This is a genomic window from Nonomuraea sp. NPDC059023 (assembly GCF_042740095.1).
Lineage (GTDB): Bacteria > Actinomycetota > Actinomycetes > Streptosporangiales > Streptosporangiaceae > Nonomuraea.
Genome location: NZ_JBHYIO010000008.1, coordinates 227,444 through 283,197 on the forward strand (window position 1 = coordinate 227,444; position 55,754 = coordinate 283,197).

Consider the following 55,754-nt stretch of genomic DNA (forward strand, 5'->3'; position numbering starts at 1 on the left):
GCGTGCCGAGGGCCTTCCAGGACGGCGACATCAGCCTGTTCGTGCTCGGGTACGTGATCATGCGGCTCGCCATGGCCTCGCAGTGGCTGCGCGCCGCGGCCGGGCATCCGGAGGGACGGCGCACGGCGCTGCGGTACGCGGCCGGGATCTGCGCGGCGCAGGTGGCGTGGGTCGTGCTGCTGTTCGTGCCGCAGGAGTGGCGCCTGGCCGGGTTCGTGGTGTGCGCCCTCGCCGAGCTGGCGGTGCCGGTGTGGGCGGAGGCGGCCGGCCGTACACCGTGGCACCCTCACCACATCGCCGAGCGCTACGGGCTCTTCACGCTGATCATGATGGGCGAGAACGTGCTCGCCGCGACCGTCGCGGTGCAGGAGGCCGGCCGCGAGCACGGGATCCAGGCCGGGCTGATCGTGCTGGCGGTCTCCGCGCTGGTGATCGTCTTCGCGCTGTGGTGGATCTACTTCGCCCCGCCGACCGCCGACCTGCTCACCTCCAACCGGCGCGCCATCCCGTGGGGCTACGGCCACTACCTGATCTTCGCCGGCATCGGCGCGCTGAGCTCGGGCGTCGAGGTCAGCCTGGACCATCTGACCGGCAAGGCCCACATCCCGGCCGTCGCCGCCGGGTACGCGGTCGCGGTGCCGGTGGCCCTGTTCCTGTTCATGGTCTGGCTGCTGCACCTGCGCCCGCACCGTTACGGCGGAGCCGACACGGCCGCCTTCCTGGCCGCGACCGCGCTGGTCCTGCTGGCGCCGCTGACCCCGCAGCCGGTGCCGGTGATGGCCGTGGTGTGCGCGGCGCTGGTGATCCTCACCGAGGCCGGCCGGTGGCGCAGGCGGTCCCGACCCTGAGGAGGCGGGCCCTACCAGGGTCTGTCTCCTCGCAGGTCAGAAGGGCCCTTCGGGGGCACCCCCGACCAAGGTAGTAGGGGGCTGATCAGGGCTGCTTAGGGTCGATCTCGGATACTCGCGAAAGCCGTATTCCACGACCTTTGAGGCATGAAGGGATTGCTCGTCAGCGGATTCGCGGCCATCGGCACCGGAAGCGGCGCCATGCTCACCTTGCACGCCGAGGCTGGGCTCGACCCGTTCCACAGCGTGATCAGCGAATACGCCTGGGCATCGGGCGGCTGGCTCCTGCCCGCCTCACTGACCCTGTTCGCGCTCGGCTCGGCGCTCATCGCCGAGGCGCTGCGCCGTTCGGGCACCGACCGGCGGGTCGTCTGGCTGCTGGTGGCCTGGGGGACCTGCATGTTCCTCATCGGCGCCTTCCCGACCGACCGCCCCGGGGTCCCGCTGTCGCTGTCGGGCGGCATTCACAGGTACGCCGCTTTCGCCGCCTTCCTGGCCATGCCGCTCGCGGGCATGCTGCTGGTCAGGGCGCGCATACGGTACGCCCCGGCCATGAAGGTCCTGTGCGGCGTCGCGCTGGGCGCCCTGCTCCTGGTGGTCGTGCCCTACGTGGTGCGCATGTTCGGCATCCCGCTGGACAACGCCGACATCCCCGCCGGGCTCACCCAGCGGGTGGTCGTGGTGTCGGAGCTGGCGGTGCTGGCCCTGATCGGGTTCTCGATGCTGGCCAAGGGACGCCGCCGTCAGCGCTCCCAGGGCGCGCGCTCGTCCATCTTGGCGTAGTACCTGGCGAGGTGGCCGCGTACCCGGTCGACCTCGTCCCGGGGGAGCTTCGCACCGCCTCTCGCGCCGTCGAGTATCCCTCCGGCGGCACCGCCTTCAGCTCACCGTTGACGACGTCGGCGATCGGCAGCTTGTACGCGCCGAACTCGCCGGCGTCGTACCAGACGAAGGCGCGTTTGTAGGCGTCGTTGGGCTGTCATACCGGACCGGCTACCCGATTCCCGGGCATGAATCGGGGCAGGAGGAGATCAGTGACTCCTACTTTGGGATGGCCGAAATGACGATTCTGATCGCGTACGACGGTTCGGACGACGCCAAGGCGGCGATCTCCTTCGCCGGCCGGGCGCTCAAGAGCGAGAACGCCGTCGTGCTCACCGTCTGGGAACGCCTCGCCATGAGCGCCGCCCGCGCCTCCGTGGGCATGGTCATGGCCCCCGAGTTCTCCGCCGCCGAGGACGAGGCGGTCGGCGACGCCATGCGGAAGCTGTCCGAGCAGGGGGCCGAGCTGGCCAGGAAGGCCGGGTTCGAGGCCACGGCCAGATGCGAGCTGGACGGCGTGGCCGTGTGGTCGACGATCGTGGACGTGGCCAATGAGCTCGACGCCGCCCTCATCGTCACCGGCACCCGGGGGCTCGGCGGGGTGAAGTCCCTTCTGCTCGGAAGCACCTCCGACCGGGTGCTGCACCACGCGAGCCGGCCCGTCCTGGTCGTTCCGGCGCCGGAGCGGGAGGAGTAGCCCGGCCGGTTCACCGGCCGTTCACCGAAGTGTCGGTCCGATGGTGCAGAGTCTCCTTCTCGGACAGACCTAGGGGGACCGGTGGCCGAACGGCTCGCGCGCAGGCTCGGCACCACCGACGCGGTGGTGATCGGGCTGAGCGCGATGATCGGCGCGGGCGTGTTCGTGGCGTTCTCGCCCGCGGTCCAGGCGGCCGGCTCGTGGCTGTTCCTGGCCCTCGCGATCGCCGCGGTCGTCGCCTACTGCAACGCGACCTCCTCGGCGCGGCTGGCCGCCCTCTACCCCGAGTCCGGCGGCACCTACGTCTACGGCAGGCGCCGGCTGAGCCCCTTCTGGGGGTATCTGGCCGGCTGGGGCTTCACCGTCGGCAAGACCGCCTCCTGCGCCGCGATGGCGCTGACGTTCGGCGCCTACGTGGCCCCGGCCCTGGCCCAGCCGCTGGCGATCGGCGCGGTCGTGGGCGTGACCGCGCTCAACCTGCTCGGCGTGCAGCGCTCGGCGGGGGCCGCCCGGGTCATGGTCGCCTTCGTGCTGGCGGTGCTGGCCATGGTCATCGCCGCCGGGCTGCTGACCGGTCCGGCGCCGCCGTTCTCCCTGACCGACCCGACCGCGTACGGCATGCCGGACCCGCTCGCCACACCCGGCTGGCTCGGACTCCAGCCCGAGCCGGAGCCGGAGCCGGGGCTCACCATGACCGCGGTGGCGGTCGCCGGCGGGGGCTCCTGGAGCCTTCCGGGCGTGCTGCAGGGGGCCGGGCTGCTCTTCTTCGCCTTCGCCGGCTACGCGCGCATCGCCACGCTGGGGGAGGAGGTGCGCGACCCGTCCCGCACGATCCCGCGCGCCGTCGGCATCGCCCTGGCCGTCACGCTCGTCGTCTACGCGCTGGTGGCGCTGGCCGCCCTCCACGCGCTCGGCCCGGAGCGCCTCGGGCTGTCGCGGGCCCCGCTGGCCGACGTGGCCAGGACCGCGGAGGTCGCCTGGCTGGTGCCCGTCGTTTCGGCCGGCGCCGCCGTGGCAGCGCTGGGCGCCCTGCTGGCGCTGGTGCTGGGCGTCTCGCGCACCGTCCTGGCGATGGCCCGCAACCGCGACCTGCCGGCGTTCCTCGACGCGATCCACCCGGTCCGGCAGGTGCCCCACCGCGCCGAGCCGGCCGTGGGCGTGACGGTGATCATCCTGCTGTTGCTCGCGGATCTGCGCGGCGCCATCGCGTTCTCCTCCTTCGGCGTCCTGGTCTACTACGCGATCGCCAACGCCGCCGCCCTGACCCTCACCAGAGACGAGGGCGCGCCGCGCCGGGTCATCCCGGTCGCGGGTCTCGGGCTCTGCCTGCTCCTGGCGTTCACGCTGCCCTGGGCGGCCGTGGTCGCCGGTCTGGCCGTGTTCGCCTTCGGCGCCGTGCTGTGGTTCCTGCGGCACCGCGGGCACCGCCCGGCCGCGGGGCGTTGACCGCGCCACGCGGGCGACTTACGGTTGCGCGATCAGACCAGCCGGTATGGAGGTTCGGGATGCCCACCGTCAGCACCGTCCGCGGTCCCGTCGACGTCGAGGAACTCGGCCAGACGCTCATGCACGAGCACGTCTTCGTCGTCTCCACGGAACACCTGGAAAACTACGGCAAGGGTTTCTGGTGGGACGAGGAGTTCCGGGTCGAGGACGCGGTGCTGAAACTCGGCGCGCTGGCCGCCAAAGGGGTCCGGACCATCCTCGATCCCACGGTGTGGGGGCTCGGGCGTTACATCCCGCGTATCCAGCGGATCGCGGCGGCCGTACCGGAGCTGAACATCATCGCCGCGACCGGGATCTACAGCTACCACGAGCTGCCGCACCAGTACGAGCACCGGGGCCCCGGGCTGATTCTCGACATGCCGGACCCGATGATCGACGACTTCGTGCGCGACCTGACCGAGGGCATCGCCGACACCGGGGTCAAGGCGGCGTTCCTCAAGTGCGTGGTCGAGCAGGACGGGCTCACGCCCGGTGTCGAGCGGATCTGCCGGGCGGTCGCGCGGGCGCACACGGAGACCGGGGCGCCGATCACCGTGCACACGAACTCGTTCACGCAGTCGGGGCCGGTGGCGCTCGACATGTTCGCCAAGGAGGGCGTGGACCTGACCAAGGTGGTCGTGGGACACGCCGGGGACACCAACGATCTCGACTACCTGATGCGGCTGGCCGACACCGGGGCGACGCTCGGGATGGACCGGTTCGGCCTCGAGCTCTACAACCCCACGGCCCAGCGGGTAGCCACGATCGCGACGCTGTGTGAGAGGGGCTACTCCGATCGGATGGTGTTGAGCCATGACGCGGCCTGCTTCATGGACTATTTCGGGGGGATGTGGGACGAGGCCCTCGCGACGGCGGCGCCCAAGTGGCGCTACGATCACATCCACGACGACGTGCTGCCCGCCCTGCGCGCCTCGGGTGTGACCGATGAGCAGATTGAGCAGATGCTGGTGTTCAACCCGAGACGCCACTTCTCGTAAAGTGGTGGGACCGGAAGACCGACGCAGGTAGGTGGAGCTGGGTGACTTCGGAGCAAGCCCTGTCGATCAGCCTGGGCCTTCAGGGGCCCTGTGTCATCGCAAGGCTCACCGGGGACTTCGACTTCGGCTCCGCGGCCGAGGTGCGCGACCGTGTCACCAAGGCCCTCGACCTCACCCAGCCGCCCATGCTCGTCATCGACATGCAGGCGGTGAGCGTCTGCGACTCCTCGGGTCTGTCCGTCCTGGTCTACCTGCACAAGGCCGTTACGGCCTCCGGCGGGCGGCTGTTGCTGGCCGGGCTCAACGGCCGCTGCAAGCACCTGTTCGCGATCACCGCGCTGGACAAGTTCTTCGACATCCGCACCACGGCGGAGCTGGCCATCGCCGAACTCAGCGACGACGGGAATTCGCCGCCGTTTACCGGGTAGTCGCCGGTGCATGTCATCGGAAGAGCCCGACCTGCTGGGCATGTACCTGCGCCAGATCGGCAGGACGCCGCTGCTGTCGGCCGCGGACGAGGTCGATCTGGCCAAACGCATCGAAGCCGGCCTCTACGCCGGCCATCTGCTCGCGGGCGGCGCGGACTGCGCCGACCTGCGGCAGCTCCGCGCGGACGGCGAGGACGCCAAGGACCAGCTGATCCGGGCGAATCTGCGGCTGGTGGTGTCGACGGCCAAGAAGTACGCGCACCGCGGGCTGCCGCTGCTCGACGTCATCCAGGAGGGCAGCCTCGGGCTGATCAGGGCGGTGGAGAAGTTCGACTACCGGCGCGGGTATAAATTCTCCACCTATGGGATGTGGTGGATCCGGCAGGCGATCGAGCGCGGCATTCACGACAAGAGCCGTACCGTCCGTTTGCCGATCCACGTGGCCGAGAACGTTTCCCGATTTTTCCGGATAGAGCGGCGGTTGGCGATCGACCTGGGCCGCCCGCCGTACGACATGGAACTGGCGGAGGCGTCGGGACGCTCGCTCGGCGAGATCACCGAACTGCGCCGGCTCGCCCGGGAAACGGTCAGCCTCGACCTTCCCGTGGGGGAGGGCGGCGACACGAGCATGGGCGACCTCATCCTCGACGAGGACGGGTTCAGCGCGGCGGAGCTCATGGAGTGGCGGGCGTTGAGCGAGGAGCTGGAGGTCGTGTTCACGACTCTCCCGCCGCGCGAGGCGTTCATCCTGAGATTCCGGTACGGCCTGGCCGGCGCCCGCAAGCAGACTTATACCGAAATAGGCTCCCGGCTCGGGCTGACCAGGGAGCGCATTCGGCAACTGGAGAAACAAGCCCTGAAACGACTCCGCCAGTGCGAGCCGTTACTCGCGTGGGCGTCATAACGCGCATTGACTGTCCAGAACGCCTGATGGTTAATCAAGGTAACTGAGGCCGCTTCAAACAGGGGGAAGCGGCCGTCCAGATAGTTCTGGGGGCAGAATGCTCAGACGTCTCGCCGGAGCCTTAGCGATCACCACGGCCGCCACGACCTTGGTGATCGCCGCACCCTCCGCCGCGAACGCCTCGTCCACCACCACCATCGCCACCATGGAAGCCGCACGGAAACAGCTCATCCGCACCAAGATCTACTGGGGACGGTGCAAGGACACCTGCCGGATCCGGGTGCGGATCAAGAACATCTCCTCCAAGCGCCTCTACGACGTGAACCTGCGCGCCAAACTGCGCGTGAACGGCCGCTACATGGGCCTGTGCCGTGACCACGTGGGCCAGATCCGGCCACGCGGCGTCCGCTGGGCGTCCTGCACGGTCCGCGGCTCGAAGCTCAACCGCATGTGGGACCGGTACCTGGACGGCCGGATCCGCTGGGACACCCGCGTCAACACCGTCGTCCACTACGAGTGGTACGGCTGACCTGCCCTAAGGCTGGACCGTGCCATCAGCACGCGAAAAAGGGGTCGAACCCGGTTCGACCCCTCACCGTGGTTCGTGGACCTAGGCGGTGATCATCAGAGCGAGACCGATCAGCACGACGATCGGGACGACCCAGACCACGGCCTCAGCAGCGAACTCCTTGTACATCGTGTAGATCTCCCTCTGGTCGCCCGGATCCGGGCCGTGGAAATGTCACCGTGCAGCATAGCCGTACGAGATGAGAACTCCGTCCACACGACCGTGTGCGAGACGTCACTCCTCCGGCTGTGGCCGCCGCGCCAGGGTCTTGCGCAGGCCGGCCAGCGACTCGTCGGCCATCCGCGCGGGGAGTCCGGGGGCGTCCGCGTCGATCTGCGTATGGATCGCCGGCTCGTCGGCGACCCGTCGCGTCCACGCCCGTACCACCGCGGGCATCGCGTCCGTCGCCTCCCGGCTGAGAGTCGCCTCCCTGGGCAGCCACACCGTCAGGAACGCCGACACCCGCGCCGGACTCCACCACAAGCCCCGATCCCCCACAAACTCCACCAGCACCCGATACGCCTCCGCCGCCCCGGGCACGCCATCCAACTCGGGGAACTCCGCCAGACCAGGCACCCCGAACCCACCGCCCACCGGGCCCGCGGCCGGCCCGCCCACCGGGGCCGCGGCCGGCTCACCGGGCTGTGCCAGGTCCGTCGGCCGCGCGTGGTCCGGTTGCGCCGGATCTTCGGTCGGCGGCGTCCGGGCTGCGGCTGGCGAGGTGTGGGCTGGGCCATCGGCCAACTGGGTCTCGGCGGCCTGGGTCTCGGCCGCCTGGGCCGGCTCGCCGGTCGGCCGGGCATGGGGCTGTGCCGGGTCTTCGGTCGGCTCGGCTTGGGTGTGGGCCGGGATGGAGCGGGTGCGGGCGAGGGTGAAGGCACGTAGCGGGGGGAGGGTGTCGGCCACGGGGGCGCCGAGCAGCATGTCGAGCAGCGAGAAGGCCTCCAGGACGCGTCCGGCGACCAGCGCCGGGTCGGCAGGGCTCAGGCCCAGGTCGTCCAGGAACTTGGGCTCCTCGACCGCGGCGTCCACCGCGATGCCGCCGTTGACCTGGTCGATGGCCACCACGACGGTGTGGGGCTCCTTGCCGTTCCGGTATCGGAAGGTGAGTGCCGCCAGGACTTGCTCGCCGTAAGGGTCGGCCTTGCCGTACCAGGCGGACTCACAGGTGACCTCACCCATCCGGCCAGCCCACTCCGGCCCCGGGTCGGCAGCCCGCACAGGCGTACCCACCGCGGTGAGCGCCGCGGCCACAAGAGCCGCCTCCGCCCCGGAAGCACCCTCCAGCAGCCCGCCGAACTCGTCACCGCCATCCTCATCGAACTCGGCGACCAACCGGCTGGCCCACAACTCAGCCCGCAGCGGCGACCGCCATCTCAGCAGATCGCCCGCCTGCGCAAGGGCCGCCCCATACCGGTCACTCGTCGTCATCCCTCGACCGTATCGCCTGCCCACCCACCCCACGCACCCACAAGACAACCCCCGGCCCCTGCACGGGGTGGCGCAGCTGTCCGAAAGGGTGCCGGAGACGGCTCATGCCGCCTGGACTTGTGGGTCCGGGCGGCATGAGATGCCTGTCGGCAAAAGCGTGACCGGGTGGGGTCAGCGGGGGTCGTCGCCGGTCAGGCCGGCCTTGCGGAGGGCTTCGGCCATCGCGCCCGACGGGGCCGGGCGGCGGCCGCCGTCGCGACCACCCCGCTGGTTGCCGCCACGCTGGCCGTCGCGGTTACCGCCCTGGCCGCGCGCGTTGTCGCGACCGCCGCGGCCGTCACCGCCGCGAGAGTCACCGCCGCGGCCTTCGCCGCCGCGATTGTCGCCGCCCCGTCCGGTGCCGCCCTGGCTGTCGCCTCGGCCGGAACCGGCCTTGCCGTCGCCACGGGCTCCGCCGCGGGAGTCGCCGGTTCTGGCGTCGCCACGCCCGCCTCTACCCTCGCCGCCCTGCCCAGGACCGCCCCTGCCGGAACCGCCCTGCCCGGGACCGCCCCTGCCGGAAGCCCCCTGCCCAGGACCGCCCCTGCCGGAAGCCCCCTGGCCGGAAGCCCCCTGACTGGTGCCGCCCTGGCCGGATCCGCCTCGGGGGCGGTCGGTTCTGGGGCCTCGGGGGCGGGAGTCGCTTTCGGTGTCGTCTTCCAGGCGCAAGGTCAGGGAGATGCGCTTGCGGGGGATGTCCACATCGAGGACCTTGACGCGGACGATGTCGCCCGGCTTGGCCACGTCGCGCGGGTCCTTGACGAAGGTGCGGGACATGGCCGAGACGTGTACGAGCCCGTCCTGGTGGACGCCGACGTCGACGAAGGCGCCGAAGGCGGCCACGTTGGTGACGACGCCCTCCAGGATCATGCCCGGCGTCAGGTCGGACAGCTTCTCCACGCCCTCCTTGAACGTCGCCGTCTTGAAGGCGGGGCGCGGGTCGCGGCCGGGCTTCTCCAGTTCGCGCAGGATGTCGGTGACGGTCGGCAGACCGAAGGTGTCGTCGACGTAGTCGTGCGGCTTGAGAGAGCGCAGGGTCGCGGTGTTGCCGATCAGCGTCTTCAGGTCGCCCTCGATCGCGCCGAGCATGCGGCGCACCACCGGGTACGACTCGGGGTGCACGCTGGAGGAGTCGAGCGGGTCGTCGCCGCCGGCGATGCGCAGGAAGCCGGCGCACTGTTCGAAGGCCTTGGGGCCCAGGCGCGCCACGTCCTTCAACGCCGTGCGGGTGCGGAAGGGGCCGTTGCTGTCGCGGTGCTGGACGATGTTGTCGGCCAGGGTGGAGCCGATGCCGGACACGCGGGTCAGCAGGGGCGCCGAGGCGGTGTTGACGTCGACGCCCACCGCGTTCACGCAGTCCTCGACGACCGCGTCGAGTGAGCGGGAGAGCTTGGTCTCCGACAGGTCGTGCTGGTACTGGCCGACGCCGATGGACTTGGGGTCGATCTTGACCAGCTCGGCCAGCGGGTCCTGCAGCCGGCGGGCGATCGAGACCGCGCCGCGCAGCGAGACGTCCAGTTCGGGAAGCTCCTGCGAGGCGTACGGCGAAGCCGAGTAGACCGAAGCCCCCGCCTCGGAGACCACGATCTTGGTGATGCCGGGCATGTGCTTGACCAGCTCCCCGGCGAGCTTGTCGGTCTCGCGGGAGGCGGTGCCATTGCCGATGGCGATCAGCTCGACGTTGTGGCGCTGGGCCAGCGCGCCGAGGGCGGCCAGCGACTGGTCCCACTGCCGCTTGGGCTCGTGGGGGTAGATGGTGGCGGTCTCGACGACCTTGCCGGTGGCGTCGACGACCGCGACCTTCACACCCGTGCGCAGGCCGGGGTCGAGGCCCATGGTGGCGCGGGTGCCGGCGGGCGCGGCCAGCAGCAGGTCGCGCAGGTTGGTGGCGAAGACGCGCACCGCCTCCTCCTCGGCCTCCTGCCACATGCGCATGCGCAGGTCGAGGCCCAGGTGGACGAGGATGCGGGTGCGCCAGGCCCAGCGCACGGTCTCGCCCAGCCACTGGTCGGCGGGCCGTCCCTGGTCGGCGATGCCGAAGCGGGCGGCGATGCGCGGCTCGTAGTCGGTGCCCTCGTCGGGCTCCAGCGTGAGGGAGAGGATCTCCTCCTTCTCCCCGCGGAACATCGCCAGGATCCGGTGGGAGGGCAGCTTGGTGAACGGCTCGGCGAAGTCGAAGTAGTCGGAGAACTTGGCCCCCGCCTCCTCCTTGCCCTCGCGTACCTTGGCCGAGAGCTGCCCGCGGCTCCACAGCTGCTCGCGCAGCTCGCCGATGAGGTCGGCGTCCTCGGCGAAGCGCTCGATGAGGATGGCGCGCGCGCCTTCGAGCGCGGCGGCGGCGTCGGCCACGCCCTCGGTGAGGAAGCCCTCGGCCACGGCCAGCGGGCTCAGCGAGGGGTCGGCGAGCAGCTGGTCGGCCAGCGGCTCCAGCCCCAGCTCGCGGGCGATCTGCGCCTTGGTGCGCCGCTTCGGCTTGAAGGGCAGGTAGATGTCCTCCAGGCGGGCCTTGGTGTCGGCCGCCATGATCTGCGCCCTGAGCTCGTCGTCGAGCTTGCCCTGCGACTCGATCGACTCCAGGATGGCCGCGCGCCGCTCTTCCAGCTCGCGCAGGTAGCGCAGCCGTTCTTCGAGCGTGCGCAGTTGCGCGTCGTCGAGGGTGCCCGTGACCTCCTTGCGGTAGCGGGCGATGAACGGCACGGTGGCGCCGCCGTCGAGCAAGTCGACGGCCGCCTGAACCTGCCCTTCGCGCACCCCGAGTTCTTCCGCGATCCGCTGGTGAATAGAGAGCACTTGCCTGCCTTTCGATGGTCCCCGCCGGTCAATTGTGCAGGACCGCGCCGTCTTTCATGACCAGAGAGCGGGGCGGATGGGTCACCACTGCCTCGGCCGCGCCGCCTGCCGGCACCACGACGAGGTCGGCCCGGTCGCCCGCGGACAGGCCGTAACCGGTGAGGCCGAGCGCCCGCGCGCCGCCGTAGGTCGCCGCCTCCAGCGCGAGCTCGATGTCGGGATCGGAGCGGAACGTGCTGCGGTAGGCCAGGTGCATCGCCCGCTCCAGCATGTCGCCCGAGCCGTAGGGCCCCCACAGGTCGCGGATGCCGTCGTGGCCGCAGGCGATGACCACCCCGGCCGCGCGCATCCTCTTCACCGGTGGCACCGGGAAGCTGTAGACGGCGCCGGTGGCCAGCGCCACGCCCGCTTCTGCGAAGCCCTCGGCCAGGCGGCCCTGGTGGGCCTCGTCGATCTGGCCCAGCGCGTAGGCGTGGCTGACCGTGACCCGGCCGCCCAGCCCCAGCGCCCTGGTGCGCTCGGTGATGAGCTCCAGCTCCCAGGCGCCGAGCGTGCCGCCGTCGTGGAGGTGGATGTCGAGGTGGGCGCCATAGCGCTCGGCCAGACCGAAGATCAGGTCGAGGTGGCGCACCGGGTCGCGGTCGATGCCCGCGGGGTCGAGCCCGCCGACCGCCTCCACGCCGCTCTTCAGCGCCGCTTCGAGCAGCTCGGTGGTGCCGGGGTTGGTGAGCACGCCGTGCTGGGGGAAGGCGACCTGCTGCACGGTGACCGGGACGCGGCCGGCCGCCTCGCGCACCGCCTCGACGCCGCGCAGGCCGACCTCGGGGTCGATGTCGGTGTGGGTGCGGGCGTGGGTGGTGCCGCAGGCGCTCATCCGCCGCAGCAGCCGCTCGATCCGCTCCACGCTGGGCACGCCCAGCTCGGCCCGCCTGGCCAGGTCGTTGCCGATCCGTCCGGCGAGGGTGTCGTCGGCGGAGTGGGGCACCCACGGCCCGCCGTAGAGCGTCTTGTCGAGGTGGCAGTGTGACTCGACGAGGCCGGGCAGCACGAGCTGGCCGGTGACGTCGACGACGCGGGCGGCGGGGGCGTCGAGCGCGGGGCCGACCCGCTGGATCAGGCCGTCGCCCACCAGGATGTCGGCCGGCGCCTCATGCCCCCAGGGGTGGCCGCCGCGCAGGAGTGTCGCGGTCATGGCAGAACCATAGACCCGGGGACCGACGAAACTCAGCCCCCGCCGAGCCTTCCCACGGGTGCGACCACGTGGTGTTTCGCCCCTGTACAGACCCATTCGGGGGTGTTGTTCACGTGCAGTCCGAAGCCGTGCGCGGGGCAGAGCGGCCAGCTCGTCCAGAGCGCCTCGACGATGATCTCCTGGGCGACGTCGGCCACCTCCGCCAGCGGGTCGGCGCTCTCGCGCGGGTCGAAGCCGGTGGACGAGGCCTGCCCGCCGTACGCCACCCGCAGCCACCCGTCGCCCCACGCGGGCGCGCACACGCGCAGCCGCCCGGGGACCGCGGTCGCGTCGAGGTCGCGCTGCACCGTCCGCACGGACCGGTCCAGGCGCGCGAAGCCGGTGAGGAGAGCGTGAAGATCCAGGTCAGCCGGTACGGCCACGCCCAGTCCCTCCAGCGCGACGGCCAGCTCCACGACCCGATCGCCGGCGAGCTCACCGGCCGAGATGGCCGCGTGAACCTCCCCGGCCACCTCCTCGAACGTCACCTGATCTCGCTCAGATGCGCCACGTTGGCCACGTCGTCCGCGTCGGTGCTCGGCGTGCCGGCGAACCACGCGTCCAGGATCTCGGTGAGCAGCGCCGGCGACGTCAGCCGGATGCTCAGGGCGAGCACGTTGGCGTCGTTCCACGTGCGCGCGCCGTCGGCGGTGTGGGCGTCGGCACACAGGGCCGCGCGCACGCCGGGAACCTTGTTGGCCGCGATCGCGGCGCCCGTGCCGGTCCAGCAGGAGACGACGGCCTGTTCGGCCCGCCCCTCCGCCACGTCACGGGCGGCCGCCTCGGACGCCCAGGCCCAGTCGTCGCGCTCGTTGTCGTCGAGCGCGCCATGAGTGATCACTTCGTGGCCGCGAGCACGCAGCTCGGCCACCACCGTCCCGGCCACTCCGTCGAGGCTGTCGGCCGCCACTGAAATGCGCATGCTCTGATGTTCTCGTGCCTTCGGCTGGAATCGAACCAGCGACCTCCTGCTCCGCAAGCAGGCGCGCTCTCCACTGCGCCACGAAGGCGTGACGGGTGCGGGGATCGAACCCGCCTGGAGCGGCTTATGAAACCGCCGGGCACACCAGCGCCCCCACCCGTCCGGACATGCGAATGCCCCGGGAACCATGTCCCGGGGCACGAGTCGTACGTTCCTAGGCCCAGGACATGCCGCTACGGCGGTCACGCATTCGGAGGGTGTTCATGACTGGTCCTTTCGGGCGATGTGACGAGGATGTCGTGAAGGGGGCGTGCGGTGCAACGGGATTAATGCCGGTCTCCACCAGGTTCGCAGCCGGGATTGGTCATGTGGGCACGAACGGGAGTTCGCGGGGGTAAGTGATAAACGACCACTACGGTGGCTTGTGTGCTGATCAAAGAGGATGACATCCCTGCTCTCGCGAGGGGCTGCGCGGTGCTGGGCACCGGTGGCGGCGGAGACGTACGCACCGGTTCGTTAGCTGCGCGGCGGGCGATCCAGGCGTACGGCGGGGTTCCGCTCATAGGGCTCGCCGATCTGCCGGAGGACGCCCTGATCCTTCCGCTGTCCGGGATCGGCGCGCCGACGGTCAGCCACGAGATGATCCACAGCGTGGACGAGCCGAAGCGGATCGCCGAGGAGGTGGAGCGCATCTTCGGCCGCGCTCCGGCCGCGGTGATGTCCTCGGAGATCGGCGGCGGCAACGGGGTGGCGCCGGTCGCCTGGGCGGCCCAGCTCGGGCTGCCCCTGCTCGACGCCGACGGCATGGGACGGGCGTTTCCCGAGGTCCAGATGGTCTCCATGTACGTGGCCGGGCTCCCGGCCGACCTGGTGATCATGTCGGACGTGGCGGGAAACATCGTGACCATCAGGCCCGTGGACGGTTTGTGGTCGGAACGGCTGGCCCGCGCCGTCTGCGTCGCCGCCGGGTCGAGCGCGCTGATGGCCGACTACGTGCTGTCCGCCGGACAGGCGCGCGGCGCGGTCATCGAGGGTACGGTCACCCGCGCGATAGCCGTGGGCAGGGCCACCGAGCACACCGCAGACCCGCTCCGCGCCCTCCAGGACGAACTGGGCGCGCGCCGCCTGATCACCGGCAAGCTCACCGACGTCGAACGCCGTACCTCGGGCGGCTTCGTCAGAGGCTCGGCCGTGATCGAGGGCACCGGCGCCGACCGGGGCCGCACGCTCACCCTGGAACTCCAGAACGAGAACCTGGTCGCGCTGGAGGACGGCCGGGTCCGCGCGATCGTCCCCGACCTGATCACGGTCGTGGACACCGAGACCGCGATCGCCGTCCAGACCGAGTCGCTGCGTTACGGCCAGCGTGTCACCGTGCTCGCCTGGGCCTGCGACCCGCTCTGGCGGACCGAGAAGGGCCTGGAGACCGCCGGCCCGGCCGCGTTCGGCTACGACCTGGACTACGTGCCCGTGGAGGAGCTCGCATGACGTTGCGCATCGGAATCGACGTCGGCGGCACCAACACGGACGCGGTGGTGCTCGACGCGGCCGACCGGGTGGTGGCCAAGGCCAAGCGCGCCACCACGGCCGACGTCACCGGCGGCCTGCGCGCCGCCCTGGACGCCGTCCTGACCGACCTGGCCCGCACCGCCCCCGCGGACCGGGTCGGCAGGGTCATGCTGGGCACCACCCACGCCACCAACGCGATCCTGGAGCGCCGCAACCTCGGCAGGGTCGCGGTGGTGCGGCTGGGCGCGCCCGCGACCACGTCCGTGCCGCCGCTGTCGGACTGGCCCGCCGACCTGCGCGCCGCGGTCTCGGCGGGCGAGGCGATCCTGCCCGGCGGCCACTACGTGGACGGCCGCCCGATCAGCCCGCTCGACCTGGACGCCGTCCGCCGCTTCCTGGACGGCGTCAAAGCCGACGCGGTGGCGGTGTCGGGCGTGTTCAGCCCGGCCGACGCCGAGCACGAGCGCCTCGTCGGCGAACTCGTCGAGCGCGAGTACGGCCTGCCGGTCAGCCTCAGCCACGAGATCGGCTCGCTCGGGCTCCTGGAGCGCGAGAACGCGACCGTGCTCAACGCCGCCCTGTACGGTGTGGCCGCCGCGGTCACCCGGGCGCTGGTGGAGGCCCTGGCCGAGCGGAGCCTGACGGCGCGGCCGTACCTGGCGCAGAACGACGGCACGCTGATGACGGTGGAGTACGCCGCCCGCCTGCCCGTCTCCACGATCGGCTCGGGACCGGCCAACTCGCTGCGCGGCGCGGCGTTCCTGTCGGGGGCGAAGGACGCGATCGTGGCCGACGTCGGCGGCACCTCCACCGACCTGGGCGTGCTCGTGGGCGGCTTTCCCCGGGAGTCGGCCGCGGCGGTGGAGATCGGCGGCGTGCTCACCAACTTCCGCATGCCCGACATCCTGGCCATCGCGATGGGCGGCGGGACCCGGCTGCGCCCCGGTGCGATCGGCCCGGACTCGGTGGGGTACCGGCTGGCGGAGTCCGCGCTGGTCTTCGGCGGTACGGTGCCCACCATGACCGATGCGGGCGTACAGGCCGGGCGTATGCCGGGCGCGCCGCGCGAGTGGCGTTCGGCGCTGGACGAGCACGCGGCCGCGGCGGACATGCTGGCAGATAGCCTGGTCATAGCCGACGAGATGGTGGCCGACGCCGTGGACCGCATGTCACTGGGCCGGGCCGACCGCCCGCTGGTCGCGGTGGGCGGCGGCGCGTTCCTGCTGGCCGGGCGGATCCCCGGTGTCAGCCAGGTGATCAGGCCCGAGCACGCCGAGGTGGCCAACGCAGTCGGCGCCGCGATCGCGCTGGCCAGCGGCCGGGTGGACACGATCGTGCCGGCGGGCGCCGGCCGCGGGCGCGCCATCGAGCGGGCCAAGGAGGAGGCGGCGGCGAAAGCCGTACAGGCGGGGGCCGATCCCGCACGTGTTGAACTGGTGGATGTGCACGAGGTTCCGCTGAGCTATCTGGCGGAGCCGGCGGTGCGCCTTCATGTAAAGGCCGCAGGTCCGCTATCGAATTGACGCCCAACGGCGGACGTTCGTCGCTACGATCTTGCCGCGGCTGAAGCCGGACGAAACCCATTGAAAGGACCCCATATATGCACTGGCACAAGCGACTGGCCGTCGCCGGGGTCGCCGGCGCCGTCGCTCTGACCGCCTCCGCCTGCGCGGGCGGACAGGTGCGCGGAGCCGGCGGGACGCCGGGGCCCAGCGAGTCGGCCGCCGCCACCGGCGGGGCCGCGCCCAAGCAGAACGACGCCACCTTCGTCTACTCGCCCAACCTGGGCGTGGTCACCGACTGGGACCCGGCCACCTCGTACTCCAACGAGATCGTCGCCATGTCCAACATCTACGAGGGCCTGACCAGGTACAACGCCGAGACGAAGAAGCCGGAGCCGCGCCTCGCGACCGAGTGGACGTCGGCCAAGGACGGCAAGGAGTGGACCTTCAAGCTCCGTCAGGGCGTGAAGTTCCACACCGGCAAGCCCATGGACGCGGAGGCGGCCAAGAAGGCCATCGAGCGTACGATCAAGATGAACGGCGGCCCCGCCTACATCTGGAGCGCCGTCGACACCATCGAGGCCGTCGACCCGGCCACGCTGAAGTTCACACTCAAGTACGCCACGCCGCTCGACCTCGTCGCCTCCGCCGGGTACGCCGCCTACATCTACGACGTGGACGGCGTGGACAAGGACGGCAAGAAGGACGGCGGCACCGGCCCGTACACGATCGACCAGTGGCAGAAGGGCAAGGAGACCGAGCTCACGCTGAAGGCGTACGAGGGCTACTGGGGCGGGTGGAAGCCCGACCAGTACAAGAAGGTCGCCTTCCGGGTCACCCCGCAGCTCACCACCGCCTGGCAACTGCTGCAGCGCGGCGAGGTCAACTACGTGCAGCGGCTCAACCCGCAGTTGTTCGAGCAGGCCGGGATGACGCAGGGCGTCCAGGTGAAGCAGACGCCGTCGTTCCAGAACCTGCTGGTGCTCTTCAACACCGAGTCGGGCCCCACCAAGTCCGCCGCGGTACGGCAGGCCCTGCAGCTGGCCATCGACTACGACGGCCTGGCCGCGGCGCTCAAGGGCGCGGGCACCAAGAGCAGCGGCCTGGTCCCGCAGGGGCTTCTCGGCCACGTCTCCGGCCTGGAGGCCAAGCAGGACCTGGGCAAGGCGCAGGAGCTGCTGCAGTCGGCCGGTTACGGTCCCGACAACGAGGAGCTGAAGCTCAAGCTGACCTACGCCCAGGGCGACGACGACCAGAAGCTCCTGGTCACGCTGCTGAGCTCGGCGCTGAAGAACGTCAACGTCGCCGTCGAGGCCAAGCCGATGGCCTGGGAGGCGCAGTGGGACCTGGGCAAGAAGAAGGGCCAGGACGTCTTCGTCATGTACTGGTACCCGGACTACGCAGACGCCTACAGCTGGTTCCTCAACGTCTTCCGCAGCAAGGACCAGCCTGAGTTCAACCTGTCGTACCTGAAGGACACCGAGATCGACAAGGCGATCGACTCACTGCCCGAGCTGACCGCCACCGACCAGCTCAAGGCCGACCAGGTCTACTCCGAGCTGCAGAAGAAGATCATCCAGGAGAAGGCCGCGGTGGCGGTGCCGTACGTGCAGACCTATCAGCGCGCGCTCACCGCCGACGTGAAGGGCTACGTCGACAACCCGGCCTACCCGAACGTGGTGTTCTTCTACAACCTGTCACGCTGATGTGGCGTTACCTGCTCCGCCGGCTCGGCCAGGCTCTCCTGGTCGTGGCCGGCGTGGTCACGCTCACCTTCGTGATCATGCGGCTGGTGCCGGGCGATCCGGCGGTGGCCTTCGCGGGGCCGAAGGCCTCGCCGGAGGAACTGGCGGCGGCGCGGGCGCGCTTCGGGCTGGACGACCCGGTGCCGGTCCAGCTGTGGAACTACGTGCGCGACCTGGTGACCGGCGACTGGGGCACCAGCCTGCACACCAGGCGACCGGTCCGCGACGATCTGATGACGGCCTTCCCCGCCTCGCTGGAGCTGGTGGGGACGGCGCTGATCCTGGCCATCGCGCTGGGCATCCCGATCGGCGTGCTCGCCGCCCGCTACAAGACGAGATTTCCGGACCTGGGGGTACGCGTCGGCTCCATGCTGGCCGTCTCCGTCCCCGTCTTCTGGCTGGCCCTGGCCGTACAGACGGTCTTCGCCAGCAACCTCGGCTGGTTTCCCGTGGCCGGCGAGTACGACGGGAGCCTGGACACCACCAGCCCGCTCACCCTCTGGACCAACATCACGATCGTGGACGCGCTCATCACCGGCAACTGGCCCATCTTCACCAGCACGCTGCAGCACCTCGTCCTGCCCGCCCTCGTGGTGGCGGCCTACCCGGCCGGCGTGATCGCCCAGCTCACCCGCGCGGCGCTGATCGAGGAGGCGGGCCAGGACCACGCCAGGCTGGAGCGCGCCCTGGGTTTCTCCGAGTCCAAGATCCTCACCAGGTTCGCGCTGCGGGCCGCGCTCAACCCCGTGCTGTCGCTGATCGCCCTGGTCTTCGCCTACGCCATGGTCAACGGCTTCCTGGTCGAGGCGGTCTTCAACTGGCCCGGCCTCGGCCGCTACGCGGTCGACTCGATCCGCTCGCTCGACACCCCGGCCATCGCCGGGATCACGCTGATGATCGCGATCGTGTACGTGCTGAGCAACCTGGCCGTCGACCTCCTGCAGGGCGTCGTGGACCCGAGGGCGAGGGCCCGATGAAGGCCGCGGAACTGCGCAGGACACTGCCCAGGATGCCCGACCGGTTCGCCGCCGCCGGGGCCGTGCTCATCGTCCTGGTCGTGCTGGCCGCGCTCTTCGCGCCGTGGCTGGCGCCGTACCCGGTGGACGAACCCAAACCGCTGGAGGCGCTGCTGCCGCCGAGCGGCGAGCACTGGTTCGGCACCGACCAGGTGGGCCGCGACGTGTTCACCCGCGTGCTGTACGGCGGGCGTACCTCGCTGGGCATCGCCGTGGCCGTGCTGGCCGCCTCCGCGCTGGTCGGCGTCAGCCTGGGCATGATCGCGGGTTACGCGGGCGGCTGGCTGCGCGACGTGATCATGCGGATCACCGACATCTTCCTGGCCTTCCCCGCGCTGCTGCTGTCGCTGGCGCTGGCCGTGGTGCTCCAGCCGAGCGTCACCACGGTGATCGTGGCGATCGCGGTCACCTGGTGGCCCTGGTACGCGCGGCTGGCCGCCTCGGTCGCCGCCTCCGTGGCCAACCGGCCGTACGTGGACGCCGCCCGGTGCCTCGGCGTGCCCGCGCCGCTGATCGTGGCGCGACACGTGCTGCCCAACTCGCTGACCCCCGTGCTCGTCCAGGTCTCGCTCGACGCCGGTGGCGTGATCCTGACCGCCGCGGCCCTGTCCTACCTGGGCCTCGGCGCGCACGAGCCGACCGCGGAGTGGGGCCTGATGGTCGAGCAGGGCCAGACCCTGTTCACCACGAACTGGTGGGTCGTCACCTTCCCCGGCCTGGCGATCGTGCTGACCGCCTTCGCCTTCAACGTGCTGGGCGAGGGCCTGCGCAACGCGCTTGACCCGAGAAGGGTGGTGCGATGATCGAGGTACGTGACCTGGAGGTCCGCTACGGCGCGCGGACCGTTGCCCGCGTCCCCGAACTCGACGTGGCCGCGGGCGAGTGCGTGGCGATCGTGGGGGAGAGCGGCTCGGGCAAGTCGACGACGCTGATGTCGCTGCTGGGCCTCACCGAGAACGCCGACGTCTCGGGCAGCATCAACGTCTGCGGCCTGGACGTGCGCACGGCCTCGCCGCGCGAGCTGCGCGCGATCAGAGGCGCCCGCGCCGCGTTGGTCATGCAGTCGCCGCAGGCCGCGCTCAGCCCGACCACCCGCCTGGGCACGCTGATGCGCCGCGCGCTGAAGCTCCACGGCGTCACCGCCGACCCGGTGGCGGCGGTCCGTGCGGTCATGCTGGACCCGGCGATCCTGCGCCGCTACCCGCACGAGATCTCCGGCGGCCAGGCCCAGCGCTTCGCGATCGCGCTGGCCATCGCCCTGGGCGCGGAGGTCGTCCTGGCCGACGAGCCCACCAGCGCCCTGGACGTCACCGTCCAGGCCGAGGTGATCACGGTCCTGCGCCGCCTGCAGCGCGAGCGCGACCTGGCCATTCTGCTCGTCTCCCACGACCTGGCCCTGGTCAGCACCATCGCCGACCGGGTGCTGGTCATGAAGGACGGCGAGGTCGTGGAGTCGGGCCCGGCCGCGCGCGTCCTGGCCGACCCGTCCCACCCCTACACCCGCGACCTGCTGGAGGCCACGCCGTGACGATCCTGCGCGCGCAAGACCTCACGCTGGGGTATGGCAGGCAGTCCGTCGTCCACGACGTGAGCCTGGACGTGACCACCGGCGGCGTCGGCCTGATCGGCGAGAGCGGCTCCGGCAAGACCACGCTCGCCCGCGCCTTCCTCGGCCTCCTGAAGCCTCAGAAGGGCACCATCTGGTACGGCACGCAAGACCTGAAAAAAGCTGACATGCGGGCCTTCCGGCGCGACGTCCAGCCGGTCTTCCAGGCCGAGTCGCTCAACCCCCGCAGGCGCGTGGGCGCCTCGATCGCCGAGGGCCTGCCCGACCGGGACCGCGTCGGCGAGCTCATGGAGCAGGTCGGCCTCGACCCCGCCCTGGCCGTCCGCCGGCCCCACGAGCTGTCCGGCGGCCAGCGCCAGCGCGTCGTCATCGCCCGCGCCCTGGCCGTCGGCCCGAAGCTGCTCATCCTCGACGAGCCCACCAGCGCCCTGGACGTCACCGTGCAGGCCAAGGTGCTCGACCTGCTGGCCGGGCTGGACACCGAACGTCTGCTGATCACCCACAATCTCGCCGTCGTGGGCAGGCTGTGCAGGACCAGTCACGTGCTGTTCGCCGGGCGGGTGGTCGAGTCAGGACCGACCGTGGAGCTGCTCGCCGCCCCTGCCCACCCCTACACCAGGGCGCTCAGGGACGCCGTGCCCACGCTGGGCGGGCAGCCGCCCCAGGCGGGCACCAGCGCTCCGCCCGCCGAGACGGGGTGCCCGTTCCGGTCACGCTGCCCGCTGGCCGTACCGGAGTGTGAGCGCGCGCCGGAAACGCGTGCGGTGGGGGAGGGCCGCACGGTGGCCTGCCACCGCGCGGAGGACGTGCTCGCCGGGTCCTAAGGCCGCTCACAGGGCCTTGAGGCCGCTGATCACCTCCAGCAGGACCCGCTTGTCGGGCGCGGGGGGCGGGTGCTCGACCTGGACGAGCTGCTGGGCGTGCAGGTCGCCGACCAGGACCCGGACGACGCCGATGGGCAGGTTCAGCTCGGCGGCCACGTCCACGAGCCGGGTGGGCTTGGTGCACTTCTGCATGATGATCAGGTGCTCGGGGCCGAGGCCCATCGGCGGGGTGAGGCCCCCGGCGGTGATGATCACCGCGATCAGGTCGATGGCCTCGCTCGCGGGGACGGTACGCCCGCGGGTGAGGAGGTACGCGGGCACGATCGGCCCGGCGTCCTCGTCGAGCCAGCGCTCGTCACTCACCGCGCACCACCTTGATGGGGCGGGCGGTGGGCTCGGCCGGCGTCTCGCTCTGCTGCGTCACATGCTCTGCCGGGATCAGCACGATGGCGGTGGTCCCTCCATATGGTGAACCGCGCAACGTCACGCGGATGTCATGCCTGGCGGCCAGGCGGGCGACGACGAACAGGCCGAGCCTGTCGCTGTCGGCAAGGTCGAATTCGGGCGGGCTGGCCAGGCGCGTGTTCAGGTCGGCCAGCTCCTCAGGGCTCATGCCGAGCCCCCGGTCCTCCACCTCGATGGCGAAGCCCCGGGCGGCGGCCTCGCCGCGCACCATCACCGGGGTGTGCGGGGGCGAGTACACCGTGGCGTTCTCGATGAGCTCGGCGATCAGGTGGATGACGTCGCCGACGAGCGGCCCGGCCAGCGCGTGGCTGGGCATCGGCTCGACCGCCACCCGCTGGTAGTCCTCCACCTCGGCGGTGGCGCCGCGGGCCACGTCGTGCAGCGGCACCGGCTTGCTCCAGCCGCGGCCGGGCGTCGCGCCGGACAGGATGATCAGGCCCTCCGCGTGGCGGCGCATCCGGGTGGTGAGGTGGTCGAGGCGGAACAGGTCGTCCAGCGCGTCCGGCTCGGTCGCCTTGTGCTGCATGCCCTCCAGCTGGATGCGCTGGCGGTGCAGGAGCGTCTGGCTGCGCCTGGCCAGGTTGCGGAAGACGTGGCCGACGCCCTCGCGCAGCTGCGCCTGGCCGACGGCGGCCTCGACGGCGGTGCTCTGCACGGTGGAGAAGGCCTGGCCGACGTCGTCGATCTCGGTCGTGGTGCTGGCGACCTTCACCTCGGGCACGTCGATCTGCTCGCCCTTGCGCAGCTTCTCGACGACCTGGGGCAGCCGGTCCTGCGCCACTTCCAGCGCGGCCAGCCGGAGCGTGGCCAGCTCCTTGGACAGCCGGTTTCCCGCGCGCATCGAGATCACGATGGACACGATCACGAGCGCGAGGCCGGTGCCGCCCAGGATGACCGCGCGCAGCAGCACCGAGTCGGCCACGGGGGCGGCGCGCGCGGTGAGCATCTGCGAGGCGGTCATCTGGAAGTCCTGGAACGACTTCGACAGCGACTCGGTGGTGGCGACCCAGCCCTCCGGGGTGCGCCCGGCGATGATCTGGTCCTCCATCACCCGCATGCGCTGGTAGAGCGGCGAGGTGAGCAGGGCCACCTGCGCGTCGCGCATGACCGGGTCGAGCTCGGCGACGGACTGGTCGACGAGGAAGCGCCGGTTGCCGACGAGCTGGGTGAAGATCCGGCGCTCCTGCGCGGTGGTCGGGCCGGAGGCGACGGCCTGCTCCCTGGTGAGCAGTTCCTTGGCGTAGCCGAGGTCGATCACGATGCGCGACTGCTCGTAGATCGGGATGTCGTCGACGAAGGCGACCCGCCGGTGCAGGCCGAACAGCGAGTCGATCATGGCGCTGTAGGTCTCGATGGCGTGCACGCGCGCGGTGAGACCGGCGTCGATCTCGCCCCTGAGCGCGTCGAGCCGCCCGAGCTGGATGAGGACCTGGTCGACCTGGGAGCTGATCGAGGGCGAGGCGTCCTTCGACTTGGCGGTCTGGACCTTGAACTCCTCGGCCGCCTGGTCGGTCCGGGCGCGCTGGGCGTTGGCCGACGAACGCTCCATGCTGCCGCCGGAGCGCAGCAGGCGCGTCGAAGCCAGCCGTTCGCGCTGGATCTCACTGATCAGGCGATAGGCGGGATGGCGCAGGTTGGACCACAGCGTGGTGTACTCCCTGAGCTCCAGGCTCTCGCCCGCGGTCACCGCGGCGATCACGCCCCACAACACCACCATCGACATGAGCGGAACCAGCAGCAGACCGACGATCTTCATGCGGATCGTTCTGCTGCGGGTCATTGACACCTCACTCCGGCCGGTCCCCAACTGGAAACCCCGGACGGGACAAGCCTTGAGGATAGCAATTCGATCACCAGAATTCCCTATTTTTCAGGACTTTCGGGCATCCGTGGCGTCATCTTGCAGTAGTTTCAGGCGCAACATCGGTCACAGGGGAGATGCATGCGCCGTCGTCTCGCAGCGGCCGCGCTGGCACTCACCATCGCGGCGTGCTCGGCGCCCCCTCCTGAGGTACGGCAGGCGCCCCCCGGGGAAGCCGCCTTCGTCTACGCCCAGAACCTGGACGTCGTCACCGACTGGGACCCGGCGACCTCGTACTCCAACGAGATCATCGCCCTGCAGAACATCTACGAGACCCTGACCGTCTGGAACCCGGTCACCAAGAAGGCCGGCCCCCGCCTGGCCACCGCCTGGAACGCCAGCTCCGACGGCAAGACCTGGACGTTCACCCTGCGCCCTGGAGTGAAGTTCCACAGCGGCAGGCCCCTCGACGCCGCCGCGGTCAAGGCCGCCGTCGAGCGGACGATGAAGTCCGGCGCCGGCGCCTCCTACATCTGGGACGCGGTCGAGTCGATCCAGGCCCCGGGCCCGCTGACCGTGACCTTCCAGCTCAAGTACGCCGCCCCGCTGGACCTGACCGCCTCGGCCGCCTACGCCGCCTACATCTACGACACCGCCGCCGTCGGCCAGGTCAAGGACGGCAGGACCGACGCCGGCTCCGGCCCCTACACGATCGCGAGCTGGCGCAAGGGCGAGGAGAACGAGCTCACGCTCAAGGCCTTCGCCGGCTACTGGGGCGGATGGGACCGCCCGCACTACCGGACCGTCAAGTACCGCGTCGTGCCCGACCCGCGCCGCCGCTGGGAACTGCTCCAGAGAGGCGAGGTCAGCTTCGTCAACCGGCTCAGCCCCCGGCTGTACGCGCGGGCCACCAGAACGCCCGGCGTGCGGACCGCCTCCATGCCGTCACTGCAGACCGCGATGCTGCTGTTCAACACCGCCGACGGGCCGCTGCGCGACGTCCGGCTCCGCAAGGCGGTGCAGAAGGCGGTCGACTACCGGGGGCTGATCAGGGCGCTGGACGGCTCCGCCGTACCGGCGAGCGGGATCGTGCCGGAAGGGCTGCCGGGACATCAGCGCGGGCGGATACCCCGTCAGGACCTCGCCATGAGCGCGCAACTGCTGCAGCGGGCGGGCTACGGCCCCGGCGGCCGGCCGCTCAAGCTCACGCTCACCTACGCCGAGGGCGACGCCGACCAGGCCACGCTCGCCCGGCGGCTGACCGAGACGCTGCGCACGCTCAACGTCACGCTCGACGCCCGGCCGATGCCCTGGATCCCCCAGTGGGACCGGGGCAAGAAGCAGGGCCAGGACATCTTCGTCATGTACTGGTGGCCCGACTACGCCGACGGCTACTCGTGGTTCGGCAACGTCTTCCGCAGCCGCACCCCGCCGGTCTTCAACCTGACCTACCTCAAGGACCCCGCGGCCGACAGCATGATCGACATGCTGCCGGTGCTCAACGTGAGCGACCGCCCGGCCGCCCAGAAGAGCTTCAGGCAGCTCACCGGCAGGCTGCTGGACGAGCGGGCGGTGGCGGCCTTCCCCTGGGTGGTCAACTACCAGCGGGCCTACCTGGGCGCCGTCGCCGGGTACGACGACAACCCGGCCTACCCGGACGTGGTCTTCGTCTACGACCTGCGGCCGTCGGCCTGAGCGGACTCCGCTTCCACCCGTTCGCGCAGGCGCGTCCTGATCTCGTCGGGCGTGTAGGCGCGGCGGCGCCGCTCGTCCCGCGCGATCACCACTCCGGTCGCCGCGACTCCCGCGATTCCGGCAAGTCCGAGCCATTTCCACCAGCGCATGTGCTTAGGCTAACAATGTGCTGACTCTCGATGAGGCTGTGAACGTCACCAGGACGGGAGATCTGTGGATCTTCCGCGGGCGCTCGGTTCCCGACCGCGCCATCCAGACGATGACCAACAGCCCGGTCAACCATGTCGGGATGGCGATCGTGGCCGAGGACATGCCGCCGATGATGTGGCACGCGGAGCTGGGCAAGTCGCTGCTCGACCTGTGGTCGGGCACCCATCACCGCGGCGTGCAGCTGCACGACCTGCGCGACGCGGTGACGGTCTGGGCCGACCGCTACGGCCAGCGCGCCTGGCTGCGCCAGCTTGAGCCGCAGGCCACGCCCGAGATGGAGGACGCCGCCCTGCGCGCGGTGGCCAGGCTGGACGGCACGCCGTTCCCGTCCACCGCCCGCCTGGCCGGACGCTGGGCCCGCGGCCGCGTCCCCCAGCTGCGCGGCCGAGTCAAGGACCGCACGCTCGAAAGCGCCTACTGCGCCGAGGTGGTGGCGGTGACCTACGAGGAGATGGGCCTGCTGCCGGGCGGCAAGCGGCCCAACTGGTACGACCCGGGCCGCTTCTGGAGCGGCGACGAGCTCGACCTCATGCTCGGGCACAAGCTCGGCAACGAGATCACCGTCGGCGTCGAGCTCACCCGCTGAGCGCCCGCCGCAGCCGCCACGTGCCCAGGGCGAACAGCACGACGGCGAGGGCGCCGAGCACGGCGAGCTGCGGCAGCACGCCCGTGAGGCCGTCGCCGTGCCGGACGAGCCGGGCGAAGGCGTCGTAGCCCCACGCGTGCGGGGTGAAATAGGCGAGCGTCCGCATCGGCTCGGAGAACGACTCCAGCGGGATCGTCGCGCCGCCCAGCGTCGGCAGCCCGAGCCCGAGGACCATGGCCAGCGAGATCGGCGGCCCCGGCGTGCGGAACGCGGCGCCCAGCAGCATGCCCGCCCCGCCGCCGACCAGCGAGAAGACCAGCAGCACCGCCAGCGCCCCCGCCGGGTCGCCCCACGAGACCCCGAACAGCGCCATCGACCCCAGCATGATCAGCACCGCCTGGAACAGCGCGATCGTGATCCGCCCCGCCGCCTCGCCGGCGATGATCGTACGCAGCCGCGTGGGCCCGGCCGACAGCCGCGCGGTCACCCCGATCGCCCGCGACTCCACCAGCCCCAGCGCCGCGGTCAGCGAGGTCAGGAAGGTGAACATGAGCAGCAGGCCGGGCGCCGCGATCGCGTAGGCGTTCAGCCCCTCGGGGAACGGCGTCGTGCCCGCCGCGGTGACCCGGACCGGCAGTGACGGCTGCCCGCGCGCCGCCTCCTGGCGGACGATCGAGCGGATCCAGGTGCCGGTGTCGTGGCTCTTGACGTCGGTCGCCCGGACCAGGTGGTGAACCGTCCCGCCGCCGCTGTCGTAGGAGGCGGGGATGACCAGGCCCGCGTGCAGCCGCCCGCGTTCGACCGCCTCGCGCAGCGTGCCCTCGTCGCCCAGCCGTTCGACCGAGACCCGGCCGCCCGAGGCCAGGGCGCTCGCCAGCCGTTCCGACGGGGCGCCCGGCCCGGCCACGACGCCGAGCTTGAGCTGCTGGCCGCCGCCGTAGAGCTGGCCGAGTACCAGGATGAGCAGGAAGGGGGCGACGAGCACGAAGAAGATGTTGGTGCGGTCCTTGAACATCCGGCGCAGGTTGAGCCCGGCCATCAACGCGACCTTCACGGCGCCACCATCCTTCCGACACGGACGGCCGCCACGGGGAAGGTGAGCGCGGCGACCGCGAGCAGGACGGCCAGCGCGGGCAGGATCGAGGCGCCGCCCCGCAGCTCGGCCAGCCCTTCCAGGAACCAGTGATGAGGAGTGAACATGCTCAGCTCCGGCGCCACCGGGAAGAACGAGCCACCCAGCAGCCCGAGCACCGTTGCCGTCGCGGACTGCCAGTTGGCGGCCTGCTCGGCCGTACGGGCGAAGGAGGCCAGGGCGGTCATCAGGCCGGTCGCGGCCAGCACGCCCGCCGCGACCAGCGCGGCCACCCCGGCGAGCGGCCCCCAGCGCACGCCGAGCAGCAGGGTCGTCGCGGCCACCAGCAGCGCCATTCCGGCCAGGCCGACGATGACGCCGACCAGTAGCTTGGCCGTCAGGATCGAGGCGCGCGGCACCGGCATCGACAGCAGGCGGGCCAGCGTGCCGTTGCGGCGCTCCTCGAACAGGCCGGTGACGCTGAGCATCACCGCGAAGAACGCGAAGAACATCGCCGCGCCCGCCGCGTGGTAGGTGCGCGTGTCGAGCTCGCGGGTGCCGAGCGTCGCGTCCTGCGTCACCTGGACGTTCTGGCTGCCCGGCAGCGCGTACGACTCGGCCACCTCCCTGGCCACCTGGACGGCCAGCGGCGCGTCCACGCTGCCGACGACCTCGATCCCGGTGGGGGAGACCACGAAGACGGCGTCGAGCTCGTTCGTCTCGGCCAGCCGTCTGGCCTGCGCGGTGTCGGCTACGGGCTTGAGGTCCGGCAGGCCGGTGCGCTGGGTGAACTCGGCGGCCGACGGGCCCGCAACGCCGTACCGGCCGGGGGGCTGGGAGCCGCCGGACAGGGCCACGCCGAACACGAACGCCATGCCCAGCGGGAGCACCACCCCGAAGACCAGCAGCATGCTGTCGCGCGAGCGGCGGCGCAGGTCCTTGAGCAGGATACGCAGCATGTCAGTCCCTCAGCTCGCGGCCGGTCAGGCGCAGGAAGGCCGCTTCCAGGTCGGGTTCGCCCAGCTCGGCGGGGGTGCCCTCGGCCAGCAGGCGGCCGTGGTCGATGATGCCGACGCGGTCGCAGAGGCGCTGGGCCTCCTCCATGTAGTGCGTGGTGTACAGGACCGCGAGGCCCTCGCCGGTCATCCGCTGGACGCTGTCGAGGATGGCGTTGCGGCTCTGCGGGTCGACGCCGGCCGTGGGCTCGTCGAGGACGAGCAGGCTGGGGCGGTTGAGCAGGCCGACGGCGATGTTGAGGCGGCGCTGCATGCCGCCCGAGTACTTGGCGACCGCCTCGTCCGCCCGGTCGGACAGGCCGACCAGCCGCAGGATCTCGGCGGTTCTGGACTTGGCTTCGGCGCGGCGCATGCCGTACATGCCGCTGAAGAAGCGGAGGTTCTCCCGCGCGGTCAGGTCCGGATAGACGGCCAGCTCCTGCGGGACGTAGCCGACGCGCGCCTTGGGCGGCGCGCTCACGCTGCCCGCGTCAGGGGAGAGGATGCCGACGATCATGGAGATCGCCGTGCTCTTGCCCGCGCCGTTCGGCCCGAGCAGGCCGTAGGTCTCTCCTTCCCGTACGGCGAAGCCGAGGCCGTCCACGGCCACCAGATCGCGATAGCTCTTGCGCAGTCCCTCGACGGTTAACACCGCCATGACTAACCCCCGTTCCTCAGTGGTGTGTCCCTGATCACCGACCAGGTCAGCAGCAGCCCGAGCGCGAACGTGGCCAGCCCCATCACCAGCGTCAGCACCGGCCCGGACTGAATCCGGAAGCCGAACGAGAAGCCGCTCATCGGCACCCCGAACCGGGCGCCGACGGCGCTCAGCCCGAGCACGACCAGCCCGACGCCGACCGGGATGGTCAGCAGGCCGCCCGCCTGCCAGCGGTAGAAGCCGGCGCCCACGAACATGCCCGCGGTGATCCAGGCCATGAACTCCACGGTGTGCTCAAGGAAGACCAGCGGCACCTGCGTCACGTCGGTGAACAGGTGGGCCCGCTCCAGCGACTGAGGCCGCTCGATGATCATGTAGAGCATCCGTTCGACCAGGAATCCGGCGGTCATCAGCAGGGCCACGAACGGCGTGTAGAGCGCCGTGGTGATCGCCGCCATGAAGCCGAACTGCCGCCTGGTCTGCCCGCTGGCGATGAACAGCGGCAGGAACTGGCGCACCATCGCCACCCCGACGAACAGCACCACCCAGCGCGGCAGCTGACCGGCCTGCTCCCACACGCTCTGCGTGAGGTTGCCGAAGAAGTGGATGGCCAGGGTGATCCCGATCACCACGACCAGGTACGCGGCCCAGGCGAAGAAGGCGACCCACAGGTTGGCGGCCAGCAGCCGCGTGGGGAACCTCACTTGGGGCCTCCCGTCAGATGGATGAACAGCTCCTGCATGGCGATCGGCCCGAGCGCGAGCCCCGCCTCCGCGGCCTTGCGGCGGTGGGCGGCGTCGAGCTCGCCGTAGACCATCGCGGACTTCGTCGGCCCGAGCACCTTCTCGCCGAGGACGGTCAGCCCGGCCACGAACTCGTCCACGGCGGCGGCCGCCCCGGTGACGGCGTGGCCGCGGGCCAGCAGGCGCTCGGTCTCCTCGTGCACGATGAGGCGCCCGCGGTCGATGATGACGACCTCCTCGAACATCGGGCTGACCTCCTCGATGAGGTGGGTGGACAGGATGATCGTGCGCGGATGGGCCATGTAGTCGGCCAGCAGCGCGTCGTAGAAGGCCTGCCGGGAGGGCGCGTCCATGCCCAGATACGACTCGTCGAACATGGTCAGCGGCGCCCGCGAGGCCAGCCCGACCACCACGCCCATCGCCGAGCGCTGGCCCTTCGACATGGCCTTGACCCTCGTCTTCGGCCGCAGCCCGAACAGCTCCATCAGCTCCTTGGCGTAGGCGGCGTCCCAGGTGGGGCGGAGCCATTCGGCGAAGTAGAGCGCGTCGGCGGCGGTGCCGAGGTCGACGCTCTCGCCGGCGTCGCGGATCAGGCTGACGGCGCCGGTCACGGCGGGGTTCTCCCACACCGGGGCGCCGTCCAGCAGGACGGTGCCCGCCGACTGCCTGCGGAAGGCGGACAGCACCGACATCAGGCTCGTCTTGCCGGAGCCGTTACGGCCCAGCAGGCCGTAGATCTTGCCGCCCTCCAGCTCGAACGTCAGCCGGTCGAGCGCGGTGACCTCGCCATAGCGCAGCACCAGGTCCCGGGCTTCGATCCTCACATTTCCCCCTTGATCCGCTCGATCACGTCATCGAGGGAGATGCCGATGGCCTTGGCCTCCTTCACCATGGGGTCGACCACGTCGGTGAAGAAGCCCTCCCTCCGGCCGGCCCTCAGCGCGTCCCGGGCGTCCGGGCTGACGAACATGCCGATACCTCGCTTTTTGTAGAGCACGCCTTCGTCGACGAGCTGCTGGAACGCCTTGGCGGCGGTGGCCGGGTTGATCCGGTAGAAGGCGGCGTACTGGTTGGTCGACATCACCTGCTCGTCGCCCTTCAACGCCTCGCTGAGCACATCGGCTTTGATGCGCTCGGCGATCTGCCGGTAGATGGGGCTCCGGTCGTCGAACATGGACACCTGCTTCTGTGGTTCATTACTCCACTAACGAACCATAGAAGGCTTGCGGTTCCCGGTCAACGGAAGAGCCGCCAGAACCACCACGGCCACGAGCGCGAAACCCAGCGGGTAGCCGGTCACGCCCATCACCACGCCCAGGCCCAGGGCGCCCACGCCCATGCCGGCGTCGAAGGCGAGGTTCCACAGCGCGCTCACCCGCCCTGCCTCGCCGCGCTCGAACATCAGCGTCAGCGTCAGGTTCTGCGCCACCCCGAACCCGGCGCCGAACAACGCCATCCCCGCCACCACCGCCACCGGCTCCGCCGACCAGAACAGCAGGCCGATGCCCGCGGCCGCGGCCAGAACCGACGGGGCCAGCCAGCGCGCCCCCGCGTGGCGGCCCGCCCACCAGCGGGCGGCCGGGGTCAGGATCGACTGCGCAAGCAGCGCCGCCGAGGCGAGCTTCGGGGAGGTGGCCAGGGGCAGGAAGGTGATGGCCACGCCCGCGGCCAGCGCGACGGCGCCGAAGACGGCGATCGGCGCCGCCAGGCCGCCGCTCTTCTGGTGCTGCCGCGGGGCCGGCTTCAGGTCCGGTAGCCCCCTCGCCGCGGCCAGGCCCGCCAGCGGGACCAGGCCTGCCACGACGAAGATGGGCACGAAGCCCAGGTGGTCGCCGGCCCACAGGCCCAGGGGCAGGCCGATGATCGACGGGACGCCCACGGCGACGCCGTACAGGCCGAGGCCCTCGCTGCGGCGTTCGGCCGGGACCAGCTCGGCCACCAGCGCGGTGCCCGCCACCACGACGATGCCCAGGCCGGCGCCGCGGAGCAGGGAGATCGGCAGGACCAGTTCGTGGACCGGCAGGGCGAACGAGGGCGGGCCCAGGAGAAGCAGGCCGGCGGACAGGACGCGGCGGTAGCCGTACCGGCTGAGGAGCCAGGGGACGGCGAGCTCCAGCAGAACGGTGCCCAGCATGAGCGCGCCGGTGGCCAGGCCGGCCGACATGCCGTCGCCCAGATAGGCGGGGACGGCGGAGAACAGCAGGTAGAAGCCCAGGAGGCCGGTGGCTGAAGCGAGCATGAGGCGGTTCATGGGGGTGACGGTGCCAGCCTGGCCTTCTTCGCGGATCCGGCAGGATGCGTAAATGACTCTTTAGGCTGCGTACGTGTTCGTAGGCAGGGATGCGGAACTGGCGGCGCTCGCCGAGGCTTGGGCCCACACGCCCTCCGCCGTACTCGTCGTCGGTGAGGCGGGGATGGGGAAGACCCGGCTGGCCGCGGAGTTCGCCGGGCGGGTGGACGCCCGCGTGGTGACGGGCGGCGGGGACCCCGGTGGGCTGCCGTACTCGGTGTTCGTGCCGGTGCTGCGGCGGCTGGTCAGGGAGCACGGCGCGCCCTTCGGGCCCGGAGAGCTGGCTCGGTTGTTGCCCGAGCTGGGGGTGCCCGCCGTGGATCTCGGGCGGGCGCGGTTGTTCGAGGAGGCGCTGCAGGTCGTGGAGAGGGCCGGGCCGCTGGTGCTCGTCCTCGACGACCTCCACTGGGCTGATCAGGCCAGCCTTGATCTGCTCGCCTTTCTTCTGCGGAATCTGACCCGGGGCGGGGTGATGGTGGTCGCCACCTCGCGGACCGTCGTGCGGCTGCCTGAGATGCGGACGTTGTGGTTGCCGCCTTTGGGGCGGGATGAGGTGGCGCGGCTGGTCGGGTCACGGCCGGGGGCCGGGCTTGATGTGATCATGGCCAGGAGTGAGGGGAACCCGCTGTTCGCCGAGGCCCTCGCCGACTGTGGGACCGCTGTGCCGGACTCGCTGCGTGACGTGCTGCTGGGGGCGGCCGACAAGCTTCCCTCGCCCTGCCGTGAGGTGCTGCGGGTGGCCGCCGTGGCCGGGCGGCGGGTTGATCATCCGGTGTTGGTGGCGGCGGCCGGGGTGGGGGAGCTGGCGCTGGACGAGGCGTTGCGGCCTTTGGTGCGGGCGCGGTTGTTGCTGGTGGATGGTGACGGGTATCGGTTCCGGCATGCTTTGATACGGGACGCGGCGTACGACGAGTTGTTGCCCGGGGAGCGTAAGCGGCTGCATGCCCGGGTCGCCGCCGCTCTTGAGGCGATGTCCGGTGGGGCGGCTTCCGGGTCTGGGGCGGCTTCCGGGGCGGCTTCCGGGGCGGCTTCCGGGGCGGCGGAGCATTGGCGGGCGGCGGGGGAGCCGGAGCGGGCGTTCGCGGCGGCGGTGGCGGGACGGCGCTGGGACCTGGTGCTCGACCTGTGGCCCTCAGCCGAGCCCCCACCCGGCCTCGACCACGCCCGAGTCCTGGAGTTGGCCGCTCGCGACGCCCTGCACGCGGGCGAGGCCCGGCGAGCCGAGGACCTGACCACATCCGCTCTGTCCGAGGTCACCGGCACACGGCGGGCGCGCCTGCTGGAGCTCCGGGTGACCGTCCGCGATCAGCTCGGCGAAGACGGCCTGTCCGACCTTCACGAGGCGGTACGGCTGGCGCCCGACGACGCCCGCCTCCTCGGCGCCCTGGCCACCACCCTGGCCTGGAACGGCCAGGACACCGAGGCCAGAAGGCACGCCGAGCAGGCCCTCCGCCTGGGCGACACCCGCTCCCTCACCACCCTCGCCGCCCTGACCGCCCTGGATGGCGACCTGACCACCGCCACCACCCTCTACACCCAAGCCCGCACATCTTCCGCGCTGCCCTCCACACCTCCGGACGCCTCGCCCTCATCGCCGTCCTCGCCCTTCGAGTCCCCGTCCTCCGGGTCCTCCGGGTTCTTGGTCGCTGGGCGTGTCTCGGATGCCGGGGCGGGGGTGGTGGATGAGGATGGCGTGCTCATGGCCTACGCCAGCGAAGCGGACGTACTGGAAGCGGCCGGGGAGCACGCCAGGGCCGAGGCCGTGGCCAGGGCGGGGATCGAGCGGGCCGAGAAGGCCGGGATGGCCAGGTCGCGAGGGGCGCTGCTGGCCGCCAACCTCGCCGAGCCGCTGTCGTCGCTCGGCCGCTGGCGGGAGGCGCGCGAGGTGATCGGGGTCGCGCTGGCCCTGGACCCGCCGCCCATCTACCGCGCCTGGCTGCTCATGGTGCTGGGCACGGTCGCGGTCTGGGAGGGCGCGCTCGACGAGGCCGCCGCCGTTGTGGACGAGGCCCGGCCGCTGATGCTGGGGCGTTCGCGTGGGTACGACTCGTGCCTGGAACCCGATCTGCTCGAATGCCGCCTGGCCGAGGCGGCCGGGGACCGGCTCCGGGTGCGCCGCCTGGTCGGGCATGTGCTGGAGGCGCACGACCTGAGGCTCAGCCGACGGTACGCCTGGCCGTTGCTCGTGGTCGCGGCTCGGGCCGGGGCGCTGACCCGGGCGCCGGACGGCGTGGCCACGGTGGGACGGGTGCAGCGGGCGCACCGGGCGACGTTCGAGGCGGAGCTCGGGGGGTCGTGGGAGGAGGCCGTGGGCGCGTGGCGGTCGGTCGGCCAGCCGTACATGCTGGGGTGGGCTTTGCTGCGCGCCGCGCAGGACGGACAGTCGCGGAAGGCTCAGGGTGGGCGGGCGCGGACAGGGGAAGGGCCGCGGGAGGCTCAGGGCGGGTGGGCGCGGACGGACGAAGGGCTGCGGGAGGCGGGGGAGATCGCGGCGTGGCTGGGGGCGGGGCCGTTGCGGCGGGAGGTGGAGGCGTTCGCGGCGGCGGGGCGGGTGGATCTCGAGGGTGCGGGCCACGGGCTGACGGCGCGGGAACTGGAGGTGCTGGGGCTGGTGGCGGAGGGGTTGAGCAACCGGCAGATCGCGGAGCGGTTGTTCATCTCGGCACGTACGTCGGGGGTGCACGTCTCGAACATCATGGCCAAGCTGGCGGTGTCGTCACGGGTGGAGGCGGCGGCGGTGGCACGGCGCAGCGGATTGATCTGACATGCTCGGGTTTCGTGATTAATGTCGGGTTGGTTGGGGTGGGGAACTGCGCTTCCTCGCTGGTCCAGGGTGCGGTCTTCTATGACTGGCCGGATATTTCGTTCAGCGTGGCTTTTGATGTGAATCCGGCGAAGGTCGGGCTGGATCTCGCGGATGCCATCTGGGTGGCGCCCAACAACGCCCGTGCCTTCGCGGAGGTGCCGCCGACCGGGGTGATGGTCGCCGAGGGGCTGCTCGCCGGGGAAGCGGTGGCCGGGGTGCCCGACGCGCGTGGCGAGGCCGTTCTGGATGATGTCGTCGCGGCGTTGCGTGGTACCGACGTGCTCGTCAACTTCCTCCCGGTCGGCGCGCAACACACCACCGAGCTGTACGCGCAGGCGGCGCTGCTGGCCGGATGCGCCTTCGTCAACTGCATGCCCTCCGTGATCGCCCGCGACCCCGCCTGGGCCGAACGGTTCCGCGCTGCCGGTCTTCCGCTGATCGGCGACGATCTGAAGAGCTCGTTCGGCGCCACGCTCGTACACCGTGCGCTCGTCGACGCGCTGACCTCCGGTGGTGTGGCGCTCCACGACGCCTACCAACTGCTCGGTGGGGGCAACGCCGACTTCCTCAACCTCCAGGACCCGGCCCGGCTGTCCGGCAAACGCGCGACGAAGGTGACGGGCGCGGGGGCGTCCACGCATGTCTCGGCCGCGTACATCCCGTTCCTGGAGGATCGCAAGGTCGCCTACATCCGGCTTGAGGGGGAGGGGTTCGGCGGGTCGCCGGTGGAGGTGGAGGTGCGGATGACCGTGGAGGACTCACCCAGCGCCGCGGGCAACGTCCTTGAGGCGGTACGGCAGGCCAAGTCAGCCCTCGACACCGGAACAGGCGGCGTCCTACCCACCACCCTCATGAAGTCCTGACCAGCGTAAACACCCCAACGCAATCAAGGACCCGCCCCTCCTGACGGTCCGCCGGGGGTGGGGAGGAGGCGGGTCAGGAGGTTGCGGGTGGTCAGGCCGTAGCGGGTCTTGGGGATCAGGAGGCGGGAGACCATCGTGACGTGGCGCCGGCGGGGGTCGGCCAGGGTGCGGTGGCGGTGTTCGTAGCGGGTCAGGGCGGTGGTGGTGCCGGCTGCCAGTTCCTCCGCCAGCGTGTATGCGGCCGACATGGCCAAGGTGGATCCGTCGCCGAACAGGGACACCGATGACGCGGCGTCGCCCACCAGCGTCACCCGTCCCGCCGTCCAGGTGTCCAGGCGGACCCGGCTGACCGCGTCGAAGAACAGGTCGTCCTTGGCAGCCACGTGTTCCATCAGTTCTGGCAGGCGCCAGGCGGGCTCGCGGTAGGCGGTGTACAGCAGGCGCCGGTGCTGTGCGGTGTCGCGGTGGTCGAAGCCGAGCAACGTGGGCGCGTGGAAGATGAAGGCCGCGACGGCCTCGCCGTTCGAGGGATGGAGGGTGGCGGAGCGGCCGGGGGCGTTGTACATGACGACCTCGCTTGGATCGGACACCCGCCCGGTGAAGGGGAGCGTCGCGACATAGAGCCCCAGATGCCGTACGAACCGGGATTCCGGGCCGAATGCCAGCCGCCGCACGTTGGAGTGCAGGCCGTCGGCGCCCACCACCAGGTCGAACCGCCGCCGCGTGCCGCCGTCGAACTCGACGTCCACGCCGCCGCCGTCCTGCGTGAGGCTCGCGATCGAGTCGCCGTAGACGAACTCGGCGTGGTCGCGTGCGGCCTCCGTCAAAGTCCCGGCGAGGTCGGTACGGCGCAGCTCGACCTCCCCACCACCCGGCCGCCCAACGCGCATGCCACCCACGCGCCGACCGGCGGCGTCCACGAACGACACCCTGTTCACGCGGGTGGCGGCCTCCCGCAGCCGGGGCAGCACGCCCATCCGCTCGGCCACCTCGACCGCCTGCCCCCGGACGTCCACCGGGCTGCCGCTCGAACGCTGTCCCGCCGACCGCTCGACGACGGTGGCGTTCATGCCGTGCCGCGCCAGCCAGTACGCCAGCGTGGAGCCCGCGATGCCCGCCCCTGAGATGAGGATGTTCATGATGGTCCTTCCTGACCATTGGTCAGTTGCGACCATAGCCCCCTGACCAATGGTCAGGCAAGAGGTAGGATGCGCGGTGTGATCGACACCAGGGACAGGATCCTCGCCGCCGCCGGGGAGCTGTTCGCGCGCCAGGGCAGTCAGAACACCTCGGTCCGGGAGATCGCCGAGGCGCTGGGGCTGACCAAGACCGCCGTTCTGTACCACTTCCGCACCAAGGCCGACATCCTCGCCACTCTCGCCCAGCCGCTCATCGACGACACCGACGCGGCCGTTGAGCGGGTGGCGCGGGAGGGCGGCGGCGGGTGGGGGACGGTCGAGACGCTGCTGGAGGTGTACCTGCGGCACCGGGACGTGCTGAGCACCATCGTCGCCAACATGCCGGCGCTGCCGCCGGAGGTGTTCGAGCGGTGGTTCACGGTGATGAACCGCGCCAACGAGATGGTCGCAGGCCCCAGCCCCGACCTGGGCGAACGGGTGCGCGCCATCCAGGTGGTGGCCCTGCTCAGCGACCCGGTGATCCTGCTCGCCGACGTACCGACGGACGAACTACGCCACCACATCCTGAACGGCGCTCGCCGCCTCCTCACCGACCCCCCGGAACTTCCCGCCTCATCAGAACTCCCCGCAGAAGCGGAACCCCCCGGAAACACCGGCCTTTCGCCCGGAGGGCGGCGACCTGCGGCCGGAGGTGAGGGACTGTCAGCCGGTGGTGAGGGGTCTTTCGCGGGTGCGCGGGCGTCGGGCGCAGGCGAGGGGGCGTTGGCCGGAGGGGGTTCTGCGGGGGGTGGCGGGAAGGTGGGGGGTCGGCCTCGGAGTATGAGTGCGGAGATGATCGCCGAAGCCCGCCGCCTCCGCCGGAACGGCGACACCACCGTGTCGGAGATCGCCCGGATCCTGGGTGTCTCACGAGCCACCCTCTACCGCCACCTCTAGTTTTGAGACACAGCACGAAACCCGTTGCGCCTGGTTCGAGGCACGGGCAACGATGGAGCCCTTATGGTGACCGGTCAAGATCTTGAAATCGCGTGTGACGAGTCGGGGGCGGAGGGGGAGAACCTGACCGCCGCGATCACCGACGTGTTCGCGCATGCCAGCGTGTCGATGGAGATCGAGGCGGCCGACGACGTCATCCGCGTGCTCCGCGACCGCATCCGCTCACCCGCCACCGAGTACAAGGCCAACCACCTGCTGCGCGGCAAGCACCGGTCGGCCCTCGTCTGGCTCCTGGGCCCGTCCGGCCCCATCTACGGCACCGCCCGCGTCTACCTGGTGGAGAAACGCTTCTTCATCGTCAGCAGGATCGTCGACCTGCTGGACGACCCCTACAGCCCCAGCCTCGGCTTCTACCGTAGTTTTGAGACAGAGGTCCTCTACCGCACCGGCCCCGCCCTGGACGGCTGGACCGCGTTCCTGGAGTCCTTCAACGACGTCATGCGCGCCCGCGTACCGGCGCAGACCTTCTACGACCGGCTGAACGACCTGCGTGCCCCGGAACTGACCGGCCCGCTGGCCGCGACCCGCCGGAACATGGACGCCTTCCTGGCACGGCTGGCCGAGGACCCCCGCACGATCCCCGTCCTGGACCCCCTGATCCCCGCCATCATCCAGGCCGTCGTGGCCTGGAGCTCGTCGGGCCGCCCCGTCGAGGTCGTTCACGACCGGCAGACCACGCTGTCGGAGGAGCGGATCGTCGAGCTGAAGGGCGTCTTCAACGACCCCCGCCTGGCCTCCCGCGCCCGGCTGGCCGGTCTGCGCCTGACCGAGTCGCGGCTCGACGCGCGTATCCAGATCGCCGACTTCCTGGCCGGGGTGGCGAGGAAGATCGCCTCGGAGGAGCTGAACGGCCGCGGCGACGCCGAGCTGAACGACCTCCTGCGCCACTACGTCGACCCCGCCTCCCTCTGGGGGCACGAGGCCAGCTGGTCCCACCTGCACCCCTGACTCATTCCGACCGGCGTTGGTCACGCTCGGGTTACGGATCTCATCAAAGGTGGTCGAATCCGGCAAATCCCTTCAAAGTGGCGGGCGAGCTCTTTCCGCCCCTACGGGAGGTACGCGTGAAACGCGTCATCATGGTCTCCGCCGCGGCCTTACTTGTCGGTGCCGCCCTGTCGGCACCGGTACAGGCACAGCGGCAAGGACCAGAAGCCGAGTACGTGGTGCTCTACAAGGACGGCGCCACCGGCGCCCGCCAGGCCATCGAGGCAGCGGGCGGCGTCGTCGTCAAGGAGAACACCGCGGTCGGCCTGGCCACCGTCACGACCAGCCGCGCCGACTTCGCCGCCGCGCTGGCGTCGGACGGGGCGATCGAGGGTGTCGCCCGCAACCGCACGATCGGGCAGGCGCCGCCCAGCGCACGGGCCGCCGGTACGGCACGCCGTACCGACACGGTCGAAAAGGAAGGGCACGACGCCGGCCGCGGCAAGGCGGGCCCGACGGCCGGGAGGCCGAGGCCGGGCGCCGAGCCGCTGGCCGAGCTGCAGTGGGACATGAAGCAGATGAACGCGACCGCGGACGGTTCGCACCGGTACAACCAGGGCGGACGCGACGTGGTCGTGGCCATTCTGGACACCGGCGTGGACGGCACGCACCCGGACATCGCACCCAACTTCAGCAACGCGCTGAGCAGGAACTTCACCACCGACATCCCCGCCGACGCCAACGGCGCGCTGGTCGATGGGCCGTGCGCGGACGAGGCCGACGGTTCGTGCGAGGACGCGGCCAACGTGGACGAGAACGGCCACGGCACCCACGTGGCGTCCTCGATCGGCTCGCCGATCAACCGGCTGGGCATCGCGGGCGTGGCGCCCAAGGTGACGCTGGTCAACCTGCGGGCCGGCCAGGACTCCGGTTACTTCTTCCTGCAGCCCAGCGTGGACGCGCTGACGTACGCCGGCGATCACGGCATCGACGTGGTCAACATGAGCTACTACATCGACCCGTGGCTGTTCAACTGCACGGACAACGCCGCAGATTCCCCCGCGGACCGGGCCGAGCAGGCAGTGATCATCAAGGCGACGCAGCGGGCGCTCGACTACGCCCACCGGCGCGGCGTCACGCTGGTGGCGGCGGCGGGCAACCAGGCCGCCGACTACACCAAGCCCTACGTGGACACGAGCAGCCCCGACTTCGCCAGCGAGCCCGGCGAGGCGCCGTACGAGCGGACCATCCCGCCGAGCTGCATCTCCATGCCCGGCGAGGGACGCAACGTGATCAGCGTCTCGGCCACCGGCATCAGCAAGCGCAAGTCGTACTTCTCCAGCTTCGGCAACGGATTCGTCGACGTGTCCGCCCCAGGCGGCGACGTCTACGACACCGCGGCCAACACCCGCGACGTCACCAAGGCCACGCTGTCGGCCTACCCCGAGCAGCTCGCCAGGGACAACGGCGAGCTCAACCCCGACGGCTCGCCCAACGTCGACTACGTGGTCCGGGACTGCCAGCGCGGCACCTGCGCCTACTACCAGTACTTGCAGGGCACCTCGATGGCCTCCCCGCGCGCCGCGGGCGTCGCCGCGCTGATCGTCAGCAGGTACGGCCACCGCGACCCGAGGCACGGCGGCAAGACCCTGAACCCGAGCATCGTCGAATCCGTCCTCAAGGCCTCCGCGACCAGGACCTCGTGCCCGACGCCGCCGGCCTTCACCTACACCCGCCACCTGCCCAACGGCACCACCGTGACCGCCACGCACCTGTGCGAGGGCGGCCGGGCCCGTAACGGCTTCTACGGCTCCGGCATCGTCGACGCCCTGGACGCCGTCCGCTGAATCCCGCCAGGTGCGGCCGCCGGGCCGCACCTGGTCTCAGCCCGTGATCAGGAGATAGTCGATCTTCCCGGCGTCGTCGACCGAGATCTCCGCCTTGTACTGCTGCCCGGACGCGGACGCCTTGCCCTTCAGCGCGTCCGGCTTCACCTCGGTCAGCTCCGTCACCTTCAGCCCGGCCAGCGTCTTGGCGACCCGGTTGAACTCCTCCGGCGGGATCTCCTTGAGGAAGGCCGCGCTGAGGTGCTCCTTGAGCTCCTTGTCCGCGACCGGCGTCCGGTTCACGGCGTCCATGTACCAGCTCAGCTGCTTGCCCGCCGGACTGTCGGGAACGGCGACCGCCGTCCCGCCGTCGCCGCCACACCCCGCCGCCGCGATCGAGACGGCGGCCAGCACCGCGGCCAGCACCCTGACAGCTTTCACCAAGACTCCTCATGATCTCGCCGGACCGGGGGGAGATCATACCGTTCAGGCAGAATGAGGCGATGGAGGGAGCGGCCGGTGACCGTGCGGCAGGCCGTACTCGAAATCTGATGGAAGGCTCGGCCGGGAGCGGGCAATCACAGGTGTCCAGACTTCCCGGCAAGAGAGAACGCCGCATGACCCTGTCACTCGACGGCGCGGTCGCCGACCCCGAGCGATTCGCCACCGTCTTCGACGCGCACTACGAGGAGATACGCCGCTACGTCGGCCGCCGCCTCGACCTCGACATCGCCGAGGACCTCGCCGCGGAGACGTTTCTGATCGCCTTCCGCCGCCGCGACAGCTTCGACGCCGCCCAAGGCGGCATCAGACCTTGGCTGTACGGCATAGCCACCAACCTCATCGGCAAACACCGGCGGGCCGAGCTCCGGCGCTACCGCGCGCTGGCCAGATCCGGCCCGTCCCCCGGTGACGACGGCCACGAACAACGCGTCGTGGACCGGATCGCCGCCGGGGTGACCGTCCAGAAGCTCTCGGCCGCGCTGGCCGGGCTGTCGCGCGGGGAACGCGACGTGGTGCTGCTCGTCGCGTACGGCGAGCTGACCTATGACGAGGTGGCCGCGGCGCTCGGCGTCGCCAACGGCACCGTCGCCTCCCGGCTGAGCCGGGCCAGGAACAAGCTGCGTGACGCGTTGGGAGTTGAGGTGTGATGAAGGAGTTCCAGCTCATCGACGAGGTGATGCCGGACGTGCCGCCCGCCGACCCGGCCAGGGCGATGGCGCTCCGCGCGCGGATGCTCGGCGGCGCGCGACGCCGCGGCCTGCCGGCCTGGTCCAGGATGGCGCTCGCGGCCGCGGCGGTCGCCGTGGTGCTGACCGGCGGCTTCGTGGTGGCGCCCATGCTGGGCGGCCCCCGGATCGAGACGGCGGCGCGCGTACCGGATCCGGCCGCGGTGCTCGGCACGGCGGCCGACCGGCTGGCCGCGCGACCTCCCGGCGAGGGCGCCTGGTGGCGGCGGGACCTGCTGCGCCACTCGCGGACCAGGACCGCCGCCGGATACACCGTCGAGCACCGGATCGAGGAGGTGTTGTGGGTGAACAGGGAAGGACGCCGGCACACCGACCGCGGTCAGGTCACCACCAAACCGCTCACCCCCGCCGACGAACAGGCGTGGAAGGACGCCGGTTCGCCCGCGCTCTGCCAGGGCAGCGACGGCTGCGACATCGGCAGGACCTACTTCATCCCCTTGACCCTCACGCCCGTCACCAGTCTGCCCACCGAGGCCGGCGCGCTGAAGGCCGAGATGCTCAAGGAGTTCCCCGCCGACGGGGCCGACAGCCAGGAGAGCTGGCTCTGGGCCTCGGCCAAGTGGATGCTCCTCGACGCCGAGAGCACCCCGGGCACGAGGGCGGCGCTCTACCGGCTGCTCGCCGGGCTGCCGGGCTTCCGGGTCGCCGACGGGGTCACCGACGCCGAGGGCCGCGCCGGGGTGGCGGTGGAGTACGGCGAGCAGCGGATCATCATCGACCGGGAGACCGGTGAACTGCTGGCCGTACAGGATGAGATGACGTCGTACGTGGTCAGGCGGCTGGGCTGGACCGACGAGACGCCGCGGGACTAGGGCGTTCAGCGGACCCTGTCGTACACCATGGCCATCTCGCCGAGCGGGCCGGTCACCTGGTGGGTGAGCGTCCACTTGGTGGCCGGCAGGCCGTCCTCGAACAGGCGCTGCCCGCCGCCGACGATCTCGGGGAAGATCATGAGGTACAGCCGGTCGAGCAGGTCCGCCGCCAGCAGCGCCTTGATGATGGTGGGGCTGGTGTTGGCCAGGATCTCGCCCTCGCCGGTGGCCTTGAGCTCGGTGACGACGTCGGCGACGGGGGCGTTCACCAGGCGCGTGCGCTCCCACGGCGCTTCGGTCAGGGTGGTGGAGAAGACCACCTTCTCGGTGTTGACCAGCCACTTGGCGTAGCCGCGGTCACGCGGGTCGGCGTTGTCGTCCTCGGCGACCGTGGACCAGTAGCCGATGAAGCCTTCGGCGTTGACCCGGCCGAGCACCGCCGTCGTGGCGTTCTCCCAGATGAGGTTCATGTGGTCGCGGGCGACGTCGCTGGTCACGTACGGGGCGAACGCCCCGAAGTCGCCGGGCCCGCCGGCGCCGTGGTAGCGGCCGTCGAGGGTGAGGGAGATGTTCGCGGTCACCTTGCGGCTGGTCATTTCGTGCTCCTTGTGTCGGCGGCGATGGCCGCGGTCAGCTTGTCGAGGCTCTGGCCGAAGCCGATCTCGATGCCGGCGATGAAGTCGGCGGAGTCGACGGTGCTGTCGGTGATCCGCCAGTGGACGTCGAGTTCTGTGCCCGTGCCGGTGGGCCGGAGCCCGAGGTCGACGTGGGCGGTGAAGGCGGTTCCGCCGCCGGGTAGCAGCGGGGAGTTGCGGTAGGTGAGGCGCTCGCGGGGGCGTACCTCGCCGACGACTCCCTCGGCGCGTCCGACCACCAGGTCGGTGCCGTCGGTGTCCTCGACGTCGCGGTACTCGTGGATGATCCGGCCGCCCGGCCGCGCCTCGAAGACGAGCTCGGAGACGCGCAGGTCGTCGGGTGTCCACCAGTGGGCGAGCAGGGAGGTCTCGGTCAGATGACGCCAGACCAGCTCAGGTGGTCCGGGCAGCACGCGCTGGAACCGGAACGAGCGGCCGTCGGCCCAGCCCGCCTCGTCCGCCGCGAGCCGCTCCGCGTCGAGACTGCGCTCGTAGCGGTCGAAGGTCTCGCGGTGGCCGCCGCGTTGGTCCGCGGTCTCGGCCAGCCGGTTGATCGCGGCCGCCAGGTCCCGCAGGGGGCCCGGCTGAAGCGCGTAGACGCGGCGCTGGCCGGTGCGGTGGGAGGTGACGACGCCGGCGCGTTCCAGGGTCTGCAGATGTTTGGTCGTCTGCGGCTGGCGCGCGTCGGCGAGCTGGGCGAGGACGCCGACCGAGCGGGGCCGCTCGGCCAACAGGGTGACGAGCCGCCAGCGGGCCGGGTCGGCCAGTGCGGTGAGGAGTGCGTCCATGGCCTTGAGTATTCACCATGGCGAATATTCGTGTCAAGGAATAACTTCGAGCAGCCGGTGGTAGATCGGCTTCGTCCCGAGCTGCGGCTCGTGGTGCCCGGACAGGATCGACCCGCTGGTCACCCCGGCCGCCGTGACCAGCGTCCCGCGTACGTGGTAGTCGGGGTGCACGCCGTCGTCGCTCGTCCGGCGCTCGAACTCCACCGTGAGCTCGTCCCCCCGCCGCACCGGCACGACGGAGTCGAACACCGGCAGGTACACCGGCATCCAGTTCGTCCTGTCCCGCAGCGAGTCCACCCGCCTGGCGCCCGCGCCCGCCTCCAGCCCGATCCAGCACAACAACCCGTCCACGGCCCCGTCGCGCTCGATCGTCAGGCTCACGCGCGAGGTGTCCTCCAGCGGTGCGGACCCGTCGAACCGGAGCCTCTCCACCACCCCGGCCGTCGACAGCAGGACCTCCGGCCCCGGATCGGCCACCGAAAGCCGCACGTCGAAGGGCCGCTCATAAAGATCGAAGATCTTCCTGAGGTACGGCAGCGCCTTCCGCGAAAAGGCCGGGCCATCGGGAAACAGCTCCCGCGACGACACCGCCCCGGCCAAGGTGTCACAGGCGGCGGGCACGACCACGCCGTCGTGGGTGAGCAGGCGCGCGTGCGCGTCGCTCATGGCCGCGAGCATGCCCTCCGAGCTCGCGATCGACCCGATGAGCTCGGCCACGCACACCTCCGCCCGCTCCGCCGGTCGCACGTCGAAGGAGGTGCCGTGCACGACCTCGATGATGTCGGCGTACGGCGAGGCCGCCCCCCTCCTTGCCGCCATGGCGTGGCTCTCCCCGTTGGCCTCGATCGCGTACACGTGCTTGGCCCCGTGACCGGCGGCTTCCAGGGCCCAGTTGAGGTCGCGGCCGGTCCCGATGTCGATGACCCGGCGGCCCGGCGCCACCGCCCGGAGCGCGTGGCCGAGGGCGGCGTTCCTGAGGTGGTCGTGGGTCATGACGTAGTACAGGATCCGGTCGTAGAAGGGATATTCGCCGATGGACGGCCAGAGGACGGGGCTGTCGCTGACCGCGATGCCGACCGATCCACCCTGCCAGGTGTAGATGTCACGCGTCATGGTCGTCAGCCTTGTCCGGGGACTCTGGGGCGCCGCCGTACGCGCGAAGGACGCCGGGAGGGATGTCGGTGTCGGAGACGGGGACGGCGACCAGCGCGAGCGCGCCGTTCTTGGCGTGTTCGGCGGCCTTCTCCAGCGCGGGGTCGAGGTCGCCGGTCGTCCGGCAGCGGGTGCTCCAGCCGCCGAGCGCGCGGATGACCGCCTCGTAGGGCGGCTCGCCGCCGGCGAACCGGGTGATGCGGGTGTCGGATCCGGCCAGGGCGCGGACGTAGCGTGGCCAGCCGAAGCCGCCGTTCTCGAAGACGAGGAAGACGATTCCGCGCCCTTGCTCGGCGGCGACCGGCAGCGCGTTCATGCTCATCGTCATCGCGCCGTCGCCGCAGATCACGACGGTGGGCAGCGACGGCTCGGCGAGCGCGGCGCCCAGTGACGCGGCGACGCCGAAGCCCATCATGGTCTGCTCGCCCGGCGCCACCACCTTGGCCCGCTCGGACAGCGACAGCAGGGGGTAGTGGTAGCTCCACATGTCGTGCAGACCGTTCTCCTGGACGAGCACGAGGTCGCGCCCGAACCTGGACCGGACCGCGCGCAGGGCCGACGCGGCGAAGGAGCCGGCGTGGGGGAGTTCGGTCTTCACCGCGGCGACGCGCTCGGACCAGGCCGGCGACGGGTGCGCCGTGAGGCCGTCGGCGAGCAGGCGCGCGGTGAGCGCGGCGTCGCCGGCCAGCGCGATCTCGGGGCGGACGGCGAGGTCGAAGGCGTCGGGATCGGCGTCCACGTGGATCAGGCGCTGCCCGGACAGGCTCCACCCCGTGCGTACGGTCTCCTCCAGGCGGGTGCCCAATGCCAGGATCACATCGGCGTCGTCGAGCAGCCCGGCGGCGGGAGCGGCGGCGTAGAGCCCGGCGAGTCCGCAGTAGCGCGGGTGGTCCTCGTCGAGCACGCCCCGCCCGGCGGCGGTGGCGAACACGGCCGCGCCCCAGGTCTCGGCCAGCGCCCGCAGCGGAGCGCCCGCGCCGGCCGCCTTCGCGCCGCCGCCCGCGATGATCACCGGCGCGGTGGCCGTCGCCATCACGTCCAGCGCCCGGCCGAGATCGTCCCCGGCGGGAGCCGAGCGCAGCCGTCGTGGGGGAGCGGTCGGCGCGGCGTTTCGCGGTGGCTCGCCCTGGAGTGCCTCCTCGGCCAGCTCGACGACCACGACCCCGGGCGCGCCGTTGATCGCACGGTGCACGGCCTGCCGCAGGGCCCAGTCCAGCTGGTCCACGTCCTCGGCCAGCACGTACCACTTGGCCACGGCGGCGCTGACCGCACGCTGGTCCACCTGCTGGAAGCCGCCCCTGCCCAGACCGGCCCGGGGGATCCGCGTGGTCACCACGACGACGGGCGCGTGCAGCGACGCCGCCTCCAGCAGGCCCGCCAGGGCGTTGGGCAGCGAAGGGCCGGAGTTGGTCGCGAGGACGGCCGGGCCGCCGGACACCAGCGCGTGCCCAGCCGCCAGGCAGGCGCCCGCCCGCTGGTCGCGCACCGGCACCACCTTGAGCCCGGGTACGGCGAGGGCGGCGTCGAGCAGAGCGGGTTCGTCGGAGGGCACGCCGGTCACCAGATCGCATCCGGCGTGCGCGAGGGTCGTGGCGATGTGGCGCCACATGGCCGTCCCGGGCTCAGCCGACGGCATGCGCACCGCCGTCCACGTGCAGGATCTCCCCGGTCGTTGCGGGGAACCAGTCGGAGAACAACGCCACGCAGGCCCGTGCCACGGGATCGGCGTCGGCCTCCCAGCCCAGCGGGGCCCTGGCCTGCCATTTGGCGTAGAAGTCGTCGCCGGGCTGCTTGTCGAACTCCGCGGCCGCCACGGTCCTGATCGGGCCCGCCGCGACCAGGTTCACCCGGATGCCCTGGGGGCCGAGGTAGTACGCGAGGTAGCGGGCGCAGGATTCGAGCCCGCTCTTGGCCACGCCCATCCAGTCGTACTCGGACCAGCTCACCGAGGAGTCGAAGTCGAGCCCGACGATCGACGAGCCCGGCTTGCGCAGCAGGGGCAGGAGCGCGATCGACAGGCTGTGGAGCGAGTAGGTCGAGGTCCGCAGCGTGGTGGCGACGTCCGGCCACGTGGTGGTGGTGAAGTTGCCGCCCAGAGCGGCGGGCGGCGCGTAGGCGATCGAGTGGAGCACGCCGTCGAGCTCGCCGAGATGCTCGCCGACGCGGTCGGCGAGGTCGGCGAGTTGTTCGGGGTCGGTGACGTCGAGGCCGACGACCGGCGCCGGACCCGGCAGCCGGCGCACGAGGCGCTCGACGAGGCTTGCCCGGGGAAAGGCCGTGAGAACGACTTCCGCGCCATTCTCCAGTGCCAGCCTGGCCACGTGGAATGCGATGGACGAGGGGGTGAGAACACCCGTGATGAGCAGTCGTTTTCCGGTCAGTATCCCGTTCAACCCCGGGCCGCCATCGCCTGCTCGATGTGGTCGATCAGGTCCTCGACCGTCACTATTTTCGGCATCTCCGCGTCCGTGATCTCGACCGCGAACTTGTCCTCGACCGCCACCCCGATCTCGACCATAGACAGCGAGTCGATATCGAGGTCATCGACGATGGATTTCTTCGGCGATACATCTGCCGCTTGCATTCCTGTTACTTCCTGGATGATGGCGCTGACCTCGCCGTATATGTCTTCGCGAGTTTCAGTCATTACCCAGCCTCTCGATGGAAGTTACGCCGAATGAGGTTATACGTCGGAACACTTGTAAGCGTCAAGGATGGTCGATGATCCTTTTCGGACTGGCCGTTATCCATGTCCAGATGCCGGACAATCTGGCTGGATCGATTTCCAGACTTCTCATAATCGCTGGTAGGCGCTCTGTCGCTGCCTTGACGGAAGGTGGGTGACCCGATGCGTGAGGTGAGTATGCAGATGCAAATACCTCGCATGACTAGGAGGTATCGCGCGGTCAACCGCCGAAGTTTGGAGGTCGGATGACCGGAAAGACCGACGTTGACCCGTTATCCAGCGTCACGTAGGAAAGTCCTCGGTAGGTGATGCTGATGCTGATCTCCGATGGATCGGCAATAACGAATGAACGGGTGGCGAGCATCGCAGCCGCCGTCTCGCAGGGGCTCGCACGGGACGGCATAGCACCGGGGGATCGCATTCTCCTGGTCGCGCGGAACTCGCCGGACTTTGTCGTAGGATTCCTCGCTCTCGTCAACCTAAACATTTCCATCGTGATTGTGGACGCGCATCAAACGCGCGGTGAACTCGAGCGGATGGCCGCCGCCTCCGGAACGAACATCGCACTGACGGATGACGCCACACTGCCACCGGCCGGTATGCGAACCATCGAGCTCGGCCGGCTGGTCTCAACGGTGCAGGACCCGCCCGTGCGGTCCCTCGACCTCAACCCCTGGACCGGCCGTCGTGACGCGCTGATCGCGTGGTCCTCCGGTTCGACCGGGCACCCCAAGGGCATCGTGCGCTCCGGCCGCTCGATCATCGCGAACACCGAGCGGACCGCTGCCCGCATGGCGTACAAGCCCGAGGACGTGCTCCTGCCGCTCCTCCCCTTCTCCCACCAATACGGGATCTCGCTGGTCCTGATCTGGTTGATGAGCGACTGCTCGCTGCTCATCACCCCGTACAGCCGGCTCGACCGGGCCCTGCGGGCGGGCGCCGACGCGGGCGCCACGTCCGTGGACGCGACGCCCTCGACGTACCACACGATCCTGAATCTCGCGGAGCGCCGGCCGGAACTGCTGGCCGATCTGTCCCGTGTCCGCATGTGGTGTGTGGGCGGCGCGCCCCTGGATCCGACGCTCTCCGACCGGTTCCTCACCGAGGCCGGCCAGCCGCTGCTGGACGGCTACGGCAGTACGGAGGCGGGCAACATCGCGCTGGCCACGCCGGACAACCCGAACGGCTGCGGCCGCCCGCTGGCCGGAGTCGACGTGACGATCGTCGACGACGACGGCAAGGAACTGAGCGCCGGCCAGATGGGCGAGGTCGTCGTACGCTCCGCCGACCTGATGGAGGGCTACCTGCCTCTGGAGGAGGAGGCGGCGCCCCTGACCGAGCTGCGCACCAACGACCTCGGCCACAAGGACGCCGAGGGCAACCTCTACGTGGTCGGCCGCAAGTTCGCCGTCCACCGCCTCGGGCACACCATCTATCCGGAGGCCGTGGAGCGCCGGGCGGCGGCCGTACTGGGACGTCCGGTCGCGGTCGTCCCGGTGGAGGACGAGCGGCTCGGGTGCCGGCTCGTCTTCTTCGTCGCCGACGCCGGTGAACCGCAGCCCGCCGACTGGCGGGCCCGGCTCACCGCACAGCTCCCCGCCCACGAAGGCCCCAACCAGGTCATCGTGCTCGACCGGATCCCGGTCACCGCCCGCGGCAAACCCGACATGGCGGCGTTGCGGCGGCTGACCGCCACCGGCGGCGTCCGGGCGCCGGCGGGGACGCCGGCCATGATGCCGCCCGAGGAACGGGTGCGGGGCCTGCGGGCCGTGGAGGAGATGCTGCGGGACGATCCGCAGCCGATCATCGACATCCTGACCGAGATCTCGCTGCACCGGTCGGTCATGGACGAGATCGAAGCCTCCCGCGCCACCCTGGCCGGAGCGGTCGAGGAGGTCCTCACCCACGGGCCGTCCAGAGTCCGCCGCCTGGCCGCGTTCATGCCGTCGAACGTCCTGCTCTACAGCTACGTCCTCTATCTCCTGGTGCCCGCACTGTTCACCGAGCGGCTGACCGCCAGGCCGGCGAGCGTGATCGCCGGCCAGCTCCACCGGCTGCACGCCCTCCTGGCACCCGTGCACAACCTGCCGATCGAGGTGGTCGAGGCCAGCCAGCGGGAGTTCGTCACCGGCCAGGTGGCCTCCGCCGACGTCGTCATCTTCACCGGCACCTACAAGAACGCCGAACAGGTCCGTGCCACCCTGCGCGACGAACAGCTCTTCGTCTTCTTCGGGCAGGGGGTCAACCCGTTCATCGTGGGGCCGGACGCCCAGGTCGGCCGGGCCGTACGCGATGCCATGCGGGTGCGTCTGCTCAACTCGGGCCAGGACTGCTACGGACCCGACGTCCTCTACGTCCACGACTCCGTCAAGGACAGCTTCATCGACGGCCTCACCCAGGCGGTGACGGCGGCCAAGTACGGCAGCAACCGCGACCCCGAAGCCGACTACGGAAGCCTCTGGTACGACACCGCGGTGGAGGCCTCCGCCGACTACCTGCGCCGCAACCACGAGAACATCGTCGCCGGAGGCGCCATCGACTTCCGCACCAAACGCGTCGAACCCACCGTCCTGGTACGGGACTGGGCCCCGCGCGTACCCATCGTGGAGTTCTTCGCCCCGATCTTCAACGTCGTCGGCTACTCCACGGCGCAGCAGGTGAACCAGCACATCGACTCGCCCTTCTTCGCCGAACGGGCGATGGGCGCCATGGTGTACGACGGCGAGCCAGACCTCGTCGACACCCTGCGCAAAAGACACACCGTGGCCGTGAACAGCACGCTGATCGACGTCGACAACGGCAACCAGCCGTTCGGCGGGCACGGTGTCATGGCGGGCTACGTCATGCGGTACGGCAAACGCTGGACCGGGCCCGCGCTCCTCTCCCAGGTGGTCGCCGAGCACCTGACCACGCCACGACTCGACTGAACGCGAAAGGCAGCCTGCCCATGCCGATCCGCCATCCCCGACGCGTGGTCATCACCGGCGCGGGCGTCATCTCACCCGTCGGCCGGGACGTGGACACGTTCTGGACCAGCCTGCTCCAGGGCCGCAGTGGCATAGCGACGATCGACGCGTTCGACCCGGCCGGACTCAGCACCACGATCGCCGCGCAGGTCCGCGACTTCGACCCTCTGGAGTACATGCCGCACAAGGTGAGCCGCAGGCTCGACCACTTCGCGCGGTACGGCCTGGCGGCGGCGGTCCAGGCGGCCGACGAGGCCAAGCTGGCGCAGGGCGGGGACCTCAACCCCCGGCTGGGCGTCCTGGTCAGCTCCGGGTACGGAAGCAGCTGGCTGCAGCAGTCGCTCTACAGCCGCTTCGCCGAGCGAGGTCCCCGTGGCGTGCCGCCTTACGCGGCGGCGGCGCTGTCCGCCGACAGCCCGTCGGCGGAGATCGCTCTGCGCTTCGGCGCCGCGGGACCTTCGGGCTCCATGAGTACGGCCTGCGCCACCGGCACCATGAGCGTCGGCGAGGCGGCCATGTGGATCAGGACCGGCCGGGCGGACCTGGCGATCGCCGGCGGCTGCGACGACTCGATCACCGCGTTCGACATGGCGACCACCGGCATCACCGGAGCGCTGTCGCGGCGCAACGACGAGCCGGAACGCGCCTGCCGCCCCTTCGACCGGGACCGCGACGGCTTCGTCGTGGGTGCGGGCGCGGCGGTGGTCGTCCTGGAGGAGGCCGAGCACGCCCTGCGCAGGGGCGCGGCGATCCAGGCGGAGGTCGCCGGCTACGCGGCCACCACCGACGCCTTCCATCCCACCGCGCCGCATCCCGACGGGCTGGGTGCGGCGACGGTGATGCGGCTCGCGCTGCGGGACGCGGGCCTCGAACCGGACGCCATCGACTACATCAACGCGCACGGCACCGGGACGGTGCTCAACGACAGGATCGAGAGCCTGGCGATCCGCAACGTCTTCGGCGCGCGGGTGCCGCCGATCAGCTCCATCAAGGCGCTGACCGGTCACATGATCGGCGCCGCCGGCACCGCCGAGCTCATCGCGACCGTCAAGGCGATCGCGACCGGCCTCGTGCCGCCCACGTTCAACTGCGACGCGCCCGAGGTCGAGGACCTCGACTACGTCCCGAACCAGGTGCGCCGCATGGACGTGGGCGCCGCGCTGAGCAACTCCTTCGGATTCGGCGGTCACAACGCGGCCCTGGTGGTCCGCGCGTGGACGCCGTGAAATCGCTATCGGAAAGGGCAACGATGTCTGGACCCGTCAGTTCGCACAACGAGTGGGACCCTCTGGAAGAGGTCGTCGTCGGCGTGGTGGACGGCGCGATGCTGCCCGACTGGAACGTGATCAACAAGGTCACCGTGCCGCCGGGGTCGTGGGAGACGATCGAGGAGGTCAGCGGGGCGGACGGCACCCCCTACCCGCCCGAGATGATCGAGCCGGCCAAAGAGGACCTGGAGCAGTTCATCGACATCCTCCAGACGGCCGGGGTACGGGTGCGCCGGCCCGACCCCATCGACTTCGCCGCCGGATTCTCCACCCCGTCCTGGCAGGTCGGGACCGGGTTCTGCGCGGCCAACCCCCGTGACGTCTTCCTGGTCATCGGCGACGAGATCATCGAGGCGCCGATGGCCGACCGCGGGCGGCAGTACGAGACCTGGCCCTACCGGCGGCTTCTGAAGGAATACTCCGCGGCCGGCGCCCGGTGGACGGCCGCACCCCGCCCGCAGTTGCTCGACGACCTGTATGACGACGGCTACCGCGTGCCCGAGCCCGGCGAGCCCATCGGGTTCGTCACCACGGAGTTCGAGCCGACCTTCGACGCCGCCGACTTCGTCCGGGCCGGGCGCGACATCTTCTGCCAGCGCAGCCACGTCACCAACCAGGCCGGCATCGACTGGCTGCGCCGCCACCTCGGCGACGACTACCGCATCCACGTGCTGGAGTCCCGCTGCCCGCAGGCCATGCACATCGACACCACGTTCATGCCGCTGGCCCCCGGCAAGGTGCTGGTCAACCCCGAGTTCCTCGACCTGGCCGGCCTCCCGCCGGTCCTGCGGGACTGGGACGTGCTCGTGGCGCCCGATCCCGTCCACACCGACTCCAACCCGATCGGCGTGGTCAGCGGCTGGGTCAACATGAACGTCCTCATGCTCGACGAGCGCCGCGTGGTCGTCGAACGCAACCAGGAGCCCATGATCCAGGCGTTCAAGGAGTGGGGTTTCACGCCGCTGCCCTGCTCGTTCGAGTCCTACTACGCCTTCGCCGGGTCCTTCCACTGCGCGACGCTCGACGTCCGGCGTGACGGCCCGCTCCGGTCGTACTTCCCCGCATGACCGACGGCCGTACCGTATTGATCACCGGCGCGGCCGGCGGGATCGGCTCGGTCACCGCGCGGGCGCTGGCGGCCAAGGGCTTTCACGTCTTCGCCGGGGTACGCGACCCCGAGCGGGCCGTCACCGAGACCTTCGCCGACAGCCCGGAGGGGATCGAGGTGATCCACCTCGACGTCACCTCGCCCGATTCCGTCGAGGAGGCGGTGGCCAAGGTGCCGGGGCCGGGGCGGCGCCTGGTCGGCGTGGTCAACGCGGCGACCGCCGAGTACCACGGCCCGCTGGAGATCCTGCCCATGGAGTTCGTCCGGCACGAACTGGAGGTCAACTATCTGGGCCCGCTCGCCGTGACCAGGGCGTTCACGCCCCACCTGCGCACGAACGGCGGCCGCGTGGTCAACATCAGCAGCATCAACGGGCTGTGCGTCTTCCCCAGCATCGGCGCGAGCTGCGCGGCCAAGTACGCCCTGGAGGCGTCGTCGAACGCGCTGCGCATGGAGCTGCGCCGGTGGGGCATCCACGTGGTGCTCGTCAATCCGGGCGCGGTACGCACGGCCCTGTGGCCACGCTCGCTGCGCGCGTTCGAGTCTCTGCCGGACAAGGTGCACGCCGACCAGCTGCGCCTGTACTACCCGGCCTGGGCCCGCTCGGTCGAGCGGGCGCGGGTCGACCAGGACCGCATGCTGAAGCTGGCCGCCCATCCCACGCGGGTGAGCGAGGCCATCGTCCACGCCCTGACCTCGGCGCGGCCGCGCAGCCGCTACCTGGTCGGCTGGGACGCGCGAGTGCTCGCCATGGCCCGATGGATCCTGCCCACGCGGGCCTTCGACACTCTCGCCTCGTACACCTTCCGGGAATAGGACGACATGAAAGGTTCGCAAAACCCGTGGGTCGTGCTGACGATTCTGTGCGCCAGCCTGTTCATCGTCGTCATCGACATCACGGTGCTCTACACGGCCCTGCCGATGCTCTCGGCCGAGCTCGGCCCGAGCGCGTCGCAGGTGCTGTGGATCGCCGACGTCTACTCGCTCGTCTGCGCGCCCCTGCTGCTCCCGTTCGCCGCCCTCGGCGACCGGTACGGCCGGCGGGCGATGCTGCTGTGGGGATACGCGGTGTTCGGACTCGCCTCGCTCGCGGCGGCGTTCGCCCCGAACGTCGCGATCCTCATCGCGGCCCGCGCGATCCTCGGACTGGGCGGCGCGATGATCATGCCGTCCACGCTCTCGATGATCAGGCAGGTGTTCACCGATCCGAAGCCGCGCGCGACGGCCCTCGGCGTGTGGAGCGCCGTCGCCGCGGGAGGCGCCATCATCGGCCCGCTCGTCGGCGGCGCGCTTGTCGAATGGACCTGGTGGGGCGCGGTGTTCCTGATCAACGTCCCGGTGATGATCGCCGCGATCCCGCTCACCCTGCTCCTGGTGCCGGAGTCGCCGCGCGCCGACTCCGGACGCTGGGACGCGCTGGGCGCGCTCCTGGCCACGGGCGGGGTGCTCAGCTTCGCCTTCGGCATCAAGACGGCGGGGCACGAGTCGTTGTTCGCGCCGACGGCACTGGCGAGCTGGGCCGGCGCCGCCGTACTGCTGATGTGGTTCGTGCGCAGGCAGCTGCGCGCCGACTCGCCGTTGCTCGAAGTACGGCTGTTCGCCAACCCCGCCTTCTCCACGGCGGCCGTGTCCATCCTGGTCACGTTCCTCGTGCTGGTCGGGCTGGAGCTGTTCTTCACCCAGTACCTGCAACTGGTCGTGGGGCTCGGGCCGCTGTCGGCCGCCCTGCGCATCCTGCCGATGAGCGTGACCAGCGTGCTCGGCAGCCTCGTCGGCGGCCCTCTCGTCGCCCGGTTCGGCGCGCCGCCGCTGGTCGCGGCCGGGCTGGTGGGCACCTCGGTGGCGCTGGCCCCCTTGGTGACGCTGTCCACCACCGACCAGCCGTGGCTGATCGGATGCTGCTTCGCCGCGATGGGGTTCTCGCTGTCGGTGGCACTGACGGCGGCGTCCAACGCGATGATGAACGCCGTCGCCACCGAACACGCCGGGCAGGCGGCGGCCGTCGAGGAGACCTCCTACGAGCTCGGCGGCGGGCTCGGGATCGCCGTCCTGGGCAGTGTCATGTCCGCCGCCTTCGCCGCCTGGTTTCCCCACGCGGGCGTGGTCAGGGACTCGGCCCTCGCCCTGCGCAGCGCGTACCCCCAGATAGCCGAGTCCGCCCGGGAGACGTTCGTCGCCAGTCTGCACCTGACCGTCATCGTGTCCGCGGCACTCCTGATGATCACCGGGCTGGTCATCGTGATCGTGCTCCGCAGACATCCCCGAATCGCCCCGAACCTAGGAGAAAAGGCATGACCAGCTCCGGCGCCGTGGACAAGTGGGGCTTCGAGACCTTCACCCAGGTACTCGAAGAGGGATCGGGCCTGATCGGTGAGCCCGCGATCGTGGACGGCATCACCGGCCCCAGCATCACGCAGAACGGCCGCACGCTGACCAACCTCGCCAGCATCAACCTCCTGAACATGCACCAGCGCACCGACCTGCGGCAGTGCTTCGCCGAAGGCGCCCACCGGTACGGCCTCACCACCGGCGGCTCCCGGATGACGCAGGGCGTCTGCCGCGCCCACCTGGAACTGGAACAGGACGTCAGCCAGGCGACCGGCAAGGAACGCGCCCTCACCTTCGCCACCGGACTGCTGGCCAACGTGGGTTTCGTCCACGCCATGAGCCAGGACATCGACCTCGGCGCCG

The 55,754-nt window shown here is 70.9% G+C and carries 53 protein-coding genes and 2 tRNA genes (2 of these 55 running past the window's edge); 30 read left to right on the forward strand and 25 right to left on the reverse strand.

Translation table 11 applies throughout. From position 1 onward, the window contains the following. The 8 genes from ACFWYW_RS16650 to ACFWYW_RS16685 all read left to right on the forward strand — a co-directional run. Positions 1–848, forward strand: partial view of a low temperature requirement protein A gene (locus ACFWYW_RS16650; protein WP_379610328.1) — the 3' portion only. 304 nt of this gene lie to the left of the window's left edge; only the last 848 of its 1,152 coding nucleotides appear in the window; the start codon falls outside the window, past its left edge; its stop codon occupies positions 846–848. Between the two features lie 147 nt (positions 849–995). Next, positions 996–1,631 (forward strand): DUF998 domain-containing protein, encoded by a 636-nt coding sequence (locus ACFWYW_RS16655; protein WP_379610326.1) that lies wholly within the window; start codon positions 996–998, stop codon positions 1,629–1,631. Between the two features lie 277 nt (positions 1,632–1,908). Further along, positions 1,909–2,367: a universal stress protein gene (locus tag ACFWYW_RS16660; RefSeq protein ID WP_379610325.1), complete on the forward strand. Its 459-nt coding sequence runs from the start codon at positions 1,909–1,911 to the stop codon at positions 2,365–2,367. An 81-nt stretch (positions 2,368–2,448) separates the two neighbouring features. Continuing rightward, entirely contained in the window at positions 2,449–3,813 is a 1,365-nt protein-coding gene (locus ACFWYW_RS16665) for an APC family permease (protein ID WP_379610323.1), read from the forward strand. Positions 3,814–3,872: 59 nt separating this feature from the next. Beyond that, entirely contained in the window at positions 3,873–4,850 is a 978-nt protein-coding gene (locus ACFWYW_RS16670; protein WP_379610322.1) for a phosphotriesterase, read from the forward strand. A gap of 41 nt (positions 4,851–4,891) precedes the next feature. Continuing rightward, positions 4,892–5,278 carry an STAS domain-containing protein gene (locus tag ACFWYW_RS16675; RefSeq protein WP_379610321.1) on the forward strand — a complete coding sequence of 129 codons (387 nt, stop codon included), beginning with the start codon at positions 4,892–4,894 and terminating at the stop codon, positions 5,276–5,278. 10 nt (positions 5,279–5,288) lie between these two features. Then, positions 5,289–6,182, forward strand: coding sequence for an RNA polymerase sigma factor RpoD/SigA (locus ACFWYW_RS16680; RefSeq protein ID WP_379610320.1), 894 nt, complete (start codon positions 5,289–5,291; stop codon positions 6,180–6,182). A gap of 97 nt (positions 6,183–6,279) precedes the next feature. Then, positions 6,280–6,711, forward strand: coding sequence for a hypothetical protein (locus ACFWYW_RS16685; protein WP_379610319.1), 432 nt, complete (start codon positions 6,280–6,282; stop codon positions 6,709–6,711). A 273-nt stretch (positions 6,712–6,984) separates the two neighbouring features. On the opposite strand, the gene ACFWYW_RS16690 is transcribed toward ACFWYW_RS16685, so the two are convergent. From ACFWYW_RS16690 to ACFWYW_RS16720, 7 genes are all read right to left on the reverse strand, one after another. Then, positions 6,985–8,181, reverse strand: coding sequence for a hypothetical protein (locus tag ACFWYW_RS16690; RefSeq protein WP_379610318.1), 1,197 nt, complete (start codon positions 8,179–8,181; stop codon positions 6,985–6,987). Between the two features lie 171 nt (positions 8,182–8,352). Continuing rightward, positions 8,353–11,010, reverse strand: a complete 2,658-nt coding sequence (locus tag ACFWYW_RS16695) for a Tex family protein (RefSeq protein WP_379610316.1) — start codon at positions 11,008–11,010, stop codon at positions 8,353–8,355. Positions 11,011–11,038: 28 nt separating this feature from the next. Continuing rightward, positions 11,039–12,202 carry an amidohydrolase gene (locus ACFWYW_RS16700; protein ID WP_379610315.1) on the reverse strand — a complete coding sequence of 388 codons (1,164 nt, stop codon included), beginning with the start codon at positions 12,200–12,202 and terminating at the stop codon, positions 11,039–11,041. A 32-nt stretch (positions 12,203–12,234) separates the two neighbouring features. Beyond that, a complete protein-coding gene (locus tag ACFWYW_RS16705) occupies positions 12,235–12,729 on the reverse strand; it encodes a hypothetical protein (RefSeq protein ID WP_379610314.1) in 495 nt (164 codons plus the stop codon). Then, on the reverse strand, positions 12,726–13,163 hold the full coding sequence (locus ACFWYW_RS16710; RefSeq protein WP_379610313.1) for an RpiB/LacA/LacB family sugar-phosphate isomerase: 438 nt from the start codon (positions 13,161–13,163) through the stop codon (positions 12,726–12,728). Before ACFWYW_RS16710 ends, ACFWYW_RS16705 begins: the two co-directional genes overlap by 4 nt. 15 nt (positions 13,164–13,178) lie before the next feature. Next, positions 13,179–13,251: transfer RNA gene (locus ACFWYW_RS16715), tRNA-Arg, on the reverse strand. Between the two features lies 1 nt (position 13,252). Then, positions 13,253–13,325 (reverse strand) — tRNA-Met (locus tag ACFWYW_RS16720). A 264-nt stretch (positions 13,326–13,589) separates the two neighbouring features. Between ACFWYW_RS16720 and ACFWYW_RS16725 the strand changes: the two genes are divergently transcribed. The 7 genes from ACFWYW_RS16725 to ACFWYW_RS16755 all read left to right on the forward strand — a co-directional run bounded on the left by ACFWYW_RS16725 (position 13,590) and on the right by ACFWYW_RS16755 (position 21,326). After that, positions 13,590–14,651 (forward strand): DUF917 domain-containing protein, encoded by a 1,062-nt coding sequence (locus ACFWYW_RS16725; protein WP_379610312.1) that lies wholly within the window; start codon positions 13,590–13,592, stop codon positions 14,649–14,651. Then, on the forward strand, positions 14,648–16,195 hold the full coding sequence (locus ACFWYW_RS16730; RefSeq protein WP_379610311.1) for a hydantoinase/oxoprolinase N-terminal domain-containing protein: 1,548 nt from the start codon (positions 14,648–14,650) through the stop codon (positions 16,193–16,195). Before ACFWYW_RS16725 ends, ACFWYW_RS16730 begins: the two co-directional genes overlap by 4 nt. Before the next feature lie 77 nt (positions 16,196–16,272). Then, entirely contained in the window at positions 16,273–17,880 is a 1,608-nt protein-coding gene (locus tag ACFWYW_RS16735) for an ABC transporter substrate-binding protein (RefSeq protein ID WP_379610310.1), read from the forward strand. Further along, entirely contained in the window at positions 17,880–18,896 is a 1,017-nt protein-coding gene (locus ACFWYW_RS16740; RefSeq protein WP_379630159.1) for an ABC transporter permease, read from the forward strand. The genes ACFWYW_RS16735 and ACFWYW_RS16740 overlap by 1 nt, the downstream gene beginning before the upstream one ends. Further along, entirely contained in the window at positions 18,893–19,738 is an 846-nt protein-coding gene (locus ACFWYW_RS16745) for an ABC transporter permease (protein ID WP_379610308.1), read from the forward strand. Before ACFWYW_RS16740 ends, ACFWYW_RS16745 begins: the two co-directional genes overlap by 4 nt. Then, positions 19,735–20,463: an ATP-binding cassette domain-containing protein gene (locus ACFWYW_RS16750; protein ID WP_379610307.1), complete on the forward strand. Its 729-nt coding sequence runs from the start codon at positions 19,735–19,737 to the stop codon at positions 20,461–20,463. Before ACFWYW_RS16745 ends, ACFWYW_RS16750 begins: the two co-directional genes overlap by 4 nt. Beyond that, positions 20,460–21,326, forward strand: a complete 867-nt coding sequence (locus ACFWYW_RS16755; protein WP_379610306.1) for an ABC transporter ATP-binding protein — start codon at positions 20,460–20,462, stop codon at positions 21,324–21,326. The genes ACFWYW_RS16750 and ACFWYW_RS16755 overlap by 4 nt, the downstream gene beginning before the upstream one ends. Before the next feature lie 6 nt (positions 21,327–21,332). On the opposite strand, the gene ACFWYW_RS16760 is transcribed toward ACFWYW_RS16755, so the two are convergent. Together ACFWYW_RS16760 and ACFWYW_RS16765 are read right to left on the reverse strand one after the other, a co-directional pair. Continuing rightward, positions 21,333–21,689 carry a DUF742 domain-containing protein gene (locus tag ACFWYW_RS16760; RefSeq protein ID WP_184959987.1) on the reverse strand — a complete coding sequence of 119 codons (357 nt, stop codon included), beginning with the start codon at positions 21,687–21,689 and terminating at the stop codon, positions 21,333–21,335. After that, positions 21,682–23,571: a nitrate- and nitrite sensing domain-containing protein gene (locus ACFWYW_RS16765; RefSeq protein ID WP_379610305.1), complete on the reverse strand. Its 1,890-nt coding sequence runs from the start codon at positions 23,569–23,571 to the stop codon at positions 21,682–21,684. The genes ACFWYW_RS16760 and ACFWYW_RS16765 overlap by 8 nt, the downstream gene beginning before the upstream one ends. A gap of 162 nt (positions 23,572–23,733) precedes the next feature. On the opposite strand from ACFWYW_RS16765, the gene ACFWYW_RS16770 reads away from it, so the two are divergent. Continuing rightward, on the forward strand, positions 23,734–25,287 hold the full coding sequence (locus ACFWYW_RS16770; RefSeq protein ID WP_379610304.1) for an ABC transporter substrate-binding protein: 1,554 nt from the start codon (positions 23,734–23,736) through the stop codon (positions 25,285–25,287). Here ACFWYW_RS16770 and ACFWYW_RS16775 read toward each other — a convergent pair. Then, a complete protein-coding gene (locus ACFWYW_RS16775; protein WP_379610303.1) occupies positions 25,263–25,436 on the reverse strand; it encodes a hypothetical protein in 174 nt (57 codons plus the stop codon). The genes ACFWYW_RS16770 and ACFWYW_RS16775 overlap by 25 nt on opposite strands. Positions 25,437–25,456: 20 nt before the next feature. On the opposite strand from ACFWYW_RS16775, the gene ACFWYW_RS16780 reads away from it, so the two are divergent. Further along, entirely contained in the window at positions 25,457–26,083 is a 627-nt protein-coding gene (locus ACFWYW_RS16780) for a hypothetical protein (RefSeq protein WP_379610463.1), read from the forward strand. Here ACFWYW_RS16780 and ACFWYW_RS16785 read toward each other — a convergent pair. The 7 genes from ACFWYW_RS16785 to ACFWYW_RS16815 are packed head-to-tail and all read right to left on the reverse strand — an operon-like array spanning position 26,073 to position 31,802. Continuing rightward, the gene (locus ACFWYW_RS16785) at positions 26,073–27,137 is read right to left on the reverse strand and encodes an ABC transporter permease (RefSeq protein WP_379610302.1); all 1,065 of its coding nucleotides are present in this window, start codon (positions 27,135–27,137) and stop codon (positions 26,073–26,075) included. The genes ACFWYW_RS16780 and ACFWYW_RS16785 overlap by 11 nt on opposite strands. Next, positions 27,134–28,114 (reverse strand): ABC transporter permease subunit, encoded by a 981-nt coding sequence (locus tag ACFWYW_RS16790; RefSeq protein WP_379610300.1) that lies wholly within the window; start codon positions 28,112–28,114, stop codon positions 27,134–27,136. Before ACFWYW_RS16790 ends, ACFWYW_RS16785 begins: the two co-directional genes overlap by 4 nt. A 1-nt stretch (position 28,115) precedes the next feature. Continuing rightward, a complete protein-coding gene (locus ACFWYW_RS16795; RefSeq protein WP_379610299.1) occupies positions 28,116–28,808 on the reverse strand; it encodes an ABC transporter ATP-binding protein in 693 nt (230 codons plus the stop codon). Between the two features lie 2 nt (positions 28,809–28,810). Then, the gene (locus ACFWYW_RS16800; RefSeq protein WP_379610297.1) at positions 28,811–29,512 is read right to left on the reverse strand and encodes a hypothetical protein; all 702 of its coding nucleotides are present in this window, start codon (positions 29,510–29,512) and stop codon (positions 28,811–28,813) included. Next, a complete protein-coding gene (locus ACFWYW_RS16805; RefSeq protein WP_379610296.1) occupies positions 29,509–30,375 on the reverse strand; it encodes an ATP-binding cassette domain-containing protein in 867 nt (288 codons plus the stop codon). Before ACFWYW_RS16805 ends, ACFWYW_RS16800 begins: the two co-directional genes overlap by 4 nt. Then, complete coding sequence (locus ACFWYW_RS16810; protein ID WP_379610295.1) at positions 30,372–30,725, reverse strand: GntR family transcriptional regulator; 354 nt, start codon at positions 30,723–30,725, stop codon at positions 30,372–30,374. Before ACFWYW_RS16810 ends, ACFWYW_RS16805 begins: the two co-directional genes overlap by 4 nt. Before the next feature lie 30 nt (positions 30,726–30,755). Next, on the reverse strand, positions 30,756–31,802 hold the full coding sequence (locus ACFWYW_RS16815) for an MFS transporter (protein ID WP_379610294.1): 1,047 nt from the start codon (positions 31,800–31,802) through the stop codon (positions 30,756–30,758). 73 nt (positions 31,803–31,875) lie between these two features. Between ACFWYW_RS16815 and ACFWYW_RS16820 the strand changes: the two genes are divergently transcribed. Then, on the forward strand, positions 31,876–34,605 hold the full coding sequence (locus tag ACFWYW_RS16820) for an AAA family ATPase (RefSeq protein ID WP_379610293.1): 2,730 nt from the start codon (positions 31,876–31,878) through the stop codon (positions 34,603–34,605). Positions 34,606–34,712: 107 nt separating this feature from the next. Further along, positions 34,713–35,510, forward strand: a complete 798-nt coding sequence (locus ACFWYW_RS16825; protein WP_379610291.1) for an inositol-3-phosphate synthase — start codon at positions 34,713–34,715, stop codon at positions 35,508–35,510. A 23-nt stretch (positions 35,511–35,533) separates the two neighbouring features. Here the strand turns inward: ACFWYW_RS16825 and ACFWYW_RS16830 are convergent, their stop codons facing one another. Then, the gene (locus ACFWYW_RS16830; protein ID WP_379610290.1) at positions 35,534–36,649 is read right to left on the reverse strand and encodes an FAD-dependent monooxygenase; all 1,116 of its coding nucleotides are present in this window, start codon (positions 36,647–36,649) and stop codon (positions 35,534–35,536) included. A gap of 78 nt (positions 36,650–36,727) precedes the next feature. Here ACFWYW_RS16830 and ACFWYW_RS16835 point away from each other — a divergent pair, with 78 nt between their 5' ends. The 3 genes from ACFWYW_RS16835 to ACFWYW_RS16845 all read left to right on the forward strand — a co-directional run bounded on the left by ACFWYW_RS16835 (position 36,728) and on the right by ACFWYW_RS16845 (position 40,419). Continuing rightward, a complete protein-coding gene (locus ACFWYW_RS16835; protein ID WP_379610288.1) occupies positions 36,728–37,585 on the forward strand; it encodes a TetR family transcriptional regulator in 858 nt (285 codons plus the stop codon). A gap of 63 nt (positions 37,586–37,648) precedes the next feature. Beyond that, positions 37,649–38,593 carry a hypothetical protein gene (locus ACFWYW_RS16840; protein ID WP_379610287.1) on the forward strand — a complete coding sequence of 315 codons (945 nt, stop codon included), beginning with the start codon at positions 37,649–37,651 and terminating at the stop codon, positions 38,591–38,593. 116 nt (positions 38,594–38,709) lie between these two features. After that, the gene (locus tag ACFWYW_RS16845) at positions 38,710–40,419 is read left to right on the forward strand and encodes a S8 family serine peptidase (RefSeq protein WP_379610286.1); all 1,710 of its coding nucleotides are present in this window, start codon (positions 38,710–38,712) and stop codon (positions 40,417–40,419) included. A gap of 36 nt (positions 40,420–40,455) precedes the next feature. Here the strand turns inward: ACFWYW_RS16845 and ACFWYW_RS16850 are convergent, their stop codons facing one another. Then, positions 40,456–40,839, reverse strand: a complete 384-nt coding sequence (locus ACFWYW_RS16850) for a Cpe/LpqF family protein (protein ID WP_379610285.1) — start codon at positions 40,837–40,839, stop codon at positions 40,456–40,458. A gap of 176 nt (positions 40,840–41,015) precedes the next feature. Here ACFWYW_RS16850 and ACFWYW_RS16855 point away from each other — a divergent pair, with 176 nt between their 5' ends. Both ACFWYW_RS16855 and ACFWYW_RS16860 read left to right on the forward strand, forming a co-directional pair. Next, positions 41,016–41,549: an RNA polymerase sigma factor gene (locus tag ACFWYW_RS16855; protein WP_379610284.1), complete on the forward strand. Its 534-nt coding sequence runs from the start codon at positions 41,016–41,018 to the stop codon at positions 41,547–41,549. Further along, on the forward strand, positions 41,549–42,460 hold the full coding sequence (locus ACFWYW_RS16860) for a CU044_5270 family protein (protein ID WP_379610462.1): 912 nt from the start codon (positions 41,549–41,551) through the stop codon (positions 42,458–42,460). Before ACFWYW_RS16855 ends, ACFWYW_RS16860 begins: the two co-directional genes overlap by 1 nt. A gap of 5 nt (positions 42,461–42,465) precedes the next feature. Here ACFWYW_RS16860 and ACFWYW_RS16865 read toward each other — a convergent pair whose 3' ends face one another. Genes ACFWYW_RS16865 through ACFWYW_RS16890 form a run of 6 tightly spaced genes read right to left on the reverse strand, consistent with a single transcriptional unit; the run spans position 42,466 to position 47,682 of the window. Then, a complete protein-coding gene (locus ACFWYW_RS16865) occupies positions 42,466–43,056 on the reverse strand; it encodes a dihydrofolate reductase family protein (protein WP_379610283.1) in 591 nt (196 codons plus the stop codon). Next, positions 43,053–43,883 carry a metalloregulator ArsR/SmtB family transcription factor gene (locus tag ACFWYW_RS16870; RefSeq protein ID WP_379610282.1) on the reverse strand — a complete coding sequence of 277 codons (831 nt, stop codon included), beginning with the start codon at positions 43,881–43,883 and terminating at the stop codon, positions 43,053–43,055. Before ACFWYW_RS16870 ends, ACFWYW_RS16865 begins: the two co-directional genes overlap by 4 nt. A 33-nt stretch (positions 43,884–43,916) precedes the next feature. Next, positions 43,917–44,996 carry a hypothetical protein gene (locus ACFWYW_RS16875; protein ID WP_379610281.1) on the reverse strand — a complete coding sequence of 360 codons (1,080 nt, stop codon included), beginning with the start codon at positions 44,994–44,996 and terminating at the stop codon, positions 43,917–43,919. Further along, positions 44,986–46,671 carry a thiamine pyrophosphate-binding protein gene (locus tag ACFWYW_RS16880; protein WP_379610280.1) on the reverse strand — a complete coding sequence of 562 codons (1,686 nt, stop codon included), beginning with the start codon at positions 46,669–46,671 and terminating at the stop codon, positions 44,986–44,988. The genes ACFWYW_RS16875 and ACFWYW_RS16880 overlap by 11 nt, the downstream gene beginning before the upstream one ends. Further along, positions 46,658–47,428: an enoyl-ACP reductase FabI gene (fabI, locus tag ACFWYW_RS16885; protein ID WP_379610279.1), complete on the reverse strand. Its 771-nt coding sequence runs from the start codon at positions 47,426–47,428 to the stop codon at positions 46,658–46,660. Before fabI ends, ACFWYW_RS16880 begins: the two co-directional genes overlap by 14 nt. Continuing rightward, positions 47,425–47,682 (reverse strand): acyl carrier protein, encoded by a 258-nt coding sequence (locus ACFWYW_RS16890; RefSeq protein WP_379610278.1) that lies wholly within the window; start codon positions 47,680–47,682, stop codon positions 47,425–47,427. The genes fabI and ACFWYW_RS16890 overlap by 4 nt, the downstream gene beginning before the upstream one ends. 353 nt (positions 47,683–48,035) lie before the next feature. Between ACFWYW_RS16890 and ACFWYW_RS16895 the strand changes: the two genes are divergently transcribed. The 6 genes in view from ACFWYW_RS16895 to ACFWYW_RS16920 are tightly spaced (at most 23 nt apart) and all read left to right on the forward strand, a layout consistent with a single transcriptional unit that may run on beyond the window. Then, the gene (locus ACFWYW_RS16895) at positions 48,036–50,648 is read left to right on the forward strand and encodes an aldehyde dehydrogenase family protein (protein ID WP_379641005.1); all 2,613 of its coding nucleotides are present in this window, start codon (positions 48,036–48,038) and stop codon (positions 50,646–50,648) included. A 20-nt stretch (positions 50,649–50,668) separates the two neighbouring features. Further along, complete coding sequence (locus tag ACFWYW_RS16900) at positions 50,669–51,913, forward strand: beta-ketoacyl-[acyl-carrier-protein] synthase family protein (RefSeq protein WP_379610276.1); 1,245 nt, start codon at positions 50,669–50,671, stop codon at positions 51,911–51,913. A gap of 23 nt (positions 51,914–51,936) precedes the next feature. Then, on the forward strand, positions 51,937–53,022 hold the full coding sequence (locus ACFWYW_RS16905; RefSeq protein ID WP_379610275.1) for a hypothetical protein: 1,086 nt from the start codon (positions 51,937–51,939) through the stop codon (positions 53,020–53,022). Further along, positions 53,019–53,879, forward strand: a complete 861-nt coding sequence (locus tag ACFWYW_RS16910) for an SDR family NAD(P)-dependent oxidoreductase (protein WP_379610274.1) — start codon at positions 53,019–53,021, stop codon at positions 53,877–53,879. The genes ACFWYW_RS16905 and ACFWYW_RS16910 overlap by 4 nt, the downstream gene beginning before the upstream one ends. 6 nt (positions 53,880–53,885) lie before the next feature. Beyond that, complete coding sequence (locus ACFWYW_RS16915; protein WP_379610273.1) at positions 53,886–55,358, forward strand: MFS transporter; 1,473 nt, start codon at positions 53,886–53,888, stop codon at positions 55,356–55,358. Further along, positions 55,355–55,754, forward strand: partial view of an aminotransferase class I/II-fold pyridoxal phosphate-dependent enzyme gene (locus tag ACFWYW_RS16920; protein ID WP_379610272.1) — the 5' portion only. The gene runs 833 nt beyond the window's last position; 400 of the gene's 1,233 nt are visible here — the first part of the coding sequence; it begins with the start codon at positions 55,355–55,357; its stop codon lies off the right edge, out of view. Before ACFWYW_RS16915 ends, ACFWYW_RS16920 begins: the two co-directional genes overlap by 4 nt.

What these genes read in the sequence shown, in the direction of transcription:
- ACFWYW_RS16655 (WP_379610326.1), top strand. Translation starts at nt 996, where the DNA reads ATGAAGGGATTGCTCGTCAGCGGATTCGCGGCCATCGGCACCGGAAGC.
- ACFWYW_RS16660 (WP_379610325.1), top strand. Translation starts at nt 1,909, where the DNA reads ATGACGATTCTGATCGCGTACGACGGTTCGGACGACGCCAAGGCGGCG.
- ACFWYW_RS16670 (WP_379610322.1), top strand. Translation starts at nt 3,873, where the DNA reads ATGCCCACCGTCAGCACCGTCCGCGGTCCCGTCGACGTCGAGGAACTC.
- ACFWYW_RS16680 (WP_379610320.1), top strand. Translation starts at nt 5,289, where the DNA reads ATGTCATCGGAAGAGCCCGACCTGCTGGGCATGTACCTGCGCCAGATC.
- ACFWYW_RS16685 (WP_379610319.1), top strand. Translation starts at nt 6,280, where the DNA reads ATGCTCAGACGTCTCGCCGGAGCCTTAGCGATCACCACGGCCGCCACG.
- ACFWYW_RS16690 (WP_379610318.1), bottom strand. Translation starts at nt 8,181, where the DNA reads ATGACGACGAGTGACCGGTATGGGGCGGCCCTTGCGCAGGCGGGCGAT.
- ACFWYW_RS16700 (WP_379610315.1), bottom strand. Translation starts at nt 12,202, where the DNA reads ATGACCGCGACACTCCTGCGCGGCGGCCACCCCTGGGGGCATGAGGCG.
- ACFWYW_RS16710 (WP_379610313.1), bottom strand. Translation starts at nt 13,163, where the DNA reads ATGCGCATTTCAGTGGCGGCCGACAGCCTCGACGGAGTGGCCGGGACG.
- ACFWYW_RS16730 (WP_379610311.1), top strand. Translation starts at nt 14,648, where the DNA reads ATGACGTTGCGCATCGGAATCGACGTCGGCGGCACCAACACGGACGCG.
- ACFWYW_RS16735 (WP_379610310.1), top strand. Translation starts at nt 16,273, where the DNA reads ATGCACTGGCACAAGCGACTGGCCGTCGCCGGGGTCGCCGGCGCCGTC.
- ACFWYW_RS16740 (WP_379630159.1), top strand. Translation starts at nt 17,880, where the DNA reads ATGTGGCGTTACCTGCTCCGCCGGCTCGGCCAGGCTCTCCTGGTCGTG.
- ACFWYW_RS16745 (WP_379610308.1), top strand. Translation starts at nt 18,893, where the DNA reads ATGAAGGCCGCGGAACTGCGCAGGACACTGCCCAGGATGCCCGACCGG.
- ACFWYW_RS16750 (WP_379610307.1), top strand. Translation starts at nt 19,735, where the DNA reads ATGATCGAGGTACGTGACCTGGAGGTCCGCTACGGCGCGCGGACCGTT.
- ACFWYW_RS16765 (WP_379610305.1), bottom strand. Translation starts at nt 23,571, where the DNA reads ATGACCCGCAGCAGAACGATCCGCATGAAGATCGTCGGTCTGCTGCTG.
- ACFWYW_RS16770 (WP_379610304.1), top strand. Translation starts at nt 23,734, where the DNA reads ATGCGCCGTCGTCTCGCAGCGGCCGCGCTGGCACTCACCATCGCGGCG.
- ACFWYW_RS16775 (WP_379610303.1), bottom strand. Translation starts at nt 25,436, where the DNA reads ATGCGCTGGTGGAAATGGCTCGGACTTGCCGGAATCGCGGGAGTCGCG.
- ACFWYW_RS16790 (WP_379610300.1), bottom strand. Translation starts at nt 28,114, where the DNA reads ATGCTGCGTATCCTGCTCAAGGACCTGCGCCGCCGCTCGCGCGACAGC.
- ACFWYW_RS16795 (WP_379610299.1), bottom strand. Translation starts at nt 28,808, where the DNA reads ATGGCGGTGTTAACCGTCGAGGGACTGCGCAAGAGCTATCGCGATCTG.
- ACFWYW_RS16810 (WP_379610295.1), bottom strand. Translation starts at nt 30,725, where the DNA reads ATGTTCGACGACCGGAGCCCCATCTACCGGCAGATCGCCGAGCGCATC.
- ACFWYW_RS16815 (WP_379610294.1), bottom strand. Translation starts at nt 31,802, where the DNA reads ATGAACCGCCTCATGCTCGCTTCAGCCACCGGCCTCCTGGGCTTCTAC.
- ACFWYW_RS16830 (WP_379610290.1), bottom strand. Translation starts at nt 36,649, where the DNA reads ATGAACATCCTCATCTCAGGGGCGGGCATCGCGGGCTCCACGCTGGCG.
- ACFWYW_RS16840 (WP_379610287.1), top strand. Translation starts at nt 37,649, where the DNA reads ATGGTGACCGGTCAAGATCTTGAAATCGCGTGTGACGAGTCGGGGGCG.
- ACFWYW_RS16855 (WP_379610284.1), top strand. Translation starts at nt 41,016, where the DNA reads ATGACCCTGTCACTCGACGGCGCGGTCGCCGACCCCGAGCGATTCGCC.
- ACFWYW_RS16860 (WP_379610462.1), top strand. Translation starts at nt 41,549, where the DNA reads ATGAAGGAGTTCCAGCTCATCGACGAGGTGATGCCGGACGTGCCGCCC.
- ACFWYW_RS16865 (WP_379610283.1), bottom strand. Translation starts at nt 43,056, where the DNA reads ATGACCAGCCGCAAGGTGACCGCGAACATCTCCCTCACCCTCGACGGC.
- ACFWYW_RS16870 (WP_379610282.1), bottom strand. Translation starts at nt 43,883, where the DNA reads ATGGACGCACTCCTCACCGCACTGGCCGACCCGGCCCGCTGGCGGCTC.
- ACFWYW_RS16875 (WP_379610281.1), bottom strand. Translation starts at nt 44,996, where the DNA reads ATGACGCGTGACATCTACACCTGGCAGGGTGGATCGGTCGGCATCGCG.
- ACFWYW_RS16880 (WP_379610280.1), bottom strand. Translation starts at nt 46,671, where the DNA reads ATGCCGTCGGCTGAGCCCGGGACGGCCATGTGGCGCCACATCGCCACG.
- ACFWYW_RS16890 (WP_379610278.1), bottom strand. Translation starts at nt 47,682, where the DNA reads ATGACTGAAACTCGCGAAGACATATACGGCGAGGTCAGCGCCATCATC.
- ACFWYW_RS16895 (WP_379641005.1), top strand. Translation starts at nt 48,036, where the DNA reads ATGCTGATCTCCGATGGATCGGCAATAACGAATGAACGGGTGGCGAGC.
- ACFWYW_RS16900 (WP_379610276.1), top strand. Translation starts at nt 50,669, where the DNA reads ATGCCGATCCGCCATCCCCGACGCGTGGTCATCACCGGCGCGGGCGTC.
- ACFWYW_RS16905 (WP_379610275.1), top strand. Translation starts at nt 51,937, where the DNA reads ATGTCTGGACCCGTCAGTTCGCACAACGAGTGGGACCCTCTGGAAGAG.
- ACFWYW_RS16910 (WP_379610274.1), top strand. Translation starts at nt 53,019, where the DNA reads ATGACCGACGGCCGTACCGTATTGATCACCGGCGCGGCCGGCGGGATC.
- ACFWYW_RS16915 (WP_379610273.1), top strand. Translation starts at nt 53,886, where the DNA reads ATGAAAGGTTCGCAAAACCCGTGGGTCGTGCTGACGATTCTGTGCGCC.